General features: G+C 58.6%; 56 protein-coding genes and 2 pseudogenes (2 of these 58 running past the window's edge). 25 read left to right on the top strand and 33 right to left on the bottom strand.

Annotated features, from left to right (window positions below):
* Together aat and trxB are read right to left on the bottom strand one after the other, a co-directional pair.
* On the bottom strand, nt 1–653 hold the 5' portion of the coding sequence (gene aat / locus ACSQ87_RS21355) for a leucyl/phenylalanyl-tRNA--protein transferase (protein ID WP_436274335.1). It extends 28 nt beyond the left edge of the window; 653 of the gene's 681 nt are visible here — the first part of the coding sequence; it begins with the start codon at nt 651–653; its stop codon lies off the left edge, out of view.
* A gap of 64 nt (nt 654–717) precedes the next feature.
* Nucleotides 718–1,677 carry a thioredoxin-disulfide reductase gene (trxB, locus tag ACSQ87_RS21350; protein WP_223430570.1) on the bottom strand — a complete coding sequence of 320 codons (960 nt, stop codon included), beginning with the start codon at nt 1,675–1,677 and terminating at the stop codon, nt 718–720.
* 38 nt (nt 1,678–1,715) lie between these two features.
* Here trxB and ACSQ87_RS21345 point away from each other — a divergent pair, with 38 nt between their 5' ends.
* From ACSQ87_RS21345 to cysG, 7 genes are all read left to right on the top strand, one after another.
* Nucleotides 1,716–1,988, top strand: coding sequence for a hypothetical protein (locus ACSQ87_RS21345; protein ID WP_150656275.1), 273 nt, complete (start codon nt 1,716–1,718; stop codon nt 1,986–1,988).
* Nucleotides 1,985–4,387 (top strand): DNA translocase FtsK, encoded by a 2,403-nt coding sequence (locus ACSQ87_RS21340; RefSeq protein WP_223430569.1) that lies wholly within the window; start codon nt 1,985–1,987, stop codon nt 4,385–4,387. Before ACSQ87_RS21345 ends, ACSQ87_RS21340 begins: the two co-directional genes overlap by 4 nt.
* A 65-nt stretch (nt 4,388–4,452) precedes the next feature.
* Nucleotides 4,453–5,076 carry an outer membrane lipoprotein chaperone LolA gene (lolA, locus tag ACSQ87_RS21335; protein WP_008154853.1) on the top strand — a complete coding sequence of 208 codons (624 nt, stop codon included), beginning with the start codon at nt 4,453–4,455 and terminating at the stop codon, nt 5,074–5,076.
* 173 nt (nt 5,077–5,249) lie between these two features.
* A complete protein-coding gene (locus ACSQ87_RS21330) occupies nt 5,250–6,572 on the top strand; it encodes a replication-associated recombination protein A (RefSeq protein WP_046049409.1) in 1,323 nt (440 codons plus the stop codon).
* Nucleotides 6,572–6,946, top strand: coding sequence for a fluoride efflux transporter CrcB (gene crcB / locus ACSQ87_RS21325; RefSeq protein WP_046049410.1), 375 nt, complete (start codon nt 6,572–6,574; stop codon nt 6,944–6,946). Before ACSQ87_RS21330 ends, crcB begins: the two co-directional genes overlap by 1 nt.
* 15 nt (nt 6,947–6,961) lie before the next feature.
* On the top strand, nt 6,962–8,242 hold the full coding sequence (serS, locus tag ACSQ87_RS21320) for a serine--tRNA ligase (protein ID WP_046049411.1): 1,281 nt from the start codon (nt 6,962–6,964) through the stop codon (nt 8,240–8,242).
* Nucleotides 8,243–9,637, top strand: a complete 1,395-nt coding sequence (gene cysG / locus ACSQ87_RS21315) for a siroheme synthase CysG (protein ID WP_150656271.1) — start codon at nt 8,243–8,245, stop codon at nt 9,635–9,637. It abuts the gene before it with no gap.
* A gap of 121 nt (nt 9,638–9,758) precedes the next feature.
* On the opposite strand, the gene ACSQ87_RS21310 is transcribed toward cysG, so the two are convergent.
* From ACSQ87_RS21310 to ACSQ87_RS21270, 9 genes are all read right to left on the bottom strand, one after another.
* Nucleotides 9,759–10,766, bottom strand: coding sequence for a glutathione S-transferase family protein (locus tag ACSQ87_RS21310; protein WP_436274334.1), 1,008 nt, complete (start codon nt 10,764–10,766; stop codon nt 9,759–9,761).
* A gap of 90 nt (nt 10,767–10,856) precedes the next feature.
* Complete coding sequence (locus ACSQ87_RS21305; protein ID WP_436274333.1) at nt 10,857–11,858, bottom strand: glycosyl transferase family protein; 1,002 nt, start codon at nt 11,856–11,858, stop codon at nt 10,857–10,859.
* On the bottom strand, nt 11,855–12,190 hold the full coding sequence (locus tag ACSQ87_RS21300; RefSeq protein WP_033057029.1) for a TusE/DsrC/DsvC family sulfur relay protein: 336 nt from the start codon (nt 12,188–12,190) through the stop codon (nt 11,855–11,857). Before ACSQ87_RS21300 ends, ACSQ87_RS21305 begins: the two co-directional genes overlap by 4 nt.
* Nucleotides 12,187–12,480, bottom strand: coding sequence for a sulfurtransferase complex subunit TusB (gene tusB, locus ACSQ87_RS21295; RefSeq protein ID WP_223430564.1), 294 nt, complete (start codon nt 12,478–12,480; stop codon nt 12,187–12,189). The genes ACSQ87_RS21300 and tusB overlap by 4 nt, the downstream gene beginning before the upstream one ends.
* On the bottom strand, nt 12,480–12,842 hold the full coding sequence (gene tusC, locus ACSQ87_RS21290; RefSeq protein ID WP_436274332.1) for a sulfurtransferase complex subunit TusC: 363 nt from the start codon (nt 12,840–12,842) through the stop codon (nt 12,480–12,482). Before tusC ends, tusB begins: the two co-directional genes overlap by 1 nt.
* Before the next feature lies 1 nt (nt 12,843).
* Complete coding sequence (gene tusD / locus ACSQ87_RS21285; protein ID WP_223430577.1) at nt 12,844–13,236, bottom strand: sulfurtransferase complex subunit TusD; 393 nt, start codon at nt 13,234–13,236, stop codon at nt 12,844–12,846.
* Between the two features lie 211 nt (nt 13,237–13,447).
* Nucleotides 13,448–14,152, bottom strand: a complete 705-nt coding sequence (locus ACSQ87_RS21280; RefSeq protein ID WP_223430563.1) for a YoaK family protein — start codon at nt 14,150–14,152, stop codon at nt 13,448–13,450.
* Between the two features lie 35 nt (nt 14,153–14,187).
* Nucleotides 14,188–14,517, bottom strand: a complete 330-nt coding sequence (locus tag ACSQ87_RS21275; protein WP_436274331.1) for a DUF6388 family protein — start codon at nt 14,515–14,517, stop codon at nt 14,188–14,190.
* A 20-nt stretch (nt 14,518–14,537) separates the two neighbouring features.
* On the bottom strand, nt 14,538–14,786 hold the full coding sequence (locus ACSQ87_RS21270; protein WP_008154823.1) for a hypothetical protein: 249 nt from the start codon (nt 14,784–14,786) through the stop codon (nt 14,538–14,540).
* 161 nt (nt 14,787–14,947) lie between these two features.
* Here ACSQ87_RS21270 and ACSQ87_RS21265 point away from each other — a divergent pair, with 161 nt between their 5' ends.
* Entirely contained in the window at nt 14,948–15,298 is a 351-nt protein-coding gene (locus tag ACSQ87_RS21265; RefSeq protein WP_008154821.1) for a hypothetical protein, read from the top strand.
* A 5-nt stretch (nt 15,299–15,303) separates the two neighbouring features.
* Here ACSQ87_RS21265 and ACSQ87_RS21260 read toward each other — a convergent pair whose 3' ends face one another.
* Nucleotides 15,304–15,732 (bottom strand): GNAT family N-acetyltransferase, encoded by a 429-nt coding sequence (locus ACSQ87_RS21260; protein ID WP_436274330.1) that lies wholly within the window; start codon nt 15,730–15,732, stop codon nt 15,304–15,306.
* Nucleotides 15,733–15,882: 150 nt separating this feature from the next.
* Here ACSQ87_RS21260 and ACSQ87_RS21255 point away from each other — a divergent pair, with 150 nt between their 5' ends.
* Nucleotides 15,883–16,320, top strand: coding sequence for a hemerythrin domain-containing protein (locus ACSQ87_RS21255; protein WP_134422604.1), 438 nt, complete (start codon nt 15,883–15,885; stop codon nt 16,318–16,320).
* Between the two features lie 61 nt (nt 16,321–16,381).
* Entirely contained in the window at nt 16,382–16,975 is a 594-nt protein-coding gene (locus ACSQ87_RS21250; protein WP_436274329.1) for an NUDIX domain-containing protein, read from the top strand.
* Nucleotides 16,976–17,143: 168 nt separating this feature from the next.
* On the opposite strand, the gene ACSQ87_RS21245 is transcribed toward ACSQ87_RS21250, so the two are convergent.
* A complete protein-coding gene (locus tag ACSQ87_RS21245; RefSeq protein WP_223430561.1) occupies nt 17,144–17,659 on the bottom strand; it encodes a methylated-DNA--[protein]-cysteine S-methyltransferase in 516 nt (171 codons plus the stop codon).
* Between the two features lie 150 nt (nt 17,660–17,809).
* Between ACSQ87_RS21245 and ggt the strand changes: the two genes are divergently transcribed.
* The 3 genes from ggt to ACSQ87_RS21230 all read left to right on the top strand — a co-directional run bounded on the left by ggt (nt 17,810) and on the right by ACSQ87_RS21230 (nt 21,308).
* Nucleotides 17,810–19,537 carry a gamma-glutamyltransferase gene (ggt, locus tag ACSQ87_RS21240; RefSeq protein ID WP_223430560.1) on the top strand — a complete coding sequence of 576 codons (1,728 nt, stop codon included), beginning with the start codon at nt 17,810–17,812 and terminating at the stop codon, nt 19,535–19,537.
* A 68-nt stretch (nt 19,538–19,605) separates the two neighbouring features.
* Nucleotides 19,606–20,139: a cysteine hydrolase family protein gene (locus ACSQ87_RS21235; protein WP_223430559.1), complete on the top strand. Its 534-nt coding sequence runs from the start codon at nt 19,606–19,608 to the stop codon at nt 20,137–20,139.
* A 185-nt stretch (nt 20,140–20,324) separates the two neighbouring features.
* Nucleotides 20,325–21,308: a lysozyme inhibitor LprI family protein gene (locus ACSQ87_RS21230; RefSeq protein WP_436274328.1), complete on the top strand. Its 984-nt coding sequence runs from the start codon at nt 20,325–20,327 to the stop codon at nt 21,306–21,308.
* 118 nt (nt 21,309–21,426) lie between these two features.
* Here ACSQ87_RS21230 and ACSQ87_RS21225 read toward each other — a convergent pair whose 3' ends face one another.
* Together ACSQ87_RS21225 and ACSQ87_RS21220 are read right to left on the bottom strand one after the other, a co-directional pair.
* Nucleotides 21,427–22,755 carry a TolC family outer membrane protein gene (locus ACSQ87_RS21225; RefSeq protein WP_436274327.1) on the bottom strand — a complete coding sequence of 443 codons (1,329 nt, stop codon included), beginning with the start codon at nt 22,753–22,755 and terminating at the stop codon, nt 21,427–21,429.
* 1 nt (nt 22,756) lies between these two features.
* Complete coding sequence (locus ACSQ87_RS21220; protein WP_263288554.1) at nt 22,757–22,885, bottom strand: hypothetical protein; 129 nt, start codon at nt 22,883–22,885, stop codon at nt 22,757–22,759.
* A 114-nt stretch (nt 22,886–22,999) separates the two neighbouring features.
* Here ACSQ87_RS21220 and ACSQ87_RS21215 point away from each other — a divergent pair, with 114 nt between their 5' ends.
* Nucleotides 23,000–23,695, top strand: coding sequence for a tRNA (adenine(22)-N(1))-methyltransferase (locus ACSQ87_RS21215; protein ID WP_436274326.1), 696 nt, complete (start codon nt 23,000–23,002; stop codon nt 23,693–23,695).
* Between the two features lie 46 nt (nt 23,696–23,741).
* Here ACSQ87_RS21215 and ACSQ87_RS21210 read toward each other — a convergent pair whose 3' ends face one another.
* Both ACSQ87_RS21210 and ACSQ87_RS21205 read right to left on the bottom strand, forming a co-directional pair.
* Nucleotides 23,742–24,164: an MAPEG family protein gene (locus tag ACSQ87_RS21210; protein ID WP_223430555.1), complete on the bottom strand. Its 423-nt coding sequence runs from the start codon at nt 24,162–24,164 to the stop codon at nt 23,742–23,744.
* A gap of 81 nt (nt 24,165–24,245) precedes the next feature.
* Complete coding sequence (locus tag ACSQ87_RS21205; protein WP_436274325.1) at nt 24,246–25,199, bottom strand: diiron oxygenase; 954 nt, start codon at nt 25,197–25,199, stop codon at nt 24,246–24,248.
* A 199-nt stretch (nt 25,200–25,398) separates the two neighbouring features.
* Between ACSQ87_RS21205 and ACSQ87_RS21200 the strand changes: the two genes are divergently transcribed.
* Nucleotides 25,399–26,355: an AraC family transcriptional regulator gene (locus tag ACSQ87_RS21200; RefSeq protein ID WP_223430553.1), complete on the top strand. Its 957-nt coding sequence runs from the start codon at nt 25,399–25,401 to the stop codon at nt 26,353–26,355.
* Nucleotides 26,356–26,637: 282 nt separating this feature from the next.
* Here the strand turns inward: ACSQ87_RS21200 and ACSQ87_RS21195 are convergent, their stop codons facing one another.
* The 12 genes from ACSQ87_RS21195 to ACSQ87_RS21140 all read right to left on the bottom strand — a co-directional run bounded on the left by ACSQ87_RS21195 (nt 26,638) and on the right by ACSQ87_RS21140 (nt 41,772).
* Nucleotides 26,638–27,393 carry an ABC transporter ATP-binding protein gene (locus ACSQ87_RS21195; protein ID WP_223430552.1) on the bottom strand — a complete coding sequence of 252 codons (756 nt, stop codon included), beginning with the start codon at nt 27,391–27,393 and terminating at the stop codon, nt 26,638–26,640.
* Entirely contained in the window at nt 27,387–28,448 is a 1,062-nt protein-coding gene (locus ACSQ87_RS21190; protein WP_046046860.1) for a FecCD family ABC transporter permease, read from the bottom strand. Before ACSQ87_RS21190 ends, ACSQ87_RS21195 begins: the two co-directional genes overlap by 7 nt.
* Nucleotides 28,445–29,632, bottom strand: coding sequence for an ABC transporter substrate-binding protein (locus tag ACSQ87_RS21185; RefSeq protein ID WP_436274324.1), 1,188 nt, complete (start codon nt 29,630–29,632; stop codon nt 28,445–28,447). The genes ACSQ87_RS21190 and ACSQ87_RS21185 overlap by 4 nt, the downstream gene beginning before the upstream one ends.
* A gap of 62 nt (nt 29,633–29,694) precedes the next feature.
* Nucleotides 29,695–32,109: a TonB-dependent siderophore receptor gene (locus ACSQ87_RS21180; RefSeq protein WP_436274323.1), complete on the bottom strand. Its 2,415-nt coding sequence runs from the start codon at nt 32,107–32,109 to the stop codon at nt 29,695–29,697.
* Nucleotides 32,110–32,203: 94 nt separating this feature from the next.
* The gene (locus tag ACSQ87_RS21175; protein WP_436274322.1) at nt 32,204–33,181 is read right to left on the bottom strand and encodes a FecR domain-containing protein; all 978 of its coding nucleotides are present in this window, start codon (nt 33,179–33,181) and stop codon (nt 32,204–32,206) included.
* On the bottom strand, nt 33,182–33,697 hold the full coding sequence (locus ACSQ87_RS21170; protein ID WP_223430548.1) for a sigma-70 family RNA polymerase sigma factor: 516 nt from the start codon (nt 33,695–33,697) through the stop codon (nt 33,182–33,184).
* Nucleotides 33,698–33,781: 84 nt separating this feature from the next.
* A complete protein-coding gene (locus tag ACSQ87_RS21165) occupies nt 33,782–34,966 on the bottom strand; it encodes an aminotransferase class V-fold PLP-dependent enzyme (RefSeq protein WP_223430547.1) in 1,185 nt (394 codons plus the stop codon).
* Between the two features lie 15 nt (nt 34,967–34,981).
* Nucleotides 34,982–36,226: an MFS transporter gene (locus tag ACSQ87_RS21160; protein ID WP_223430546.1), complete on the bottom strand. Its 1,245-nt coding sequence runs from the start codon at nt 36,224–36,226 to the stop codon at nt 34,982–34,984.
* 16 nt (nt 36,227–36,242) lie between these two features.
* Nucleotides 36,243–38,093, bottom strand: coding sequence for an IucA/IucC family protein (locus ACSQ87_RS21155; RefSeq protein WP_436274321.1), 1,851 nt, complete (start codon nt 38,091–38,093; stop codon nt 36,243–36,245).
* Between the two features lie 49 nt (nt 38,094–38,142).
* Nucleotides 38,143–39,291: an NAD/NADP-dependent octopine/nopaline dehydrogenase family protein gene (locus ACSQ87_RS21150; protein WP_223430544.1), complete on the bottom strand. Its 1,149-nt coding sequence runs from the start codon at nt 39,289–39,291 to the stop codon at nt 38,143–38,145.
* Nucleotides 39,292–39,319: 28 nt separating this feature from the next.
* Nucleotides 39,320–40,363: a PLP-dependent cysteine synthase family protein gene (locus ACSQ87_RS21145; protein ID WP_436274320.1), complete on the bottom strand. Its 1,044-nt coding sequence runs from the start codon at nt 40,361–40,363 to the stop codon at nt 39,320–39,322.
* A gap of 14 nt (nt 40,364–40,377) precedes the next feature.
* Nucleotides 40,378–41,772 carry a Y4yA family PLP-dependent enzyme gene (locus ACSQ87_RS21140; RefSeq protein ID WP_436274319.1) on the bottom strand — a complete coding sequence of 465 codons (1,395 nt, stop codon included), beginning with the start codon at nt 41,770–41,772 and terminating at the stop codon, nt 40,378–40,380.
* Nucleotides 41,773–42,383: 611 nt separating this feature from the next.
* Here ACSQ87_RS21140 and ACSQ87_RS21135 point away from each other — a divergent pair.
* The 6 genes and pseudogenes from ACSQ87_RS21135 (at nt 42,384) to ACSQ87_RS21110 (ending at nt 48,010) form a co-directional block, all read left to right on the top strand.
* Nucleotides 42,384–43,274, top strand: coding sequence for an HpcH/HpaI aldolase/citrate lyase family protein (locus ACSQ87_RS21135; protein ID WP_436274318.1), 891 nt, complete (start codon nt 42,384–42,386; stop codon nt 43,272–43,274).
* Between the two features lie 26 nt (nt 43,275–43,300).
* On the top strand, nt 43,301–43,702 hold the full coding sequence (locus tag ACSQ87_RS21130) for a ParB N-terminal domain-containing protein (RefSeq protein ID WP_223430540.1): 402 nt from the start codon (nt 43,301–43,303) through the stop codon (nt 43,700–43,702).
* 110 nt (nt 43,703–43,812) lie between these two features.
* Nucleotides 43,813–46,053 (top strand): TonB-dependent receptor, encoded by a 2,241-nt coding sequence (locus ACSQ87_RS21125; RefSeq protein ID WP_436274317.1) that lies wholly within the window; start codon nt 43,813–43,815, stop codon nt 46,051–46,053.
* A 74-nt stretch (nt 46,054–46,127) separates the two neighbouring features.
* Nucleotides 46,128–46,499 (top strand): fe2+ zn2+ uptake regulation protein, encoded by a 372-nt coding sequence (locus ACSQ87_RS21120; protein ID WP_436274316.1) that lies wholly within the window; start codon nt 46,128–46,130, stop codon nt 46,497–46,499.
* A 276-nt stretch (nt 46,500–46,775) separates the two neighbouring features.
* Nucleotides 46,776–46,946 (top strand): annotated as a pseudogene (locus tag ACSQ87_RS21115) (GNAT family N-acetyltransferase); the annotation flags it as partial.
* Nucleotides 46,947–47,200: 254 nt separating this feature from the next.
* A complete protein-coding gene (locus ACSQ87_RS21110; protein ID WP_436274315.1) occupies nt 47,201–48,010 on the top strand; it encodes an NYN domain-containing protein in 810 nt (269 codons plus the stop codon).
* 178 nt (nt 48,011–48,188) lie between these two features.
* On the opposite strand, the gene ACSQ87_RS21105 is transcribed toward ACSQ87_RS21110, so the two are convergent.
* Together ACSQ87_RS21105 and ACSQ87_RS21100 are read right to left on the bottom strand one after the other, a co-directional pair.
* Nucleotides 48,189–49,085 (bottom strand): EamA family transporter, encoded by an 897-nt coding sequence (locus ACSQ87_RS21105; protein ID WP_436274314.1) that lies wholly within the window; start codon nt 49,083–49,085, stop codon nt 48,189–48,191.
* Nucleotides 49,082–50,365, bottom strand: coding sequence for an MFS transporter (locus ACSQ87_RS21100; protein ID WP_436274313.1), 1,284 nt, complete (start codon nt 50,363–50,365; stop codon nt 49,082–49,084). Before ACSQ87_RS21100 ends, ACSQ87_RS21105 begins: the two co-directional genes overlap by 4 nt.
* A gap of 138 nt (nt 50,366–50,503) precedes the next feature.
* Here ACSQ87_RS21100 and ACSQ87_RS21095 point away from each other — a divergent pair, with 138 nt between their 5' ends.
* On the top strand, nt 50,504–50,962 hold the full coding sequence (locus tag ACSQ87_RS21095; RefSeq protein WP_436274312.1) for a winged helix-turn-helix transcriptional regulator: 459 nt from the start codon (nt 50,504–50,506) through the stop codon (nt 50,960–50,962).
* 142 nt (nt 50,963–51,104) lie between these two features.
* Nucleotides 51,105–51,851 (top strand): tetratricopeptide repeat protein, encoded by a 747-nt coding sequence (locus ACSQ87_RS21090; protein WP_436274311.1) that lies wholly within the window; start codon nt 51,105–51,107, stop codon nt 51,849–51,851.
* A gap of 67 nt (nt 51,852–51,918) precedes the next feature.
* Here ACSQ87_RS21090 and ACSQ87_RS21085 read toward each other — a convergent pair whose 3' ends face one another.
* Entirely contained in the window at nt 51,919–52,314 is a 396-nt protein-coding gene (locus tag ACSQ87_RS21085) for a hypothetical protein (protein WP_223430533.1), read from the bottom strand.
* A 357-nt stretch (nt 52,315–52,671) separates the two neighbouring features.
* Nucleotides 52,672–52,743, bottom strand: a pseudogene (locus ACSQ87_RS21080) (hypothetical protein); the annotation flags it as partial.
* A gap of 259 nt (nt 52,744–53,002) precedes the next feature.
* On the opposite strand from ACSQ87_RS21080, the gene ACSQ87_RS21075 reads away from it, so the two are divergent.
* On the top strand, nt 53,003–54,790 hold the full coding sequence (locus tag ACSQ87_RS21075) for a type I secretion system permease/ATPase (protein WP_436274310.1): 1,788 nt from the start codon (nt 53,003–53,005) through the stop codon (nt 54,788–54,790).
* A protein-coding gene (locus tag ACSQ87_RS21070) for an HlyD family type I secretion periplasmic adaptor subunit (RefSeq protein ID WP_436274309.1) crosses the window boundary here: on the top strand, nt 54,756–55,893 show its 5' portion. Its footprint extends 188 nt past the window's final position; 1,138 of the gene's 1,326 nt are visible here — the first part of the coding sequence; the start codon lies at nt 54,756–54,758; its stop codon lies off the right edge, out of view. The genes ACSQ87_RS21075 and ACSQ87_RS21070 overlap by 35 nt, the downstream gene beginning before the upstream one ends.

Raw genomic sequence — 55,893 nt, 5'->3', positions numbered from 1 at the left:
TGATCCAGATGCTGCGCAAGGTAGTCGGCAAACTCGCGGCGAGGAATCGCTCGGGCGCCGAGGCTGTGCAGATGGTCGGTAGGCATCTGGCAGTCGATCAGCACAAAGCCTGAGTCTTTCAGATGTCGGACCAGTGTGGCAAAGCCATATTTTGAGGCGTTGTCGGCGCGGCTGAACATGGACTCGCCGAAAAACAGCTGGCCCATCGCCAGGCCATAGAGCCCGCCGACCAGCTCGCCCTGGTCCCAGACTTCCACCGAATGGGCGTAGCCACGCCTGTGCAACTCGAGGTAGGCGTTCTGCATGGCTTCTGTAATCCAAGTGCCGTCGGCGTAATCCCGGGGCGCGGCGCAAGCGCGGATGACCGCGGCAAAATCCTGATCAAAGGTCACTTGATAGCGTTGCTGGCGCAGCAGTTTGTTCAGGCTGCGCGAGACATGCAGTTCGTCGGGACGTAGTACGGTGCGTGGATCCGGCGACCACCAGAGAATCGGCTGGCCTTCCGAGAACCACGGAAAACAGCCGTGGCGATAGGCCTGAATCAGACGATCGGCGGACAGATCCCCGCCCGCGGCCAACAGCCCGTTGGGATCGCGCATGGCTTTTTCCAGGGGCGGGAAGGTCAGGGTGTTGCGTTGTAACCAAGTCAGCATGGCATCCGGGCTTGCAGAAGGGGAGGGCAGTGATGGGCGGGTGGGCCCACCGTGAAGTGTGCCGTCAAACGACTGGAATGTCGTCGAGATACTTCTCGGCGTCCAGCGCGGCCATGCAGCCGGCCCCGGCAGAGGTTACGGCCTGGCGGTAAACGTGATCGGCTACGTCACCGGCGGCAAACACGCCCGGGATTTCGGTGCTGGTAGCGTCGCCTTCGCTGCCGCCCTTGACCAGCAGATAGCCGGCACGCATTTTCAGCTGACCCTCGAACAGGTCAGTGTTGGGTTTGTGGCCGATGGCGATGAACACGCCGGTCAGCGGCAATTCACTGGTTTCGTCAGTGTGGCTGTCCCGCAAGCGGGCGCCGGTCACACCGCTGGCATCACCCAGTACTTCATCCAGATTCTGGTTCCAGTGCAGGCGGATATTACCTTTGGCGGCTTTTTCGAAGAGCTTGTCTTGCAGAATCTTCTCCGAGCGCAACTTGTCGCGCCGGTGAATCAGGTGAACTTCCTTGGCGATATTCGACAGGTACAGCGCTTCTTCAACTGCCGTGTTGCCGCCGCCAACGACGGCGACCACCTGATTGCGGTAGAAGAAACCGTCGCACGTCGCGCAGGCCGAAACCCCTTTGCCGGCAAATGTCTCTTCCGATGGCAGACCCAGGTACTGCGCCGAGGCGCCGGTGGCGATAATCAGCGCGTCACAGGTGTAAGTGCCGCTGTCGCCGATGAGTTCGAACGGGCGCTGTTGCAACTTGGCGGTGTGGATGTGGTCGTAGACGATCTCTGTGTGAAAGCGCTCGGCGTGTTTTTGCATGCGTTCCATCAGCACCGGGCCGGTGAGGCCTTCGACATCACCGGGCCAGTTGTCGACTTCGACGGTGGTGGTGAGCTGGCCACCTGCCTGTATGCCGGTAATGACAACGGGATTAAGGTTGGCGCGAGCGGCATAAACGGCTGCGCTGTAACCGGCAGGGCCGGAACCCAGAATGATCAGGCGGGAATGCTTCGCTTCGCTCATAAAAACACCTCATAAGCCTTTGTCACAAAAGAGAATGCATGCTCAAATTGAACCGCGCGTTATGTGCTGTTGGCTATGCTACACCTTGGGTTTCAAGCATGGCATCGGACGAACAAACCCGTACAATGCCTGCCTGTTACAGTGCTTGTAATAAAATAAGCGCTGCGCGCCGTGTTTATAAAAACCGGAGCGTAGTGTTAAAAGTAGTCCCAGTTACACCTGTTATCTTTTTTGCCTGCCTGGATTGGGCAGTTTTTTATAGTCAATCAACAGATGGACGCGCCACAGGCGCAGGAAAAGAAGCGTTTTGAAGAAATCCACCGCAGCACCAAAAACAGTCGTTCCGCTCTGGCGCCAGCAATTGCACTACCGGCTCAAGGAAGGTGCATTGATCGCCATCGGCGGCTTGTGCCTGTTCCTGATGATGGCCTTGTTGACCTACGGCAAGGACGATCCGGGCTGGAGTCATAACAGCAAGATCGACGATGTGCAGAACTTCGGCGGACCGGTCGGCTCCTACAGCGCCGATATCCTGTTCATGGTGTTGGGTTACTTCGCCTACATCTTCCCGCTGTTGCTGGCGATCAAGGCTTATCAAATCTTCCGTCAACGCCACGAACAGTGGGAGTGGAGCGGCTGGCTGTTCTCCTGGCGCCTGATCGGCCTGGTGTTTCTGGTGCTGTCGGGCGCGGCCCTGGCCCATATTCATTTTCACGCCGCGACCGGTCTGCCGGCCGGCGCTGGCGGCGCGCTAGGCGAAAGCCTTGGCGATCTGGCCAGGAACGCCCTGAATATCCAGGGCAGTACGCTGTTGTTCATCGCGTTGTTCCTGTTCGGCCTGACGGTGTTCACCGACCTGTCGTGGTTCAAAGTGATGGACCTCACCGGCAAGATCACCCTCGACCTGTTCGAATTGTTCCAGGGTGCGGCCAATCGCTGGTGGGCGGCCCGTGTCGAGCGCAAACAATTGGTTGCGCAGTTGCGTGAAGTCGATGATCGCGTGCATGACGTGGTCGCGCCGACCGTCACCGACAAACGCGAGCAGGCCAAGGTCAAGGAGCGCCTGATCGAACGCGAGCAAGCCTTGAGCAAGCACATGTCGGACCGCGAGAAGCAGGTGCCGCCGGTTATTGCGCCAGCTCCGCCCAAACCTGCGGCTCCCAGCAAGCGCGTGGAAAAAGAGAAACAGGCGCCATTGTTCGTCGACAGCGCCGTCGAAGGCACCTTGCCGCCGATCTCGATACTCGACCCGGCAGAGAAGAAACAACTCAATTACTCGCCTGAATCCCTGGCGGCCGTCGGCCACTTGCTGGAAATCAAGCTCAAGGAATTCGGTGTCGAAGTCTCGGTGGATTCGATTCACCCGGGCCCGGTGATTACCCGTTACGAAATCCAGCCAGCGGCCGGCGTCAAGGTCAGCCGCATCTCCAACCTGGCGAAAGACCTGGCACGTTCCCTGGCCGTGACCAGCGTGCGCGTGGTGGAAGTGATTCCCGGCAAGACCACCGTCGGTATCGAGATTCCTAACGAAGACCGGCAGATCGTGCGTTTCTCCGAAGTGCTGTCGACCCCCGAGTACGACAACTTCAAGTCGCCGGTTACCTTGGCACTGGGTCACGACATTGGTGGCAAGCCGGTCATCACCGACCTGGCGAAAATGCCTCACTTGCTGGTAGCCGGTACGACCGGTTCCGGTAAATCGGTGGGCGTGAACGCGATGATCCTGTCGATCCTGTTCAAGTCCGGCCCGGAAGACGCCAAGCTGATCATGATCGACCCGAAAATGCTTGAGCTGTCGATCTATGAAGGCATTCCGCACCTGTTGTGCCCGGTCGTGACCGACATGAAGGACGCCGCCAACGCCCTGCGCTGGAGCGTGGCGGAGATGGAGCGTCGCTACAAGCTGATGGCGAAAATGGGCGTGCGTAACCTGTCGGGCTTCAATGCCAAGGTCAAGGAAGCCGAGGACGCCGGTACGCCGTTGACCGATCCGTTGTACAAGCGCGAAAGCATTCACGACGAAGCGCCGCTGCTGACCAAGCTGCCGACGATTGTCGTGGTGGTGGACGAATTCGCCGACATGATGATGATCGTCGGCAAGAAGGTTGAAGAACTGATCGCCCGTATCGCCCAGAAGGCGCGTGCGGCCGGTATCCACTTGATTCTGGCGACCCAGCGGCCGTCGGTTGATGTGATCACCGGTCTGATCAAGGCCAACATTCCGACGCGTATGGCGTTCCAGGTGTCGAGCAAGATCGACTCCCGGACCATCATCGACCAGGGCGGCGCCGAACAACTGTTGGGCCACGGTGACATGCTTTACATGCCGCCGGGCACCAGTCTGCCGATCCGTGTCCACGGTGCCTTTGTGTCCGATGACGAGGTTCATCGGGTGGTCGAAGCCTGGAAACTGCGCGGCGCGCCGGAATACAACGACGAGATTCTCGCCGGTGTCGAAGAGCCGGGCAGTGGCTTTGAAGGCGGCAGCGGTGGCGACGAAGACAGTGAATCCGACGCGCTCTACGACGAAGCGGTGCAGTTCGTACTGGAAAGCCGTCGTGCGTCCATCTCTGCGGTTCAGCGCAAGCTGAAAATCGGCTACAACCGCGCCGCGCGCATGATCGAGGCCATGGAAATGGCCGGGGTCGTGACGTCCATGAACACCAACGGTTCGCGTGAAGTCCTGGCGCCGGGCCCGGTACGCGACTGAATTGATTGACACGCGGTGGCGTAATGACGCGCCATCGCACCCCCACGAATGTTATGAGGACTCCCATGCGTCTTATCCGCATGCTGTTGCTGCCGGTTTTGGCTTTGACCACGCTCTCGGCCCACGCCGATGACAAGGACGTGGCGCGTCTGACCCAATTGCTGGAAAAATCCCAGACCCTGACCGCACGTTTCTCCCAGCTGACCCTCGACGGCAGCGGCACCCAGTTGCAGGAAACCGCGGGTGAAATGTCCTTGCAGCGTCCTGGCTTGTTTTACTGGCACACCAATGCCCCGGCGGAACAAACGATGGTCTCCGACGGCAAGAAGGTAACGTTGTGGGACCCGGACCTGGAGCAGGCCACCATCAAGAACCTCGATCAGCGCCTGACCCAGACCCCGGCGCTGCTGCTGTCTGGTGACGTGTCCAAGATCAGCCAGAGCTTCGACATCAGCGCCAAGGAAGCCGGTGGCGTGATCGACTTCACCTTGAAGCCGAAAACCAAGGACACCCTGTTCGACAGCCTGCGCCTGTCGTTCCGCAATGGCCTGGTCAACGACATGCAGATGATCGACAGCGTCGGTCAGCGTACCAACATCCTGTTCACCGGCGTGAAAGCCAACGAGCCGATCCCGGCGTCCAAGTTCAAGTTCGACATCCCCAAGGGTGCGGACGTGATCCAGGAATAAAACGCAATACCTGTAGGAGTGAGCTTTTGTGGCGAGGGAGCTTGCTCCCGCTGGGGCGCGAAGCGCCCCCAAAAATGGGACTGCTGCGCAGTCCAGCGGGAGCAAGCTCCCTCGCCACAGGATTTTCGCCACGCATGAGTACTGCGCAATAAGTGAGGTTTTAACAATACGTGATGGACCTGTTTCGCAGTGCCCCGATTGCTCAGCCCTTGGCCGCCCGTTTGCGTGCGGCCAATCTGGACGAGTACGTCGGTCAGGAACACGTGCTCGCTCGCGGCAAGCCTTTGCGCGAAGCCCTGGAGCAGGGTGCCCTGCACTCGATGATTTTCTGGGGCCCGCCGGGTGTGGGAAAAACCACACTGGCGCGGCTGCTGGCGGAAGTCTCGGATGCGCACTTCGAAACGGTTTCGGCGGTACTGGCCGGCGTGAAGGAAATCCGTCAGGCGGTGGAAATCGCCAAGCAGCAGGCCGGACAGTACGGCAAACGGACCATCCTGTTCGTCGATGAAGTGCATCGCTTCAACAAGTCCCAGCAGGATGCGTTCCTGCCGTACGTCGAAGACGGCACGCTGATTTTCATCGGCGCAACCACTGAAAACCCTTCGTTTGAACTCAACAACGCGCTGCTCTCCCGGGCGCGCGTCTACGTGCTCAAAAGCCTCGACGAAGCGGCCCTGCGCAAGTTGGTGCATCGCGCACTCACCGAAGAACGCGGGCTGGGGACGCGGCAACTGACCCTTAGCGATGAAGGTTTCCAGATGCTGCTGTCGGCCGCCGATGGCGATGGCCGGCGTCTGCTCAACCTGCTGGAAAACGCCTCGGACCTGGCTGAAGACAACAGCGAGATCGGCGTCGACCTGCTGCAAAGCCTGCTCGGTGATACCCGCCGGCGTTTCGACAAGGGCGGTGAAGCGTTTTACGACCAGATTTCCGCGCTGCATAAATCCGTGCGCGGCTCCAACCCCGATGGTGCGCTGTATTGGTTTGCACGGATGATCGACGGCGGTTGCGATCCGTTGTACCTGGCCCGGCGCGTGGTGCGTATGGCCAGCGAAGACATCGGCAACGCCGACCCGCGCGCCTTGAGCCTGTGCCTGGCGGCGTGGGAAGTGCAGGAGCGCCTCGGCAGCCCGGAAGGCGAATTGGCGGTGGCTCAGGCCATCACCTATCTGGCCTGCGCGCCGAAAAGCAATGCGGTGTACATGGGCTTCAAAGCCGCGATGCGCAGCGCCACCGAACACGGTTCGCTGGAAGTGCCGCTGCACCTGCGCAACGCGCCGACCAAGCTGATGAAGCAACTGGGTTATGGCGACGAATACCGTTACGCCCACGATGAACCGGACGCTTACGCCGCTGGCGAAGACTATTTCCCGGAAGAACTCGAGCCACAACCGTTCTATCAGCCGGTGCCGCGTGGCCTGGAGCTGAAGATTGGCGAGAAGCTCAATCACCTTGCGCAACTTGACCGCCTCAGCCCTCGGCAGCGGAGAAAATAGTGATCCCTTTGATCGTTGCCGTTTCCGTGGGCGGTATCGCCGGAACGCTTCTACGCTTTGCCACGGGGAACTGGATCAACGCTAATTGGCCGCGGCACTTCTATACCGCGACGCTGGCCGTTAATATCGTCGGCTGTTTGCTGATCGGCGTTCTATACGGTCTGTTTTTAGTACGCCCGGAGGTGCCGATTGAGGTGCGCGCCGGGTTGATGGTCGGCTTCCTCGGGGGGCTGACGACTTTTTCATCCTTTTCACTGGATACGGTGCGCCTGCTGGAAACCGGGCAAATGCCGCTGGCTTTTGTCTATGCTGCCATCAGCGTATTCGGCGGGCTGCTCGCGACCTGGGCTGGCCTGTCCTTGACCAAACTTTGATAACGAGAGACCGACATGCTCGATTCCAAACTGTTACGTAGCAACCTTCAGGACGTAGCGGACCGCCTGGCATCCCGTGGCTACACGCTGGATGTCGCGCGCATCGAAGCGCTGGAAGAACAGCGCAAGACCGTCCAGACCCGCACCGAAGCACTGCAGGCTGACCGTAATGCGCGCTCCAAATCCATCGGCCAGGCCAAGCAGCGCGGCGAAGACATCGCGCCGCTGATGGCTGACGTCGAGCGCATGGCGAACGAATTGAGCGCCGGTAAAGTCGAGCTGGACGGGATCCAGACCGATCTGGATTCAATCCTGCTCGGCATCCCGAACCTGCCGCACGAGTCCGTGCCAATCGGTGATGACGAAGACGGCAACGTTGAAGTGCGCCGCTGGGGCACCCCGACCGCGTTCGATTTCCCGGTTCAGGATCACGTGGCCCTGGGCGAGAAATTCGGCTGGCTGGACTTCGAAACCGCCGCCAAGCTGTCCGGTGCCCGTTTCGCTCTGTTGCGCGGCCCGATCGCTCGTATGCACCGCGCCCTGGCGCAGTTCATGATCAACCTGCACACCAGCGAACACGGTTACGAAGAGGCTTACACGCCTTATCTGGTTCAAGCGCCGGCGCTGCAAGGCACGGGTCAGCTGCCGAAGTTCGAAGAAGACCTGTTCAAGATCACTCGCGAAGGCGAAGCCGATCTGTACTTGATCCCGACCGCTGAAGTGTCGCTGACCAACATCGTCGCTGGCGAAATCGTCGATTCGAAACTGCTGCCGATCAAGTTCGTCGCCCACACTCCGTGCTTCCGCAGTGAAGCCGGTGCGTCGGGTCGCGATACGCGCGGGATGATCCGTCAGCACCAGTTCGACAAGGTTGAAATGGTCCAGATCGTTGAGCCGTCGACCTCGATGGAAGCGCTGGAAGGCCTGACGGCCAACGCCGAAAAAGTCCTGCAATTGCTCGAGCTGCCTTATCGCACTATTGCGCTGTGCACTGGCGACATGGGCTTCAGCGCGGTCAAGACCTACGACCTGGAAGTGTGGATCCCGAGCCAGGACAAATACCGCGAGATTTCGTCGTGCTCCAACTGCGGCGATTTCCAGGCCCGTCGCATGCAAGCGCGTTTCCGCAACCCGGAAACCGGCAAGCCTGAACTGGTGCACACCCTGAACGGTTCCGGCCTGGCGGTCGGTCGTACCCTGGTGGCGGTGCTGGAAAACTACCAGCAAGCCGACGGTTCGATCCGTGTGCCGGACGTGCTGAAACCGTACATGGGTGGCCTTGAGGTCATCGGCTAAATGGACTATCTGCCGCTGTTCCATAACCTTCGCGGCAGTCGTGTCTTGGTCGTCGGCGGGGGGGAGATTGCCTTGCGCAAATCCCGCCTGCTGGCCGAAGCCGGTGCGCTGCTGCGGGTGGTCGCACCTGAAATCGAACCGCAACTGCGCGAACTGGTTGCCGGCAGTGGTGGAGAGTGTTTAGTCCGAGGTTACGTTGAATCGGACCTGGACGGTTGCGGGCTGATCATCGCCGCCACCGACGACGAACCGCTGAACGCACAAGTCTCCGCTGATGCCCATCGGCGTTGTGTGCCGGTCAATGTGGTGGACGCGCCAGCCCTGTGCAGCGTGATTTTCCCGGCGATCGTCGACCGTTCTCCTTTGATTATTGCGGTCTCCAGCGGCGGCGATGCGCCGGTGCTGGCGCGGTTGATTCGGGCCAAACTGGAAACCTGGATTCCTTCCACCTACGGTCAACTGGCCGGCCTGGCAGCGCGGTTCCGCAGTCAGGTCAAACGCCTGTTTCCGGATGTGCAGCAGCGTCGGGCGTTCTGGGAAGATGTGTTCCAGGGGCCGATTGCCGACCGGCAACTGGCCGGGCAGGGCGCCGAAGCCGAGCGTTTGATGCTGGCGAAAATTGCCGGTGAAGCACCGAATGCAACGGGCGAAGTCTATTTGGTGGGCGCCGGCCCGGGTGATCCCGACCTGTTGACGTTCCGTGCCTTGCGTCTGATGCAGCAAGCCGATGTGGTGCTGTATGACCGCTTGGTGGCGCCCGCAATTCTGGATTTGTGCCGTCGCGATGCCGAGCGGATTTACGTCGGCAAGCGTCGCGCCGATCACGCCGTGCCGCAGGATCAGATCAACCAGCAATTGGTGGATTTGGCCAAGCAAGGCAAGCGGGTCGTGCGGTTGAAGGGCGGTGATCCGTTCATCTTCGGTCGCGGCGGTGAAGAGATCGAAGAACTGGCGGCCCATGGCATCCCGTTCCAGGTGGTACCGGGTATCACCGCGGCCAGCGGTTGCGCGGCGTATGCCGGGATTCCGCTGACGCACCGCGACTACGCGCAGTCAGTGCGTTTTGTCACTGGGCACCTCAAGGACGGTTCCACCGATTTGCCGTGGGCCGACCTGGTCGCGCCGGCGCAAACCCTGGTGTTTTACATGGGGCTGGTGGGCTTGCCGATCATCTGCGAGCAGTTGATCAAACATGGTCGCGCAGCAGATACGCCCGCGGCGTTGATCCAGCAGGGCACCACCGTCAATCAGCGGGTGTTTACCGGCACCTTGGCGGATTTGCCAAGTCTGGTGGCGGAGCATGAAGTGCATGCGCCGACGCTGGTGATCGTTGGGGAAGTGGTGCAATTGCGCGAGAAACTGGCGTGGTTCGAGGGCGCTCAGGCGCAGGTCTAGAGACCGAGTCGCCTCCTTCGCGAGCAAGCCCGCTCCCACATTTGATTTGTGTCGTTCACAAATCCCCTGTGGGAGCGGGCTTGCTCGCGAAGGGGCCTTCAAAACCACCAAATGCTTAGGATCAAACCTGGTTCTTGCGCCAAACCCCTTTCCCGCTCAACCGCTCGCGATCATGCGGCGCTGTGAATTCCTGCGCCGGCCCTTTCGGCACAATCCCGGTCGGATTGATGGTCTTGTGGCTGCCATAGTAGTGATTCTTGATGTGCTCAAAATCCACCGTCTCGGCAATCCCCGGCCACTGATAAATCTCCCGCAGCCAATTCGACAGGTTCGGATAATCGGCAATCCGCCGCAGGTTGCACTTGAAGTGGCCGTGATACACGGCGTCAAAGCGAATCAACGTGGTGAACAGCCGAATATCAGCTTCAGTCAGGTATTCGCCGGTCAGGTAACGATTGGCGCCCAACAGCTGTTCCAGCCAATCAAGCTCCTCGAACAACCCGTCGAACGCTTCTTCATAAGCTTTCTGCGACGTGGCAAATCCTGCGCGATACACGCCATTGTTCACCGCCGGATAAATCCGTTCGTTCAGCGCGTCGATCTCGCCCCGCAGCGGCGCCGGGTAGAAGTCCAGGTCATTGCCCGTCAAATCATCGTAGGCGCTATTGAACATGCGGATGATCTCCGCCGATTCATTGTTGACGATGCGATTTTGCTGTTTGTCCCAGAGCACCGGCACGGTGACGCGGCCGGTGTAGTCGGCGGTATCGGCGGTGTAGCGCTGGTGCATGAAATTGAAGTGATCGAGCTTGTCCCCGGTCGATCCGAGGTTCTGATCGAAGGTCCAGCCGTTTTCCAGCATCAGCCAACTGACCACTGAGACGTCGATGAGGCTGTCGAGGCCTTTGAGTTTGCGCAGGATCAGCGTGCGGTGAGCCCATGGACAGGCGAGGGACACGTAGAGGTGATAACGATCGGCCTCGGCTGCAAAGCCACCGACACCGGTCGGGCCAGGCTTGCCGTCGGCGGTCAGCCAGTTACGACGCTGCGCTTGTTCACGCTGGAACGTACCGTCCTTGCCGCTTTCGTACCACTGGTCATGCCAGCGACCTTCAACTAACAAACCCATGTTCAAGACTCCTCAACCAATAAGCGTTGGAGAGGAGTCTATTCGCATAGGTTCGATAAAAAAGCGCAAAGGTTGGGCGCTTATGATCGGTTAAATCGATTTGTTCCGAGCGTCCCAGTACTGCTGGGCGGTTTCGAAGGCGTGTTCACGGGTTTGGCCGAGGCCGCGCAAGGCCAGGGCCATGGTCGAAATCAACGCCATTTGCGGATAGCTGTCGACCACATCGCCACGCCACACGGCTTTTAAATGCTCGGGATCGAGCGTGGCCGGTTTGACGTGCCGTTGAGCCGACAGCTGCGGCCATTCCTCGTCCCAGCTTTCGCCGCCAGTGGTGCCGTACAAGTGACTGTCGGCATCCGGGTTGATCTCGATCTCGCCGCCGTCGCCTTTCACCACGATCGCGGTATCGCCGAGCAAACCGCTGGCATCGCGATGCACCGCCTGGTAACCGGGATGGAAAATGCTTTGCAGGCCACAGCGAGCGCCCAACGGATTGAGAATCCGCGTCAGGGAATGGATTGGCGAACGCAGGCCCAATGTATTGCGCAGGTCGATCATGCGCTGAAGTTGGGGCGCCCAATCGACCAGCGGCATGAAGGCCAGGCCACCGTTATCGAGTGCCTCGCCGACCTGCTGCCAGTCGCGACACAACGGAATCTTCAACTCATCCAGCAATTGCTCGCTATAGAGCCGACCCGCCGTGTGCGCGCCGCCGCCATGCATGAAGACGCGCACGCCATTTTGCGCCAGGCACTTGGCCGCCAGCAGATACCACGGCAGATGACGCTTCTTGCCGGCGTAGGTTGGCCAGTCCAGATCGACATTTAATGCCGGTGTCTGCAAACGTTCGCGCAACGCTTCGGTAAAACCTGCCATCTCCTCAGCGCTTTCTTCCTTGTGCCGCAACAGCATCAGGAATGCGCCGAGCTGGGTGTCTTCGACCTTGTGGTCGAGCACCATGCCCATCGCTTCGCGGGCTTCCTCGCGGGTCAAGTCGCGGGCGCCGCGCTTGCCTTTGCCGAGGATGCGCACGAACTGGGCGAACGGGTGTTCGGCGGGTGTTTCGAGGGTCAGCGCTGGGTAGTCGGTCATAAGCAATTCGTCGGTTTGGGCAGGCCCGCCAGTTTCGCGGCGAGTTTGGCAGGGGTGCCTTTGAACAGTCGGTTCAGGTGCAGGCTGTTGCCCTTGTCCGGGCCCAGCTTCAGCGCGGTGTACTTGATCAGCGGACGAGTGGCCGGCGACAACTGGAATTCGGCATAGAAACTGCGCAGCAGTTCGAGGATTTCCCAGTGTTCGGGGCTCAACTCGATGTCTTCGGCGGCGGCCAGGGCGCTGGCCACCTCAAAGGACCAGTCGCTCAGTTCTACCAGGAAACCGTCCTTGTCCAACTCGATGGCGCGTGCGCCGACCGTCAGGGAGTTCATAGCCAACTGTTGACCTTGTCGTAGTGAATCGACAGCTCGACAAAGGCCGGGTAATCGATGGCCTTGGCCGTGTCAGGAATCTCCAGCGCGCGAGCCTGGGCGTCTTCGGCCAGTACCAACAGTTTCAGATTGCGGGCGTTCAGCGCATTGAACGGCGCAGTGCCTGGTTGCAACGCATAAACCGCGTCGCCGGTCAGCAGCAGCGCATCGTCAGCGCCCATCAAGCGCAGGCAACTGGTCAGGCGATCGTCGCCGAACGGGGAATGAGACAACACATGCAAAGTCGACATCAGAGGGTGATCACCTGGTCGTAACGGTCAATAAGTGCGGTGATTTCGTGAGCGGTCAGCACCTGGGCTTCTTCCAGCGATAAACCGGCCGGGTCCAGCCCCCGTTCTGCAGCGCTGTCGCCACAGACAAACAGCTCATCGACACCGAACATCGGCAAGGCTTGCAGGTTGGCGCTCAGGTCTTTCTGCTGGAGGGCCTTGGCATCCTGTTTCGCGGCGAGCTGGAACACCCCGTCATCGAGAAACAGCAGGCCGATCGGCAGATCAAAGGCGCCGCCGGCCAGCACGATATCCAGCGCTTCCCGCGCACTTGGCCCGGACCAGGGCGCCTGACGGCTGATAATCAGCAAGGATTTAGCCATCTCACGCGCCTCCGAAACAGATCAGGCGGTCAGCATCCTGCACCGCGTCATGCAACTGGCCCAGACCAGACAATTCCCACGGCGCGCCCACCGCAACGGCTTCACGCTGATAGCGCCCGGCTTCTTCTTCGTTCAACACGCCACGACGCAGGGCGGCCGCGATGCACACGACGCCGTCCAGTTGATGTTCGGTGACGAAGTTGCGCCATTGCTTGGGCAAGTCCTGTTCATCCTGCGGCGTGACCACGCTTGCGGAGGCGTTGTAGACGCCGTCCTGATAGAAAAACAGCCGGACAATCTCATGCCCGCCGGCCAGCGCGGCCTGGGCGAACAGCAAGGCGCGGCGCGAGGAGGGCGCATGGGCGGCGGAAAACAGCGCGATGGCGAACTTCATGACGGACTCGATCAGTAAAACTGCGGCCATGATAAAGCTTTATCGCCGGGGCGGCGAAGGGCGTTTTCCTCAAGACCGAGTCGCCGCCTTCGCGAGCAAGTCGAATCGTCGCACCGCCGCTCCCACATTTGACCGAGTTCTACCAAATGGAATGCGATTCAATGTGGGAGCGGGCTTGCTCGCGAAGGCGGCCTGACAGACACCACCCAATTCAGCGCGGCATATAACCCAACTGCCAGCGCCGTGGGATTTTTAGCGACAGCAGCCCGACCGCGCCGGCCAGCAGACCGCTGACAAACAACGCCCTGAGCCCAAAATGATGTTCCAGCACTGCGCCGAGTACCGCGCCGGCAAACATTCCGGTCCAGGGGATCAGTTGCACGCGCCAACCGTTGCGCCGTTCGCCGAGCATCCAGCGTCCCAGGCCACGGCCGAAGCGCGACAGGGCGCCGGTGACGTAGGTCAGGCCGACCGGCAGGCCGTTCACTTCTTCAACGGCGGCATTGAGCATGCCCATGGCGATGATCGCCGCCAGCAGCGCTGGCAATTGCGCGTCGTAGGGCCAGGCAGCGGCGCCGCAGAGCAGCGTGGCGATGCACAGCAGCAAGGGCAGCGCCCGACGGCCGCCGAGGCGACTGACGACAATCCCCAAGGCGTTGCCGACGATGAAGGTGCCGACGAGGATCACCAGGCGCAAGGTCAGGCCCAGGTCGCCGTCGCTGATGGCGACGGCGAGGCGGGTGGTGTTGCCGCTCATGAACGAGACGAAATCGCCGCTGGCCATGAAGCCAATGGCGTCGGTCATGCCCGCGAGCACCGAGAGGCTGGCCACCAGCGACATGCCGATGCGTCCGCGCCATTTGCGGGTATGCAGATGGCCTGGGCTCGCGCGGTCAGTGGAGAGGGATGGCAACATCAGCGAAGGTCGTCCTCAGGCAGCGACCGGCATGGTCACTTACTCAATCCATATAACTCGCAATACTCCAGCCAGTCCATGCCGGCCATCTCGGCCACTTCCTTGTGCACTTCCAGGCGCTGTGCCTGATAGTCCTCGGGCGTCGCGGCGGTCAGTTGCAGCGTCAGCTCCCAGGCAAACAATCCCAGGCGCTCGGCCTCGGCTTCGAAGGCTTCATGCAAGCGCTCCTCGCGGTACTGCGCCGCGGTCTCGCCCTTGGCCTGAGCCAACAGCGGGTTGAGGTTGTCGAGTTCGTGGCGCAGTTCAGGGCGCTCATCGAGAAACTTCTTCAGCGCTTGCTCGTGTTGCTGTTCGGTTGCCGCCATGGTCGCTCCTTGAGGCTGGGTTACGAAGACTGCTTCTTGCTGGCCTTGGCCGCTGCTGCCAGGCATTCGAGGGCAAACTGCTCGGGATACGTCATTTGAATCGGCGTGGTTTCACCTTTGACGGTTCTTTCGCCGTCGAGGATGTAACGAATCCGCTTGTCGGTGACGCCAATTCGCTTGGCAATCCAGGACGGCGTCTGACCGATCTGGCTGATCAGCTTGTCGGCATATTCAGCGGTCGGTTTGTAATATTCGGCGTTGGGTGTCATGGCCTTTCCAAAAAATGAGCCCGGAAAAACGGGCGATGCGGTGTTAATGGCGCGACAGGGTGCGCGAATCGTCACTCGGTGTCGCGGTATAAATGAAGTAAAGCAGAACGATACGCCGTGCCGCGGTGATACAGTCCGCTTTTTCTTGATGAGCGAACGCAATGCGAATTCTGATGGTGGCGCTGGCCGTAACGTTGCTGGCGGGATGCGCGGGCTCGGCGATGAACGACGCCCGCACGGGAACCCCGTACAAAACCCTGACGTCGGACAAACCGGAAAAAGTCGTCGCCCAGTGTGTGCAGTTTTCCTGGCAGGATGAGGCTGTGTTCGGTGTCGATGCTGGCGCGTATTTGCAGCCTGGCGAGAAGGGCGGCACCACCGTTTACACGCGCTCGGCGGAGTCCTTTGTGGACGTGAAGACTGACGCTTCCGCCACCGTGCTGAATTATTACGCGCAGCATGACGACTTTGTCGCCAAGCGCCGACTGGCGGCGTTGGCGACCTGTTTGTAAGTCGTTCAGCTATTGATCAGGCGCTTCTGGAAAAAGAAGCGCTTGTGGCCCGGCGGGTAGTCAGCAATCTGGCCTAACTCGCTGTAGCCGAGCTTCCTGTAGAACTCCGGCGCCTGGAAGTCGAAGGTGTCGAGCCAGATTCCGATGCATTCCTTTTCCCGTGCCAGGTCTTCAGCCATCTGCATCAGCTTCGTACCCATGCCCTGTCCCCGGGCTTGCTCCGGTACCGACAGCAGGTCGATGTACATCCATTGGTAAAACACTCGACCGTGAAGCCCACCGAGAATCTCGCCGCTTTCGTCACGTACCAGCAAGGCAATGGGCTCCTGAGTCGAGACGCCGGCTTTTGCGGCGTTATAGGCGCGCAACGGCAGCAGGATCGCCTGGCGCTCTTCATCCGTGGGGTTTTGCGACCGTTCTATTCGCAGGGTCATCAGCTATTTCCTTATGGCCGGGGTGGAAAACATTTCCAAGCCTATCGCGGCAACGGGTCGTTGTTCCAGCTCTCAGGTGGAACCGTCGTTCGCGCGCAGATGTCTAGCCTAAACAGCGTCATTCCAGAACGCGGCCTATGAGGACTATCCGTGAATATTTTCGAAGCCTTGCGCGAAAGCCACGACCGCCAACGCACCTACGCCGATGCACTGATCCAGACCAGCGGCGACACCCCCGAGCGGGTCGAGGCTTACAAGCAACTCAAGTCCGAACTTCAGGCCCACGAAACCGCTGAAGAGCGCCACTTCTACATCCCGCTAATGGAGTTTGATAATGGCGTCGACCTCAGCCGCCATGCCATTTCAGAACATCACGAGATGGACGAAATGATGGAGGAACTGGACGAGACCGAGATGTCCAGCCCGGCCTGGCTGGCGGTCGCGAAGAAGCTCGCCGAGAAGGTTAATCACCATCTGGAAGAGGAAGAGCAGAAGTTCTTCCAGATGGCCGGCAAGCTACTCGACGACAAACAGAAAGAGACGCTGGCGGGTCAGTATGAGAAGGAATACAAGGCTCAACTGTCTTAGCGCCAGGCTTTCGTTTTCGCCTAACATGTGCACCTTCTGATGAAAAAAGGGATGCGTTGTCATGTCGAACACAGCCGAACGGGTCAACCTCATCGAGTCTCAGGTGTTGTCCCACGACTGGTACTTGCTCAAGAAAATCACCTTCGATTACCAGCGCAACAACGGAGAATGGCAACGCCAGACCCGCGAGGTCTATGACCGTGGCAACGGTGCGGCGATCCTGCTGTTCAACCGTGAAAAGAAAACCGTCGTGCTGACCCGGCAATTCCGATTGCCGGTGTTCGTCAACGGCCACGATGGGTTGCTGATCGAAGTCGCGGCGGGGCTGCTCGAAGGTGCGGCGCCTGAAGAGCGCATCCGCGAAGAAGCGGAGGAAGAAACCGGTTATCGCGTGCACCACGTGCACAAGGTGTTCGAAGCCTATATGAGCCCCGGCTCAGTGACCGAAAAGCTGCACTTCTTCATCGCTGAGTACGATGCCGCTTCGAAGGTCAGCGAGGGCGGCGGACTGGAGGAGGAGACCGAGGAACTGGAAGTGCTGGAGTGGCCGTTCGATGACGCGCTTGAGGCGTTTTATCGCGGGGAGATCTGCGATGCGAAGACCATCATGTTGCTGCAGTATGCAGCGATGAAAAACATCTTCGTCGCGGGCTAATCAATGTAGCAGCTGTCGAGCTTGCGAGGCTGCGTCCGGCTGCGCAGCAGTCGTAAAACCATTCACTGCGCTGTTCCGGATAAACCGTGGCGCCTGAATTTGCGACTGCTGCGCAGTCGGACGCAGCCTCGCAGGCTCGACAGCTGCTACAGGTCGCGTTACGCCTGATCAGAACAAATCGCCCGTCCTGTTAACCCCTGACCATTCGCAACCTTCCAGCGTCAGCAGCTGCTCCTTCGCCTCAAGTCCACCGGCAAACCCCGTCAACTTCCCCGAAGCGCCAATCACCCGATGACATGGCGCAACAATCGATATCGGGTTCTTGCCATTCGCCGCGCCCACCGCCCTCACTGCACCGGGATTGCCGATCTGCCGGGCTATCTCGCTATAACTGCGGGTCTCGCCAAACGGAATGGTCAGCAGCGCTGCCCAGACCTTCTTCTGAAATTCCGTCCCGGCAAAATCCAGTTCCAGGTCGAAACGATTGCGCGAGCCCGCAAAGTATTCCCGCAGCTGCTGAGCGGTGCGCATCAGGATCGGATTATCCGGCGCCTCACGCATCGGCCCAAGCCGCACCCGCTCGGGTTTGTCGTTTTCCCAGAGGATGGCTGCCAGTCGTGAGCCGTTCGCGACCAGCTTCAACTCGCCCACCGGCGTGGCGAGGGTGATGAAGGTGTAACTCATGCCGGTGGACTCCGTAAAAGTGCTGAGCAGAGGCCAAGCATACTGCCTCGACGGGGAGGCACAATACGCAATCCCAGCCATACTTGCCTCTGCTCTTGAGGCCTTCCCTCTGTTTTTTTACAGAGCCTAAAAACAAAAAGAGACCGACTCATGAAGTTCGAACCTTTTGCCAAATCGCTGATTGCGACCTCATTGGCGCTCAGCTGCCTCAGTGCTTACGCGGCCTCCGTGGCGCCGGTTGCAGCCGAAAACGGCATGGTCGTCACCGCCCAGCATCTGGCCAGTCACGTGGGCGTCGATGTGCTCAAGAATGGCGGCAACGCCGTCGATGCCGCGGTAGCGGTCGGTTATGCGCTGGCGGTGGTTTATCCCGCGGCGGGCAACCTGGGTGGCGGCGGTTTCATGACCATTCAATTGGCCGACGGGCGCAAAACCTTCCTCGACTTCCGCGAAAAAGCTCCGCTGGCCGCCACCGCCAACATGTACCTCGACAAGGAGGGCAATGTCGTCCCTGACCTGAGCACCCGTGGCCATCTGGCCGTTGGCGTGCCGGGCACCGTGTCCGGCATGGAACTGGCGCTGAAGAAATACGGCACCAAACCGCGCAAGGAAGTGATCGCCCCGGCCATCAAGCTCGCCGAAGACGGCTTTGTGCTGGAGCAGGGCGATGTCGAGTTGCTGGAAATCGCCACTGACGTGTTCAAGAAGGACATCAAGGATTCCGGTGCGATCTTCCTGAGCAACGGCGAGCCGATGCAGGTCGGTCAGAAACTGGTGCAAAAAGACCTCGGCAAGACCCTGCGGGAAATCTCCCAGAACGGCGCCGACGGCTTCTATAAAGGCTGGGTGGCCGATGCCATCGTCACCGCCAGCCAGGCCAACAAAGGCATCATCACCCAGGCCGATCTCGACAAATACAAGACCCGCGAACTGGCCCCGATTGAATGCGATTACCGCGGCTACCACGTGGTTTCAGCGCCACCGCCAAGCTCTGGCGGCGTGGTGATTTGCGAGATCATGAACATTCTCGAAGGCTATCCGATGAAAGACCTGGGCTATCACTCGGCCCAGAGCATGCACTACCAGATCGAAGCGATGCGTCATGCTTACGTGGACCGCAACAGCTACCTGGGCGACCCGGATTTCGTGAAGAACCCGATTGCCCATCTGCTGGATAAAAACTACGCCACCAAAATCCGCACCGCCATCGACCCGCAGAAGGCCGGTGTGTCCCGCGAGCTCAAACCCGGCGTAGCGCCCCATGAAGGCAGCAACACTACTCATTACTCCATCGTCGACAAATGGGGCAACGCGGTGTCGGTGACCTACACCTTGAACGACTGGTTCGGCGCCGGCGTCATGGCCAGCAAAACCGGGGTCATCCTCAACGACGAAATGGATGACTTCACCTCGAAAATCGGCGTACCGAACTTGTACGGTCTGGTGCAAGGGGAGGCCAACGCCATCGCTCCCGGCAAGGCACCGCTGTCGTCCATGAGCCCGACCATCGTCACCAAGGACGGCAAAGTGGTGATGGTGGTCGGCACCCCCGGCGGCAGTCGCATCATCACCGCGACCTTACTGACCATACTCAACGTGATCGACTACGGCATGAACATCCAGGAAGCGGTCGATGCACCGCGTTTCCACCAGCAGTGGTTGCCGGAAGAGACCAACCTTGAGACCTTTACCACCAGTCCCGATACGGTGAAGATGCTCGAAAGTTGGGGGCACAAGTTTGCCGGGCCACAGGACGCCAACCATGTGGCGGCGATTCTGGTCGGCGCACCGTCGCTGGAAGGCAAACCGGTCGGCAAAAACCGTTTCTATGGGGCGAACGATCCGCGTCGTAATACTGGGTTATCGCTCGGTTATTGAGGGTTGTTTTTAAAAGGGGACGGATCTATTTTCGTCCCCTGATCCACTGACTTTTCAAGGACGGGACCATGGCTACCGCACTGCTGATCATCGATGTCCAGCAAGCCCTGTGCACTGGCGAGTACGCATGTTTTGAGATCAAACGCGTTATCGAGAACATCAACGACCTGAGCGCCAAGGCTCGCGCTGCCGGCATCCCGGTCATCCTCATCCAGCACGAAGAAAAGGGCGACCTGCTGCAACACGATTCCGAAGGCTGGCAACTGGCCAAAAGCCTGAAGACTTCGCCGCAAGACCTTCGCGTGCGAAAAACCAATCGAGACTCGTTCTACCGGACCCACTTGCAAGCCCAATTGCAGGATTTGGGCACCGACCGCCTGATCATCTGCGGGCTGCAAACCGACTATTGCGTCAACACCACTGTCCGCCAGGCCCTGAACCTGGGCTATGACGTAGTGCTCGCCGCCGATGCGCATTCCACCGTCGACAACGGCAACCTCGCCGCCGAAGACATCATCACCGAGCACAACGCAGACCTGGCGCACTTGACGGGGCCTGTGGCACGGATCGACGTTATCCCCACCAGCGAAATCCATATCTGAAACTACCCCGAACATGTAGCGGGGGCCCGCCCCCGTTTTGACGTGTTCACCTCGGGTCCCACCGAGCCACCGTTATAAAAATGCCCGCGCTCATGGACTTGGGCATACTGGCGCCGCCAAAAGAATGGAATCTGCCGATGCCCTCAAGGTCCTCTCGTTTCAATACCCCTTACGCTTTCCTGTTGATGCCTGTCCTCTTGTCCGCTGCTGCCCACGCCAGCAGCTTCAACTGCGACAGCGCCGTCAGTCCCAGTGAGAAGGCCATTTGCGCCGACCCCTACACGTCGGACCTTGACCGCAAACTGGGCGCACTCTGGAGTTCGACGCTGCCCAAGGTCGTCGACCCCAAGTCGCTGAAAGCGGATCAACGCCAGTGGCTGAAACAACGCAATCAATGTGCAGACAACCTCAGCTGTCTGCGCCAGCAGTACCAGATGCGCCTCGTTGAACTCGGCCACGCTGCCAAGCCGTTTACCTGGGATGCCTCCTGGCAACTGATTCCGTGGGGCGTTGCGACGGGGGCCGAGTTGAAAACCACACGCAAGGATTCAACTCACATTACGTTCGACGTTTCGGCCACGAACGGCGCCAACATGGGCGAGCTGAACGGTATCGCGACACTCGACGGCACTCAGGCGCATTACGCCGAGGGAGCCTGCACCCTGGATTTCAAAGCCATCAACGGCGTACTCGACGTTACACAGAGCGGCGACGCTGCCGATTGTGGCGCCGGCATGGGTGTGTATTACGCCGGACGTTATGTGGCGTCGGAGCAGTCTTTGGCACTGGACAACGATTTACTCAGCGTGGGGTTGGTGCGCACACGGCAGGAGGATGACGCACTGCGGCAATTACTCAAGGACGACTATCAGCGATTGCTGGCGAGTAGCAGTTCGAGGGTGACAGGCGACATGTCGGGCGACTTGCCGGAGGCGCAAGTCACGGAAATGTGGATACGCGGTTTAGGCTCGATCAACGCTGCGATCTTCGCGAGCGCACCGGATAGCCGATTTTGGTTGCTACTGGTGGTTGCCGATCAGCAAAGCCATTTGAGAGCCCGTTACTACACCAATGTGCCGGGCTGGAAAGGCCACTTGCCTGAATCTTTGAAGCATTGGTACGACGAGCGAGCGAAAGACGAGACGTTAGCGCTGGACCTGATGCCTTGAGCCGATAATGGTGGTGAGGGGCTTGCCCCCGTTGACGCTTACACGGTCCCGAAAAGAGGACGCTGTTGCGTGCCTGGGTTTTGCCGACCACGTTGTAGAAGTGCCGCGCAGGTGAACGTCAGTGGGTGACCAACAGTTCCGGGCCGAGGTAGTCGTTGATGTGGTCGATATCGTCGTCACCCAGACTGCCCACCGAAGAGGCCAGGCGCAGGCGCGACATCAAGTAGTGAAGCTTGGCCTCGAACAGATCGTGGCGCGCAACGAACAGCAGCTCTTCGGCATTGAGGACGTCCGAGTTGGTGCTGGTGCCTCCTTCTTTGAAGCCCTTGCGTGACGAAGCCAGTGAGCGTTCATTGGACTCCACTGCCTTCTCCAGCGCGTGAATACGTTGGGCGCCGCTCTGTACGCCGCGATACTCACGGGTGGTACCGGTGATGACTTCCTGGCGCGTGGCGTCGAGTTCGTCCAGGGCCTTATAGCTATTGGCACTCGCCTGGCGTGTCAACGCGCTGGTGCCGCCGCCGCTGTACAACGGGAAGTTTACTTCCAGACCGATTGAGCCGTAGCGGTTGCGTTGATTCAACTCGGAGATTGATTGGCTATCGCCCGCGGTGTAGCCGGCCACGAAATCCAGTGTTGGCCAGTGGCCGGCCTTGGCGCGCTTCACTTCTTCTTCGGCGAGGTCGCTGCTATGACGGCGCGCATGGATCAGCGGGCTGTCGGTCTGGGCTTTGACTAACCAGTCTTGCAGGTTGCTCGGTAGCAACGGTGGTGTATCGAAGCTCGGACGCAAGGTGGTCAGCGATTCGGGGGTTTCACCGATAAATTCCTCAAGCTTGCGGCGCGCGTTGACCAGGTTGTCCTGCGCTTCGATCAGCTCAACCGCGGCGAGGTCGCGACGAGCGGCCGACTCGTCGATGTCGGTAATGGTGCCGGCCCCCAACTCCATGCGCCGTTTCGCCGAGGCGAGTTGCTCGTCGAAGGCTTTCAGTTTGGACGTGGCAAGGGTGATGGTTTCGCTGGCCAGGAGCACGTCGAAATAGCTTTCAGCCAGGCGCACTGCGGTGTCCTGACTCTTGGCATCGAACACCGCGACACTGTAGTCGGCACGCTGCTTGCCCTGGCGGTACTCGGCCATCTTCTGTTTGTTGAACAGCGGTTGGCGCAGGCGCACGTTAGCGCCCTTGGAGGTGTAGTCGAGATCTCTTTCGACGCCGCTCTGGCGTTGGGTGCCATTGACCTTGTTGTCGTAGGCCGAGGCATTGATCTGCGGTAGCAGGCCGGCCATGCCGATGTCGCGGTTTTGCGCGCCGGCCTCTTTTTCATGCACGGCGGCGCGATAGACGGGGCCTTGGTACTGCAACAGATCCCAGGCTTGTTTGAGGTCCATGGCGCTGGTCGGGAGGGACAGCGACAGCAGGCAGAAGTACAGGCAATGACGGACCATTTCATTGTTCCTTGAAGGAGCTGTCAATACGCTCAAGCACTGGTTTGAGAAGATAGCTCATCATGTTGCGCTCGCCAGTCTTGATGGTGACGCTGGCGGGCAAGGCCGGAAAGGCGATGTCCAGGGCCACACAGCATTCTCTGTGCCAAAAAACTAAACAGCCTATAATTTCTGCCGGCGGGGCAGCCTGCCTGGGCTACCTGCTGATATCGACCTGATGCGGACACTGAAAAAGGAACGGCGGTTGAACGAACAGACATTGTCCCAGCGCCTGGAGCGTGTAGCGGCGCATGTGCCAGCAGATGCGCGCCTGGCCGATATCGGCTCGGATCACGGCTACCTGCCGGTGGCGTTGATGCGCCGTGGCGCGATCGTGGCGGCGGTGGCCGGCGAGGTGGCATTGACGCCGTTCCACTCGGCCAAACGCACCGTGCGCGAGAACGGCCTGGACCAGCGGATCACCGTGCGCCTGGCCAATGGCCTGGCGGCGATCGAGCCGGGAGACGGGATCACGGCGATCAGCATCTGCGGCATGGGCGGCGAGACGATCCGCGACATCCTCGACAGCGGCAAGGCGCGCCTGAGCGGCCAGGAGCGCCTGATTCTGCAGCCCAATGGCGGCGAGCAGCCACTGCGCCAATGGCTGATGGAAAATGGCTACCGCATCCTCTGCGAGGAACTGCTGCGGGAAAACCGTTTCGACTACGAGATCATCGTCGCCGAGCGCGCCGGGCCTGTGACGTACACCGCCGAGGAGCTGTACTTCGGCCCGCTGCAGATGCAGGCACGCAGCCCGGCGTTCCTGATCAAGTGGCAGCGCATACTGCGCGAGAAGCAGAAGACCCTGACCCACTTCGCCCGTGCACGGCAGGCCGTGCCGGAAGAAAAGGTGCAAGACATCACCCGGCAGGCCCGGTGGATCACCGAGCTGCTGGCGTGAGCACGGTGCAGGGTTTGTACGAAAAAATCGCCCCTGGTTTGGGTCTTCATACGCCGTAATAAGCGGCTACAACAATGAGCGCGAGAAAACAGACCAACTGCACGCAAAAGAAGGTAAACCGAACCGCCACGAACGTATCGGTTTGCACATGGGATACGTGAACCAGAGACTGGCACACGCGAGCGATCAGGATGATTATGGACAAGTAGTTCACTGCGGGGCCGTCGACACCAAGGGCTGAAATCACGAATACGATGGCGCCAAAGACAGGCAGATTTTCCACACAGTTCGCGTGCGCTCTTATCCCTCGCCGATACCAATCCTCGCCTTCGAGCTGATCGCTTCGGAAAGAAGCAATCGGAACATTCGAAAACAAGATTCTGACCCAGCGATACACCCCGACGGTTGCCATCAACAGCAGCAAAGTCCAGGTCGCAAATCCAAGCAGCATCCACATCGGAATCGTCATGGCTGCCATCCTCAATCAATCATTCTCAGCACGTCATCCCATAGCCGCGCGGCCGACGCGCAGTCGGCCGGCCCCTGTCGATCAATTGCTCATGATGGGTGCCAGTGCGGTCTGAACCCTGGACAACTGTGCTGGAGTTGTCATGCGCGTAAGCAGCCGGCCAAAGTGTGGATGCTGCACGCCCGAGATAATGTATTGCCAGCGGTAGGCGCTCAGCACGCAGGCTTTGATTTGCGCGGTCTCATCGACACTGAACGATCGTGAAATATTTCGAATGAAGTAGTCGGCATCGGATGCCGATTGTGCCTGCAGGATTCCATCGACGGCCGCCACCAGTGCAATCAGATCGTTCACTGCCTGGTCGCGCTCGGCCGGGGAGAGTTTCGCGTGCTCCGCCTCCCATTCAAGTTCATCGAGTACGACGTGCCGGCTTTCATCCTTCCAGTGAAATTTGAAGACATCCTTGAAGAGTGGGCACAACTCCTCGCGCGGGGCGATGCTTTGCACGTAATGCGTCTGAACAAACAGCTCGATATGACAGGTCAGCGCCAACACCGACCAGGTGCTGGCCGCCAGTACCGCGCGCGCCACATCGTTTGGATCGGCAACTTGACGATATCCCGCTGGCAATTGCGACCCCATCATCGTCTCAATGCGCCGGAACAGCTCCTGATGCTTGATCTCGTCGTTGGAAAAGCGCACGAGCGCTTCGAGTGCGAGCTGATCGTCAAAGACATGGGCCCGACCTTGATCGAGCATTTTGGCACTGATAAAGCGCTCGACCAGGCCAAAGATATACGCATAGGTTCGGCCCTGAATCTGGCTGAGCAGGCGCGCCTCGTCCGCGGCGAGAAAGGTCAGGCGGTCGATCCGCGATAGTCCGTCGGGCAAGAATTTGCGCGAGAAGTCGAAGCTGCGGTCCTGTAGCAAATCGCGATCGATCTGCCATTCCGCTTTCTTCGATGATCTGACGATTTGAGCATAACGGGCGGCGTTGCCTGAATCTGAGCTGGGTAGGGTCGCTGCGGTGTTCATATTGATCTCCGGCTTGCGTGGTCAAGTTGGAATGGGCCAATTACGGTTAACGCGGGAGTCAATGACCAGTGGTGAAGCATCTGGGGATCGCCTCGATCACTGTGTCCGCGTTGGTGCTAATCTGGGCCTCGCAGTTCAGGCGGTGAATGACCAGTGCGCCTGATTACATGCTCCGGACTCCGGAAAGGAGGGCTGGCAATTGTTGGATGCGCTATCTGATGTCTTGCGTGTGATTCGGCTGTCTGGAGGGGTCTTCCTCGAGGCGGAGTTCACTGCGCCCTGGTGCATCAGCGGAAGAATCTCTGCAGACGATTGCAAACCGTTCCTGGCGGCACCTCGGCATATCATTGCGTCGCATTTTGTCGCGGCGGGGCACATGCAATTGCGAATCGACGATGGCGCCACCCTCGACGTACGGGCAGGCGAACTCATTCTGCTTCCTCGCAACGACATTCATACTTTTGGCAGTGATCTAAGCATTGCGCCCATGTCGGCGCGCGACGTTATTCAGCCGCCGGAAGTCGGCGGCATTTCACGAATCAAGTACGGCGGGGGCGGCGAGGCCACACAGTTATTGTGCGGATTCCTCGGCTCTGAAACACCGTTCAGTCCGTTGCTTTCGTCGCTGCCAGCCTTATTGAAGTTAGACGTGCGCGCGACGGCTTCGGGGGCCTGGATTGAAAGCTCATTCCGTTTCGCGGTCAGTGAGATCGCGGCGGGGCGCGTCGGCTCGACAACGGTCATCGCCAAGCTATCCGAATTACTGTTCGTCGAAGCCGTCAGCCAGTATGTCGCGAACCTCCCCGCTGAACGGCGCGGGTGGCTGGCGGGTTTGCGGGATCCGCAGATCGGGCGCGCACTGGCGCTGCTCCATGCTCGTCCAACCGAGGGCTGGACGGCAGAAGCCCTGGCGCTTGAAGTGGGCATGTCGCGCTCAGTATTTGCGGAGCGATTCACGGCATTGGTCGGACAGCCACCGATGCAATACCTCACGCTCTGGCGTATGCACGTGGCGGCTCAACACCTGCGCGAAGGTCGCGGTAATGTGGCGCAAATCGGCTTTGCAGTTGGCTACGAATCCGAAGCTGCATTCAGTCGCGCATTCAAACGCCAGTTCGGCACATCACCCGGCACCTGGCGCAGACAATCAGCATGAGAAGGTCCGGTGCCGATGGAGATTCCGATCAAACCAGGCAGCAAGTGTCTCCTCATGGTCGATTTCTGCCTTTGGTCAACGGCAGCTTGGGTCGATTGCTACCTGTCGCAAAGAACTGCAATCGGCAAGCGAAGCTTTAGGGAGTGGGATAAGTGGAATGGATGCTCCGTTCAACCATTGTTTGGGGGATAACGAAGACAAATCAGCTGCTGAAAAGCTTCGCTATACGAGTTTCGTCTATCGCACTACTACCCTAAGACCTGACCTTAACTGGCTAAAGTATCAAACGATATCGTCGATGAGTATGTGATGCAGCCCGCGGCTGCACTGCTCGATGCGCGCCTCAACCTTGTATACGTTGCGCAGCATTTGTTTGGTAATGACCTCGTTGCTTGGGCCGCTACCTTGAGTGGTGCCGTCCGCGATAACTAACACCTGATCGGCAAAGCGCAGTGCCTGGTTCAGGTCGTGGATGGCGATGAACACAATGACCTCGCGTTTGCGGGCCAGTTTGCGCATGAAGTCCAGCACCTGCACCTGCCGATACATATCGAGGGCGCTGGTTGGTTCGTCCATCAGCAGGATTTCCGGCTCGCGCACCAGCGTTTGTGCGATCGAGACCAATTGTTGCTGACCTCCGCTCAATTCGCCGAGGTTGCGGAACGATAGTCCCGTGATGCCCAACGCCGCGAGAATCTCGTCGACCAGTTTCAATTCGTCGTCGTGTACGACCCAGCCCGGTGTCAGTTGTTTACGCGCCAGTAGCACTGATTCGTAGACCGTCAGCCGGGCACTGGCATTCAAACCCTGAGGCATATAGCTGATGCCCTGTGCACCTTTTTTTGAGTCTTGCAGAATGACCTGCCCGGGGCCATCGATCAGCCCGGCCATGCGTTTGAACAATGTCGACTTGCCTGCGGCATTGGGCCCGACCACCGCGACTACCTGACCGCCGAAAAAAGTCGCGGTCGTGACACCGCGAATGATCTCGCGCTGGCCGTAGCGGGCACCGAGATTCTCCAGTTGAAGCGTTACCATGAATTTTTCTTCCCGCCGAGAATCAAGGATATGAAGAACGGCACGCCGATCAGCGAGGTGACGACCCCGATGGGGAATATCGCGCCCGGTATCAGGGTTTTGCTGACCACAGAGCTCGCCGACAGAATCAATGAGCCGGTCAGCAACGAGGCCGGCAAAAAGAACCGTTGGTCTTCACCAATCAGCATGCGGGCGATGTGCGGGCCAACCAGCCCGATGAATCCGATGGTGCCGACAAAGGCCACCGGAAACGAGGCGAGCAGGCTGACCATGATCAGCGTCTGAAATCGCAGGCTGCGCACGTTGATGCCGAAACTGGCGGCCTTGTCATCGCCCAGTCGCAGGGCAGTCAGGGCCCAGGCGCGTTTGGCGAAGATCGGCAGGGTGATCAGAATGACCAGGCAGATCACCCCGAGCTTCGGCCAGGTGGCCTTGGTCAGGCTTCCCATCGTCCAGAACACCACGGCGGCCACGGCTTGCTCGGTGGCGAAGAACTGCACCAGCGCCAACAGCGCGTTGAACGTGAACACCAGCGCAATGCCGAGCAGCACGATGGTTTCGGCGGTGACGCCGCGACGCATGCTCAAAAAGTGGATCAACAGCGCCGACAACATGGCCATGATGAACGCGTTCAACGGCACCATGAACTGCGCTGCCAGCGGGAACAGCGCGACACCGAACGCCAGCCCCAACGCCGCACCAAAACTGGCGGCGGCGGAAATGCCCAACGTAAACGGACTGGCCAACGGGTTGTTGAGGATCGTCTGCATCTGGGCGCCAGCCAGCGACAACGCCGCGCCGACGGCGACGGCCATCAGGGCCACCGGCAGGCGGATGTCCCACATCACCACGCGCACTTGCGGTGAAGCGCTGTCTGGCGAGAACAGTGCGCCGAGCACTTCGCGCAAGCTGTAACTCGCCGGCCCCAGCGCCAGGTCGAGCAATACGCTGCACAACAGCAAGATCACCAGCCCGAGGAGAATCAGGCGTTTACGCAGCACCAGGCGACGATAGGTTTCGCGCTGGACGACCACGGCGTCGGTCAATGAGCTCATGGTTTTACCTCAGGCTGGCGCAAGCTGACAAAGTAACCGGACTCATACGGCACCGGCAGGAAGCGCTCATGCAATTCGCGAAATGACGCGTCCGGATCCAGATCGGCAAACAGTGTCGGATGGAACCATTTCGCCAATTGCTGGATGGCGACGAACTGGTAGGGGCTGTTGTAGAACTGATGCCAGATGGCGTGAAAGGCTTGATCGTCCTGAGCCTTGATACCGGCGTAGGCCGGGCGCTGGGTGTACCAGGCGAGTTTTTTCCTGGCTTGCGCCATGTCCGCGCCCGGGCCGACACCGACCCAATGGCCGCCGGGTGCAAAGGCTTCCCAGTTGGCGGTCGTGACGACGACATGCGCCGGGTTGGAGACGATGACTTGCTCGGGGTTCAACTGGCCGAACGTGGTGGGAATGATGCGGCGGGCGATGTTGTTGCCGCCGGCCATATCGACGAACAGTCCGAAGTTTTCGTTGCCGAAACTCAGGCAGCAATCATCGGTGTAGCCTCCGATGCGCTCAATGAACACGCTGGGGCGGGGCGGGTGTTGTTTCTCGATGACGTCGGTGACGCGGCGAATTTGCTGGTTGCGAAAATCGATGAAGGCTTCGGCGCGTTGCTCTTTGCCGAACAGTTGGCCGAACAGGCGCATGGTCGGCTCGGTGTTCTGGATCGGGTTGTTGCGAAAGTCGACGTAAACCACCGGGATGCCCAAGGCGTCGAGCTTCTCGATGTAGCGCGCATCTTCGGTGGCATGCTGCGCTTCAATATTGAGGATGATCACGTCCGGGCGCTGGGAGATGGCCTGCTCGATATCGAAGGTGCCGTCTTCAAACCCACCGAAGGTGGGGATTTTTGCGATGTCGGGGAATTTGCGCAGGTAGGCGCCGTAGGTGTCCGGGTCCGACTGGATCAGATCCTTGCGCCAGCCGACGATGCGCTCTATGGGGTTTTGTGTGTCCAGTGCGGCGACCAGGTACAACTGGCGGCCTTCACCCAGAATCACGCGTCTGACCGGCAAATGCACCTTGACCTTGCGCCCCAGTAGATCGGTCACCTCGGTGAGCGCCGGATCCGCTTCCGCGGCGAGCACGCTACGCGGTGCGAGGGAAAGCACTACCAGGCTCAGTAGTCCTGCCAGTAGCAGCGCAGCGAACGTGTGGCTGCGTCGATCAAAAGTCACCATGGTCAAAGCCTTTGCAAAAGCCAGAACGGTCAACGGCTTATACCGCTGCCGGGCTGAACGTTTCAGAAGTCGACAGTCGCCGACAGTAATAAGGTACGCGGTGAGCCTTGGGAGAACGCGCCGTAGGAGGCAACGCCCGACCAGTACTCGTGGTCGAGCACGTTTTGCACGGTGGCGCGAAACGTGGTCGGTCGTTCATCGATGCGGGTGGTGTAACGTGCGCCGACATCGAAGCGGGTCCAGTCATCCAGTTGCTGGGTGTTGGCCTGGTTCACGTACTGGCTCCCGGTATGAATCGCCCCACCAGTGAGCGTCAGGCCTTCGACCCACGAGGTATCCCATTCGGCCCAGAGGTTGGCCTGCACCTGCGGCACGCCGACCGGTTTATTGCCACGGTTGGCGGCAACCCCGGTTTTGGTCAGTTCAGCATTGAGCAGGGTCACGCCACCGAGCAGCCGTGTGCCTGGGGCGACTTCGCCGAACACATTCAGTTCCAGCCCGCGGTTGCGCTGTTCGCCCTGCACCGAAAAAACACCGGATACCAGTTCGCCACTGGGTTTCTTGATTTGGAACAGGGCAAGTGTCGAGGTGAAGGTGCCGTAGTCGACCTTGACCCCGAGTTCCTGCTGCCGGGAGACATAAGGGGCAAAGATCTCGCCGGCGTTCGACGCGGCGGAGGGCGCGATGTCACCTTTGCTAAGGCCTTCGACATAGTTGTAATAGAACGAAACGTGGTCCCAGGGTTTGACCACCACACCGAACAGCGGCGTGGTTTTGCCGTCGTCGTAAGAGGTGGTGACCGTGCCGGACGCGTTGTAGTTATCGGAGTTGATGTTCTGTTTGCGCAGGCCGAGCGTTACCTGAATGCGCTCATCCAGCACCGACAGCGTGTCGGCGAGGGCCACGCCGGTCAGTTCGCTCTCGGACACTTTGGGCGTGTCCGGCTTGGGGATGGCGGGTTCCGGGCGATCCACCGGGTGATAGATATTCGACAGGATGGGCGGTCCGGAAATGATCCCCCGGGACAGTACATCCCGATAACGGCTGACCTGCAGGGCTGCCCTGTGACTGATCGGCCCGGTGTCGAAGCGCAGGCGTGCACCGGCGTCGACGGTGTAACGCTCGACTTCGAATTTGTAATAGCCGGGAACCGATGAGGTGTCGCCGGCCGCGTTGATGATGGTCGGCGTTTGGTCGGACATTCGTGCGACGTCCGATTTTCCACCGCCAGCGTGGGCGAACACGGTCAATGCGTCGCTGAGGTCGTATTCGCCGCTGAGCAGGGCCGATTTGTCACGGGTTTCGGACCAGCCCCATGCCTGGCTCACGTTGGTATGGCCATTGGCGGCGGAGGGAATGTCCACGCCCGGGGCGATCAGGAACGGCCGTGAGGCGGCGTCGAAGCGTTCTTTCTGGTTGAGCCAGTCAAGGGTGGTTCGCAGGCGTTCACCCTGATAGTCGAGGGACATGGCACCGATGTCGACGTGACGGGATTGATCGTCGATCGCCGTGTCGCCCTGCTGAGTGCTGCCGTTGATGCGCACGCCGAACCGGCGTTCCTCACCAAAGCGTCGGCTGACATCGAGGTGGCCACCGATCTGCGAATCCATGGCATAACTGGCGGTGAAACGAGTCAGGTCTTCATCGAGGGAGCGCTTGGGCACCACGTTGATGACGCCGCCGACAGCGTTGTTGGGCGACATGCCGTAAAGCAGGGCGCCGGGACCTTTGACCAGCTCGATGCGCTCGGCGTATTCGGTGAACACCCGGTAGTTGGGCGCCACGCCGTACACGCCGTCGAACGCCAGTTCACCGAGGTTACCTTCTCCAACCGGAAAACCACGGATGAAAAACGAGTCGACGATGCCTCCCGTCTGACCCGTGGAGCGCACCGATGAATCGCGTTCCAGCACATCGCCGACGGTGACGGCCTGCTGATCCTTGATCAGCGTCGAGGTGTAGGTGCTGACGCTGAAGGGCGCGTCCATCACATCGGTGTTGCCCAGGATGCCCAGGCGCCCGCCGTTGGCGACCTGCCCACCGGAATACACGGGTGGCAGGGCGTCGGCACGTTTGTCGGTGCCGATGATGGCCGTTTCATCCAGCGTCACCCGGCGCTGCACCAGTGTGTAGCTGCCGTCGCGGCGCAACACCATGTCCAGGCCACTGCCCTCCAGCAAGCGGGAGACCGCCTCCTGGGTGGAGTAGTTGCCGGTCAGTGCGGGACTGATCAGGCCTTCGGTCAGCGATGGCTGGAACGACAGCGCTATGCCGGCATCCACGGCGACGCTCGACAGGGTCGCACCGAGTGGCCCGGAAGGAATGTCATAAGCACGGACCGCGACAGCGTCCAGTTGCGCGGGCACGACGGCCAAGGCAAACGGGCAAACGGCACCGATCAGGACAAGGCTTAGCAACGCACTGCGAAAAACTGGGGTGAACTGACGATCCGGGCGCAGGAGGCGTGCAGCGAACATGAATGGATGAGCCTATAAACAGGACGAAAAGATTCTTCTTCTCCGTAGCCAGTCGAGATCAAAAAAAGTATCACCTGTGTGCACTTTTTTTGGCTCAGGCCGCAGAGAGCATGATCCAGTAGCCATTCAAGTGGCCGCTGACGAGGATCGGATAGGTCTGTGCCAACATGTTCAACGTGCGCTGGGTGTCGCTGATCGGATAGGCACCGGAAATGCGCAGATCGGCGATCGCCGGGTCGAGGCGCACGAAGCCACGGCGATAGCGGGTCAGTTCGGTGACGAAGTCGGCCAGGCGCATCTTGTCGGCCATCAACATGCCTTGGGTCCAGGCGCCGATGTAGCGATCGGTGGCGGTGACCGGGCCAAAATAGTCGGCCGAAAAGTCGGTGCGCTGTCCGGCATTGATGATTAATGGTGATCCCTGGCGATTGTCGGCGAGTTCGACCTGCACCGCGCCTTCCAGCACAGCCAGGTGAGTGCGCGACTGCAGTTCTCGAACGGTGAACCGTGTGCCCAGTGCCTGCATCCGGCCCTGGCGGGTGCTGACCAGAAAAGGCCGCGTCAGCGGGGAAATATCCGGAGCGGTCTGCACCAGTATCTCGCCTTCGCGCAGGTGGATGAGCCGTTGGTGGGCATCGAACAGTACGTCGATGGCCGTATCGGTGTTCAGGGTGATGTACGAGCCGTCGGCCAGGGTCAATTCGCGTCGCTGACCGACAGCCGTGCGATAGTCGGCCGACCACTGCTGGGATTCTGCCAGCTTCCAACCGCCCCAACCGGCCGGCAGGATCGCCAGAATCATCGCCAGTTTGCCCATCGCTGCGCGACGTTGCGGGCTACTTGGGCGATCCAGTGCCGACATTGCCAGTGAGGGTGGCAGGCCGCCGAATTTACTCTGCAATAATTGAGCGCGCCCCCAGGCACGACCCCGTTCGGGCGTGCTGACTTTCCAGCATTCCCATTCGGCACGTTCAGCGTCACTGAGTTCGCCCTCACTCAAGCGCATCAGCCAGTCTGCAGCTTCTTCAAGGGCTTGGTGATCGGGATGCGGCTCTTGGCGGCGACTAAGCATTTACTCCACCAACAACAGACATTGCACGAAGGCTTGCTTCATGTAGCGTTTGACGGTGATCAGTGACACGCCCAGTTGCTCGGCGATGTCGTCGTATTTCAGGCCGCTGATCTGCGAGAGCAGGAACGCTCGTTTGACCAAGGGCGGCAGGGAATCGAGCATTGCATCGATTTCGTGCAGGGTCTCAAGCACCATGAAACGCAATTCGGGCGAAGGTACTTCGGGAGCGGGCACATGGGCGAGGGCATCCAGATAGGCACGTTCCAGTGCCTTGCGCTGGTACCAGTTGATCAGGATTCCCTTGGCCACGCAGCTCAGGTACGCGCGAGGTTGTTCGATGACAGTGACCCGGGAGGCGAGGATGCGGGTGAAGGTGTCCTGTGCCAGATCCGCCGCGTCCATGGCGTTCCCCAGTTTTTTTCTCAGCGTCGCATACAGCCAGCCGTGATGGCCGCTGTACAGGGCTTCGATCGCGCGCAGGTGATCGTCATTGTTCGCGGAAAGGGTTTCGCTCATGGCTGCAGACTTTCATGCAATTGAGAAGTATTCCCAATGCTAGATTACAAAGCGGCTATGACGCAAGCAGCGATTAGGTCTCCCTCAGCCGCGTGGCAGCCGGATCAGTGCTTCGATCATCGTGTCGATTTCGGCCTCGGTGTTGTAGGCATGGAGTGAGGCGCGGCTGACCTCCGCCAAGTCTCTGTGCTGCATATCAAGCAGGGTCGAGCGGAACGTCGAGGTGGTGACATTGATGCGTTTTTCCTGGCCTGCCAGCCATTGCTGGACCTGCGCGGCGCTGCTGTTCTGGTGGGTGAATGTCACGATGCCCGATTTGATAGCCCCCAAATCCCGCGGTGTCATGCCCGGAATGTCCGCCAGTCGATGACGCAAGTGACTGGCCAGTTGCTGAATCCGTTGCCACATCGGCTCGATGCCCTGAGCCAGCGCGTATTCCACCGCTGCACCGAGGCCCAGTTTGGCGGCGACGTTGCACTCCCAGTTCTCGAAACGTCGTGCGTCGGCGCGAATGTTGAACGTGTCGGATGTCAGCAAGGACGCCGCATGCAGGTCGAGAAAGGCCGGCTCCAGGTTCTGGCAAAGAGACCTTTCAACGTACAAAAATCCCATTCCCCTCGGCCCACGCAAATATTTTCGGCTGGTGGCAGCGAGCATGTGACAGCCGATTTTTTGCACGTCGATCGGCATTTGTCCGACACCTTGGCAGGCATCCAGCAAAAACAGCACGCCGGCGGCCCGAGCGAGGGCGCCGATTTGCTCGATGGGTTGTACCGGTCCGCCATTGGTGGCGATCACGGGCAGGGAGATCAATGCGACGCGATCATCGTCGAGCATGTCTTTCAGGCCCGGCAGCGACACCTGGCCTTGCTCATCATTGGGGATGATGCGGATTTCAATGCCGCGATGCTTTTTCAACTGCAGGTAGGGAATGTAGTTGCCGGCGTACTCGGTGGTTGAGGTGAGCACCACATCACCGGGTTGCAAGGGCAACGAATAGAACGCCATGTCCCAGGCGCGGGTCGCGTTTTCGATCACCGCGATTTCGTCAGACCGTGCGTTGATCAGGCGGCCGATGGCGCCATAGACATTGTCCAGTTCGGCCGACTGTTGCCCGGCCGCTTCATAACCGCCGAGGCTCGCCTCTAGCTGAATGTGGCGGGTCATGACCTCGATCACCGGCTCGGGCATCAGTGCCGCGCCGGCATTGTTGAAGTGGATCAGGTGTGCGACACCGGGCGTATCGGCGCGCAGTTGTTCAATGTTCAAAGCCAGACTCCTTGATCAATCCCCGGGCGGGGCATGACTCGGTTGCATCTGCGCAGGCCAGTAACGCAGCGCGACAATCGGGATCAGTGCCACCCCGTAGGCCAGGCAAACAAACAGGTAGGTGTATTGCAAGCCATAGACCTGGCTGAGCAAACCACCGGCCGAGATCCCCGCAATCGAAGCGAATTGTGCGGTGCCCTGGGCAATCCCCAGCACGTGACCCTGTTGTGAGCTATCGGCGGTTTTCGAGATCAGCGCCATGAGAACTGGCGTGGTGGCCCCCAGCAGCACACCCCAGATGAAGTAGGCGATGACAAACACCACGGGGTTGTGCGTGACACCTGCTACCGCGGTCAGGGCGATGCAGCCGATGACGACGTAGGTAATGAGGTGCAAGGTTTCCTGCTGAGTGCGGTGTTCGAAATAACGCGACCAGGCCGTTGCGGAAAGAATGAAACCCAGCGCCAACAAGCCGTAGCACAGGCCGACCACCGAGTTACTGACCTCGAACACCGAGCTGACGTAGAGCGAGAAGGAGGTCTGCGGCAGCATTCGCGCCAGCAGCAGAATGCCCATCACGCCCAGTAACGACAATAACGGTGAACCTTGCCAGAGGCTGCCCGAGTGACTGGCCGGTGTCGCTTTGTCCGCGACCGGTGTTTTCTTCACCGGCGGTACATCGGGCAAGGTAACGGCCGCCACCACGGTGCATACAGCGCACAGTGCCGAGGCAATGATGTTGATCCAGAAGAACGTCGCGTAGTCGAGGATCAGTCCGCCTACGACAGCGCCGAGCAACGAGCCGACGTTGGTGGAAATCTGCAGGATGGCAAACAGCCGTGCGCGCCGCGAAGGGGCTTCAATGCTGACGCCATAAGCTTGTGCCGGCGCGATGTAACCGGCGAAAGCGCCTTGCAGAAAACGCAGGATCAGAATGACCCAGATGTCGCTGAAGAGTGCCAGCCCAAGCTGCGTCAACGATAAACCGGCGAGGGCGCGGATCATCATCAACTTGTGGCCGTAGCGATCACCGATACGACCCCAGAATGCACTGGTCAGAATAATGCCCAGCATCGGCCCGACGTACACGGCGATGCTGGCGAAGCTGAAAACCGACTCCGAGGAGGTCAGCCCACGCAGGTGGACGGGCCAGAAGGGCCCACTCATTTCCATCGCGCCCATGGACACAAGCTGGATCGCAAATAGAAGATAAATCAGGATTCTTACTTTAGAACCCTGGATGGCACCTGCATGGGACATGAGTCAGCCTCAGTGGTTAAACGCTAGCGAGCGGGTTGGTCAGGGTGTGTTGCAAACGATAGTTGGAGTACTGCATCAAGTGCATGCGCAACAACGATCGGGTGGGCCATGGATCTTCCACAAACGCCTGACGTTCGACTTCCCACAGATCTGGCGAGACACGGTCGCGTACGGCCGCGAATGCAAGATCGGTTTCCTCGCGCAGTACCTCCCACAACCTCGTGTTGTTCAATCCGTATTCCTTGGTCAACCACAGGGCCATTTCATGCAGATGCGTCAGGAACGCAGCGTCCAGCACGAACATGCGCACCGGTTCGATATCGCCTGAGAATACCGTCGGCAAAATACCCGGCTGCACATGCGGCTGCAGGGTGTAGCCACGTGCTTCCAGTAGCGGAGCGTAAGTCCTGCCATCGCCGAAATCGCGGATCAGCAGACTACGTGCTTTGCCATCGGGTGAGAACAGCACCATGGTGTTTTGCTGATGCGCTTCGAGCCCGATGCCATACATCAGATAGATCGCTACCACTGGGTGGGTGACCACTTTGGCGTACTCGCGGAACCAGCTTTCCACCTGATCAGCATTGGCCCTTGCGCCATCACGCTCGATCAGATCGGTAAACAACGGCCGGCCACTGCCGGGCAACCGAGTGAACAGTGATGCCACGGTAATCGGCAGACAATTGTCGCTGCGTTCGAACGCTTGCTGACTGGCGCGATAGACCACTGAGAGATGGCGCCCGGGATTATCGTCCTGGGTGATCGCGTTTTTATAACGCACGCCGATTTCTTCCGGGAAGATTTCCAGGCGTTGTTCGAAGCCATTTTCGGCCTCCAGAATCCTGGTGATCACTGCGCTGATGCGAGGCCCCATGTGAATCGACTTGGCTTGCAGGCTGCGCAGTTCGCTGGTCATCCACACGGCGATCGGCAATTTGATCAGCGGTGCGCAATTGTCCAGCACCGGCATCATCGTGCGGTAGGACATGGTCGGCAGGGTTTGGATGTCCGGGCCGTCGGTGATCAGGATGCCTTCTTCGATTTCCGCAGCAAACGTCTTGAGTACATAGGCCTGCAAATGCCAGGTGTGAATCGGCAGTGGCAGCCACTGGGTTTCATCCAGCCCTTTGCTGTTGAGTGAGGCTTTCCATTGTTCCCATTGCGCCGGGAAGTTGCTGGCGAACCAGTCGTGGTAACCGGTCACGTGCGGCATGCTTTCGCTTTTCGAATGCTCGGTACGCAAGGATGCGATGCGCAGCGGTACCTGAGCGTTGAACTCGGGTGACAGTTGCTCGACTTCGGCATTGGTCAGGCCCGGACGGGACTTCCACGTCGGGTAATACGGATGGCCTTCCAGTGAACCCCACTGGTCCAGCAGGATGGCGGCGTCTTTGGTATTGGCATGCTGGCGCAGGTAGTCGGTGAAGCTGTTGAGACCCTGATCCCTGGCAGCCTGCTCCAGTCGCTCGTTCCATTGCTGGCGATGCTGACGGGCGTGGGCGTCGTTGGTCAGGCTGTTTTCCATGTCGGCCTTGAGCCCGGCCACGCCTTCGTCGGTCGGCTTGAAGTCGAAGCTGTCACGCAACACATCCAACATATCCTGATGGCTGGTGATCACCTGGCGTACGCCTTCGTCTGTCAACAGCACCACATCACCGTCATTGACCACGGTATCGGCCGGGCCCTTGGCGATGTCGGAGAAAAACAGGTGGGCGCGGGCATCCTTCAGCGGGTAGGTGGCCTGGTTCCCTTCAGCGGAAAAGCTCAGGGCCGAACGATCGAGGATGTTTTCCGCAAAAAGGCAACGAATCAAGCGTCGCATGGCGTTTTTGCGGGAGTAGGCGATCAGTGTCTTGAAGTCATCCATATCAGCTGTCTGCTCGTCGAAAATTAAAGAAAGAGATCAAGCCCACGGCTCATGCCGTGCGTGGCCAGTGGCTTGGGAAGTAGTCGAGCGCCGAATCGCGCAGGCCTTGCATGTAGGCAACGCTCCACTGCAAGACTTCCTCGATGTAGGGCACCTTCAGTTCAAAGCGTTTGGCTATTTCCACCAGCAGCACCAGGCCGTAGGCAACGTCTTCGTTGAAGGCACGACTCTCGCGTTCGATCACGTAGCCGGCGCGGTTGCCGTCGGCTGGCACCATGGGGGCAAGGATGTCGTTGTAGGCCTGATTGGTGCGCAGAATCGAAAGCATGCTGCTCTGGTCGCGGATCTGTTCGCCGTAGGCCTCGACAATTTCTTGTTTCAAGGATTTGACCGATGACAGGTCGATGCCCATGCGCTGGCTGATGACGGCGCACAGATCCTGGCTTTCCTGATCCATGCGTTCCAGGAAGTAGGCCCCCAGTTCCGGGCACTCGGTCCACCAGCACATGCGTTGCGGGAAGATTTTGCGATGCCATTGGCCAAAGGGACCGATCAGCCCGTAGATCACCGAGCTGTGCATGATCGGGTTGCCCGGCGTCAGGGTTATTTCCAGGTAATTGTCGAGCATCGTCACGCAAGGGCCGTACAACGCGGTGAGCATTTCCTGCAGCCGTTGACGGGACTCTTGCGACTCCCGAGCATGCGTCGCCACATACAACCGGCTTTTACCGCCGCCCATCTTGATCGAGCGCCCGGGGGTAAGCTCGAATGCGGTGTGCGGGACGTCCTTCATCCCCCAGATCACCAGGTTTGGGCGATCGGCCAGCGCGGCCTCGGCCAGCCAGTCAAAACCGCAAAAACCCGGAATCGCGCCGACGTACACCGGTTTGCTCGAACTCAAATGCGGTGCGATGGCCTGCAAGGTTTGCGGCCGGGCATGGGCGGGCACGGTGATGATGACGATGTCGGCATCCTCAACGGCAGTCCTGGCATCGGTGGTTACCCGATCCAGCCGGGCGTCCAGTGTCGAGCCATCCGGCAACAAGGCCTGCATCGGCGTGTGACGAGCGTGCTGTTCGATGATCTCCAGATTGCTGGTAAGCATCGAAACCTGAACATTGGGCAGCTGCTTGAACAGGATGGCGTTGAGATGGCCGGTCCTGCCGCCACCACAGATGGCGACTTTCAACAGATTCATCGAGAGGCGTTCCTGTGTGATGGGTGGGTCATGCGACGCTTAATTGCAGCGGCGTGGAAACGGAGTCCAGCCATTGGGTCTTGCCCAGCCAGGCATCCAGTTGCGGTGCGACGTTCGGATCCAGCAAATCACGTTCTTGCAGCCATTTATCGTCAAACACGGTGTGCAGGTATTTTTCGCCGCCATCGGCGATCGGCACGACCACGTTGCCGGTCAGCACGCCTTTGTGGATCAGCTCCAGTGCCTTGAAAATTGCACCGCCGGTCGAGCCACCCACCAACAGCGCCAGGTTTCGGGCGATGTAGCGGGCGGTTTCGAAGGCTTGGGAATCGGTGACCTGCACGCCCAGATCGATGCAGCTGTAGTCGAGCACCAGGCCGACCGTGTCACCGGCCGGGGTGCCAGTGCCCGACTGATAGTAGGGATAGCCGGGATGACCAAAGACAATGGACCCGGCCGGTTCCACCGCAACGGTCACGGTGTCGGGATTGTGCAGTTTCAAACCACGGGCGATACCGGTCATCGAACCACCGGTACCGACGCAACCGACGTAGGCACCGATAGAGCCTTGCACCTGAGCAATCGTTTCGCGGACGAAATCACTGTAACCACCCGCATTGGCGGCGTTGTCGGATTGATTCATGAACACGGCACCGGGAATGTCGGTCGCGAGTTCAGCCGCCAGCCGTTGGCGCTCGACCACCGCCACTTCGTCTTCGCGATAGGTGCCTTTAACGAATCGAATGTCGGCGCCCAGCGCCTTCATCACTGCGATCTTGTCCTGAGCCGCGTGATGATCGACCACGGCGATAAACTGCAGGCCGAATTCGACGGCGGCCATGGCCAGGCCAATGCCGGTGTTGCCGGACGACGACTCGACGATGACGCCGCCGGGTTTCAGGCGCCCGGACTTGAGTGCCGCCAGCACCATGTTCCGTGCCATGCGGTCTTTGATGCTGCCGCCGGGGTTGTTCTTTTCAATCTTGAGTAACAGCCTGGCGTCGGTATCCGGAACATCAATACCCAACATTGGCGTATTGCCAATAAGATCAGAAACTTTATTCAATATCATTTCAATTATTCCCTTTAGTAGTCAGGTGAAAATGCATAGTTACCTTCCGTACAACAGGTCGCCATCAAGCGCCGGGGCAGGGGATGGCGATGAAACTCGTTTTCCAGCAAGTCCATCTGATAACCGGCAGTATTAACGTAAATCAACAAATCGCCTGCGTGGGGGGTGGTGCCAAAGTTGATCAGGCGATGGGTAATGACGTCATCGTCCAGACAGCTATGTCCAGCGATATAAGCTTGCGTCGGTGTGTGCGGTAGTTCGTTTGTGCTGATGAGTATCGGATCAACGAGGTACTCCGATGAAAACCAGGTTTCACAGGCGCTGAAACTACTGCCTTCAACAAAAATGACGATTTTGTTGTCGGCCAGTTTTTTTGTACGTGTGACGCGAAACAATGAAATAGCCGCCTGATCCACCAGGCTTCGGCCGGGCTCCAGTGCCAGCGTTATTTTTTGCATGTTCAAATAGTTAGCAATAGACAGTCCGGGCGAATGGTCGGCCTGGAGGAATAATGTCAACCATTGAGGCGCTGTCAGCTCACTGCCATAGGGATAATAAGAGTCGGGCACTACATGGTTGTAATAATGCTCAGGTTTATTCTCGTTCTGTAAAAATCGACTATAGGCCTGAGGCTCGACGTAACGAATCGGTAGGCCTCCGCCGATGTCGATCATCTGCGGATTCAAGCCCATTTCACGGGCTGCCTCGACAAACCCGGTGACCTCACGGAAGGCTTGCGCACGGGATTCGAATCCGTAACCGCCCAAGTGGAAATGGAAACCCTCGAAGTGAAAATTATCAGGTTGCCTGGCCAGCCGTTGAAGGCATTCAAGCAAGTCCTCAAAGCCCATTCCAAATCTGCTCTTGGGGCAGCTTGCAGGCCTGTAGCGCAGTAAAGCCCGTGCTTTTGCGGGGTGTGGCAGGGATTCGATCACTGCTTTCAGGTGATCGAATTCCTCCAGCGAGTCCACACAAATCAGTGAACCTGCGCTGATCAGCGCTTGATGAAAAACGGCCGTTTTGGCCGGGCCGGTCGCGCAGATCTTTGCCGCTGGCGTACGGGCTCGCAGCGCTGCCTCCAGCTCATGAATGCTCGAAACATCGACACCGATACCCGAATTCGCCGCAGCGCTCAGCATGCACTGGGACTTGTTGGCCTTGGCGCCGTAGAAGATGGCGTGACGCACATTGTGCTGCTTCAACACCGTTTGCAGCGCCTTGGTATTCAACTCGAAAGCATGTGGCCAGACCAGATTTAACGGTGAGCCATATTGTTTGACCAGATCTGAAAGTTTGCCCGGAAAATGGTTGATTAATGTGGTAATAACAAGGTCGATAAGCGGTTTTAGCATCTCGGGATGATGAACTTCAATTCGCTGTTCAACAGGCTGCGTATTAATGGCAGGCATCGTTAACCCTTTGGCTCGAAATAGAACGTGGCCATTGATATTCGACAACAAGCAGTTATCGATGGAAACAGTATTTTTGCTCGTCAGTTACGAGTTTTTAAAGGCGTCGGAGGCGGATGTCGCGCGAAACCTGAAGATGGATTTATAGCGCGGATCGTAATAAATGGTTCACAAAACAATTGCATGAGAACCCCATTCCATAAGGTTTGTGCGGATGTTCTGATTGGCCACCAGTTGATAGCCAGCCTGTGTAAGTGACCAGTAAATGACACTCATGTGCCATTACCGGAAAGTAGTGCCCATTGCTACTGATGACGTGCTTTGAAGCGAGGATAGTTCCTCTTGGCGGCGTGAACAATATTGCGAACGGGAACGATTATCAAGTAAGGTTTTCAAATATTTTTGAATAACGACCTGCGCAGGGCGAATGAATGAACGTGTATTTACACGCTCAAGTACGCGCTCGTCTTATTTAAAAAAACCCCGTAATACCTTGATGGATAAGGCGTTACAGGGTGTTACGAGAAGCCACAGGCAGGCGCGGAATTTCGCCGCTGACAGGGCCTGATTTTTTTCCAGATTCACAACGATTCACGCCAAGGAGTAACGCCATGACATCCAATCGACTCAGCAGCAAAACTCCACCCGCGATCAGCTACCTGTTCGTGCCAGGCAACCGCCCCGAACGTTTTTCCAAAGCCGTCGAAGCGGGGCCTGACGCCATCATTCTCGACCTCGAGGATGCCGTTCATCCGGACAGCAAAGCCGCCGCCCGGGCAGCCATCTGGGCATGGCAGGAGAGCACGCCGAGGGTTTCCTGCGATCGTTACATCCGCCTGAATAGCGTCAGCAGCACGCTCTTTCGCCAAGACCTGACCTGGTTAAGCGACATGCGCTATCCCGAGCGTTGCAACGGAATTTTCCTGCCCAAGGCAGAATGCCCCGAGGCAATGGCCCAGGTCGTCGAACGTTTGCTGAAGTGGCAACCGGAACTGAAAATCATCGCGATCATCGAGACGGCCAAAGGTTTGCAGCAGGTGGAATCGATTGCCGCGATTCCAGGAATGGCACGCCTGGCTTTCGGCTCACTGGATTTCTCTCTGGATATCAACTGCAGCCAGATTCCCGAAGCGTTTCTCTTCGCCCGAAACCGCATCGTGCTGGCTTCGCGCACAGGGGATTTACCGTCGCCGATCGACGGCGTCACGCCGGCGATCAGCGATTTGGCGGTGGTCGCCAAGGACTCCCATTACGCGCGTTCGTTGGGGTTCGGCGCCAAGCTGTGCATCCATCCCTCGCAACTGGTCACGGTTCAGCGCGCCTTCCTGCCGGATTCGCGACAATTGGCGTGGGCCGATCGTGTGATGAGGGCCGTGGCCACGGGCAGTCATGCGGTGCAAGTGGACGGCGAGATGGTTGATCTGCCGCTGATCGAACACGCCCAGCGTCTGCTCGATGTGGCCCGCCAATACGCGCCGATTGCCAACGCAGACGCTTGCTGAAGCCCCGGCGAATCAGGAGATCAACCATGGAACACGGTTATCAGATTGCATTGCGGCCGCTGTGTGAAGTGCTGCAGTCCGAGCAGGTCGACCCTGCCAACGTGACGTTGCTGCGCGAGTCGATAGTACGAGCGGGGCATTGGCTGGAGCCGATTATCGTCGAGCGCTCGCAGGGCATCGTGATGGACGGCAATCACCGGTTCAACGCGGCATTGCAATTGGGATTGAAGAGGGTGCCTTGCATCCAGCTCGATTACACCGATCCGCGGGTGTGTGTGCGGCATTGGCAGACCGGGCAGGCGTTCGAAGTGGCGCGGATTTTCACCACAATTGCCCGGGGTGAGATCTTTCCGTACAAGACCACCCGGCACGCGTTTGACCCGGCGCTGCCGGTGATCGCGATACCGCTGGAACGCCTGTATGCCTAGCGTTGGCAGCACAGCAGCAAAAAAAATTTACTGAGAGTGATACTTTTTCGCATATCGACTGGCAATAGGAGTGATTACCATTTTCCCTGTTTGAAAAGGATCCTCACGTCATGCCTGTTGTCAGTCGTCCTTGCGGTGAGCGCGTGTTAACACTCGCCATTCGTACCGCCATGCTGAATTTTGTCTTGGTCGCAGGAAGCGCCAACGCCTGGGCTGCCGCCCCCGAGCAACAGGACGTTGCCGCTGACAAGACCTCGAACATTCCGGCCGCGACACCGGCCGAACACAGCACGGATACGCTGACCCTCGGTACCACTGACATCAACGCCCGCTACGGCGGTCCGACCGCATTGCCGGAAGCTTTCGCCGGTGGCCAGGTTGCGCGCGGTGCCCGACTGGGCATGCTGGGCAACAAAGACGTGATGGACACTCCGTTCAGCGTGACCAGTTACACCGCCAAGACATTGGCCGACCTGCAAACGGTGACCGTGGCCGATGCGCTGGAACGTGACCCTTCGGTACGCTCCACCGGGCAGACGGGTGGCATCGTAGACTCGTTTTTCATCCGTGGCTTTCCGGTCGGTGAAGGCAACCTGGGCGAACTGGCGTTCGATGGCGTGTATGGCGTGGCGCCCAACTACCGGGTATTCACCGACTATGCCGAGCGTGTCGAAGTGCTGAAGGGACCGGGCGCCCTGATGTACGGCATTTCGCCAAACAGCGGCGTCGGTGGTGTGATCAATATCGTGCCCAAACGTCCACTGGACGAAGACCTGACCCGTCTTACCACCAGTTACGCCTCGGACTCCCAAGTCGGTGGTCATCTGGATGTCAGCCGGCGCTTTGGTGAAGAAAACCAGTTTGGCGTGCGCTTCAACGGCAACCTGCAAGGCGGTGACACTGCCGTTGATGATCAGCACCGAGACCTGGGGATCGGTGCCATCGCGCTGGATTATCGAGGCGAACGTCTGCGCTTGAACCTTGATTACATCAGCCAGAAAGAAAGCTTCGATGCACCGTCGAGGCCATTCACTGTCGCGCCTGGCATTGATATTCCCTCCGCACCCAATGGCCGGACCAATGTGTCGCAGGACTGGGGTTGGTCAGATACGAAAGAGCAGTCGGCATTGCTGGGCGGCGAATATGACCTGAGTGATGCGGTCACCGTGTTTGCCCATGCGGGGGGCGGCAAGTCAGACGTCAAGCGGATGTCCGACCAGGTGCCGAGAATCATCAATGAGGCCGGCGATACCAGCAACATTCCCGGGTATTACAAATTCAACGTCGACCGCTCTACCGCCGACGTCGGGATCCGCGGAGTGTTCGCAACCGGTCCCGTCACCCACACGACGACGCTGATGGCGACCCAGTACCAGGATGAGCTGTCCCGAGGGATCAACAACGGCACTGAAGTGCGTTCGAACATCTACCATCCGGTGGAAGTGCCCAAGCAATTTATCAACTCGCCCAAGGTGCTGCGCATTTCCGAATCGGATTTGTCCGGTGTCGCGTTGACCGACACGCTGTCCATGCTTGATGACCGCTTTCAGTTGACCCTGGGTGTGCGTCGACAAGACATCGAGTCACGTAATTACAACGCGGCAGGCTCGGTCAGCTCGAAATATAACGACAGTGCCACGACCCCGCTGGTTGGCGTGGTGGTCAAGCCCTGGGAAGACGTTTCGCTCTACTACAACTACGTCGAAGGCCTGAGCAAAGGCGATATCGCACCGGGCTCGGCGGCCAACGCCGGCGAGACGTTCGCACCTTACGAATCGAAGCAGCATGAAATCGGCGTCAAGTATGAACACGGCACGTTCATGACCACGCTGGCGTTGTTTCAGATCGAAAAACCGAGTGGCGAAATCGGCGCCGGCAACGTGTTTTCGGTGCAAGCCGAACAGCGTAACCGCGGTATCGAGTTGAGCATGTTCGGCGAAGTGGCACCGGGCACGCGCTTGATGGGGGGCGTGACGCTGCTCGATGGCGAGTTGACCGATTCGGCCACTGCCGCAAATCGCGGCAACAAACCGGTAGGCGTGCCAGACGTGCAAGCCAACCTGTGGGCGGAATGGGACACGCCTTGGCTTGAGGGCTTTACCCTCACCAGCGGTGCAATTTACACCGACAGCCAATACGTCAATCAAGCAAACACCCAAGAGCTGGATTCCTGGACTCGCTTCGATGTCGGCGCGCGCTATGCCACCAAAATCGAAGGTCGACCGACGACGTTCCGCGCCACCGTACAGAACGTGTTCGATCGTGAGTACTGGTCGGGTGTCGCCTCCTACGGCGCGTTTTCGCCTGGTTATCCGCGCACCTTGCAGTTATCGGCCACGGTCGATTTTTGAGAAGGACGGGAAGGGGTAGCGACTATTGAGCGTTGCTGCCCTGACCTGCATTCCTGAACAGGAGTATTTGCAAGTTGTTAAACCACGACCTGTCCTCCGTAGTTAAACGTCGTCCGTTCCAGGCAACGACCCATCCACTGACCCTCGTGTCTGATCGCAGTGCGAACGGTCATATCCGTGAGCTGCTCCGTTTCCATGGACTGCGCACGAGTCTTTTCCGTATTAAAGTCATCAACGCACTGGTCTTGGCCACGCTGGAGGGACGCGCAATCGGTGTGTGTGGGGTGCGTGCCTATTTAGAGTCGTGTTCTGTTGATCTGACGATTGTCAGTGTGCGTGAAGTACTGAAGAGACTGGCTGAGGAAGGCGTGATTGTTTTTCAAGCAGACAAGAGCTACCGCTTTACTACCGAGGCGTGGGAAATCCTCAAACCAAATCTTGGTTAAAAGGTTTCTTGCCAAAGGCCCCTTATGCGCCCTTTCAGCTGACTCATATTAAGGCGGGACGTCGCGCATATGAAACTGCGAGCGATCCTGAACTTGAGATGCACCCTCGAGTAAGTCTGGACGAAGGGTCGCAGGATAATCACAAGAGTTTGCTATTGGCCACAAGGGTGCTTTTCGGGTGTCTCCTATTGGCCCAGAGTGTGTAAAACCGCGTAACTCTTTCATCTGAGCTTTGAGCTTGTCGATTTTCTCTCCAATCAAAATTCCCCAGTCGTTTTGGTCCTGGCTCAACAACGCGACTTGGACAATCTTGTAGCCATTCGAATTGAGGCTATGCGCGAAAGTCTGGAGCGTGTTGGGCGATTTGATCCAGTGCGCGCGCGCGAACGGTTTCTTAGCGGTTTTGAAGCCCACAACACACACTACATCGAGGTATCGTCAGAGCGTTCCGCCGGTTGGCCCAGCTTGCTAGCTGGATGTGATGCACCTCGACGTACGTTTTTACACACTCTGGACCCTACGCAACCTCTGACCATCGACTGCTATCGGTCGATTAAAAGTCATTGGCTAATCGGTTCCGCTTTGCACATCACCGCAAACCCGTAGCCGTTGGCAAAACACGCTCTTTAGCGCGAAGCGGTGATCCCTTTGTTCATCCGTGATTTAACGGTATGTTGAAGTCTTCAACTCAAGGACGACCCATGGCCATCCACGCACCCACTCCCACGCAAAAACACTTGGCAGTGTTAATCGACGCCGACAATGCTCCCGCAGCAATTGTCGAAGGTTTATTCGAAGAAATCGCCAAGTACGGCGTCGCCAACGTCAAGCGGATCTATGGCGACTGGACTGGCCCTCAGTTGGGTGGATGGAAAAAGGTGCTACTCGACCATTCGATTCAGCCTATCCAACAGTTCGCGTACACCAAAGGTAAGAACGCAACAGACAGTGCCTTGATCATCGACGCAATGGACCTGCTGTACACCCGACGCTTCGACGGTTTCTGCCTGGTTTCGAGCGACAGTGACTTCACCCGCCTCGCTTCGCGGATACGAGAAGAAGGTTTGACGGTCTACGGGTTTGGTGAAGAAAAAACCCCGAGACCGTTCGTGTCGGCCTGTGACAAGTTCATCTATACCGAATTGCTGCGCGGTGAAGTGCTTGTTGCTGCAAGCAATGGACATGGTCGACCCGAACCTGAGCCACCCGCCGAAATCGAGGTCGTCAAAGTCGCCAGTACGCCCGAAGTAAAAAAGCTACCCAAGGCACCAGTAAGTTTTATCGCAAAGATCTTGGATGACATTGCCGATGAGGACGGCTGGGCTCACTTGGGTGCGCTGGGCACCAACATCAGCAAATTGAGACCTGAGTTCGACCCTCGCACCCATGGTTATAAAAAGCTCAGTGAGTTGATCAAGGGGTATCCGGATACGTTTGAACTGCAAACTAGAGGAACGTCGGGACTGGGTGGTTCAATACTCTATGCCCGGCACCGACAGCCGAGCTCGTAGCCCCCGTCACCAACGATCGCTCTTGGCCGATAGTTGCTTGTCGCGAAGGACAACCATCGACCCCTTAGCCAGTCATCCATATCGACTGAATCTATGGTGTCTTCTTGCTCAAGCTTGAGCACGAAAGCCACCCCGGGCTTCAGCAGTGTTCAGAAGGTCTCCAGCTCGTGCTGTTACATCACGATGGGCATCGGTCAGATCGCTTGAGCACCGCACTGAGGACGCGCTGTCCATATAAACCGACGCCAAGACCCGACACGATGAAAACGACTGCAACGATTTTGTTAAGTGACAGGGTCTCATTGAAAATCATGACTGAACCGAGCAGACCGAATACCGGCACCAACAACGACAATGGCGCAACGGTAGACACGGGATATCGTTTCAGAAGTGAGTTCCACACCCAGTAGCCGAACAGTGTATTGGGGTATACCTGGAACAGGATCGACAGGACGGCGCGGTAGTCGAGTTGATTCACCAATGCGCTGTACCCAGTCGAGCCGTTAACAGCGTAATCAAGCGCGAAAAGTGGGATGGGTGAAAACGCGCTCGACCACACCAGGAAAGCGAAGACCTGCGTGGTCCTGGCTTTTTTGTTGATCACGTTGGCCGCACTCCAGGCGACCGCTCCCAGCAGCACCAGGATTAGCCCGGCCATCGTTACTGTCCCATCAACGATGGAGACGATGCTCAACAAACCACACAGAGCGAGACCCATGCCCGCGTACTGAAAGCGGGAAATGCTTTCCTTGAATATCCATGAGCCCAACAGAATGGTGAAAAACGCGCTGAACTGAAGCACCAGCGAAGCGATGCCTGCGGAAAGACCAGACTTGATGCCAAGGTTAACGACGCCCCAAAGTCCGATACCGAAGACCAGGCCGTAACCAATGATGTAGCGCCACTGCACATCAGGTTTCGGAATGAAAAAGATCGCCGGGAGCGCGCATAGCGTGAAGCGAATGCCGGCAAGAATGAATGGGTCAACGGTGGTGAGCCCCAGTTTGATAACCGAGAAATTCACGCCCCATATGGCAGTCATCGAGATGGCGAGTAGGAGGTGTTTGGCTTTCATGCTGATCTTCCTTGATGGGTCGTTGAAAAATGAAACGTGAGAAACCACAGAACCAAGGCAGTAGCGCTGATCAAGGCGCCCAGCAGGCTTACTGCTATCCAGCCCCAAAGCGCGTAAACCTGGGTCGCGGCTGCGGCTCCCACCGCGCTACCGACCGAGTAGAAGCACATGTATGCGCCGACCATGCGACTTTGGGCGTCGGGTCGTGCGGCAAAAATGAGGCTCTGGTTGGTGACGTGTACTGCTTGCACCGCAAAGTCGAGCAAGACCACTCCGCAGACCAGCGCGATCAAGGACGTCTCGGCAAACGTGATGGGCAACCAGGAAAGCGTCAGGAGCCCCAGCGAAATGCCGGTAACTCGTTGTCCCAGGCCTTGATCGGCCCAGCGACCGGCTCTTCTGGCAGCAAGGGCACCGGCGACGCCGGCCAGGCCAAACATGCCGATGGCCGTGTGTGAAAGCGACAGCGGCGGGGCGCTCAACGGCAGCACCATGGATGTCCACAGCACGGAAAAATCGGCAAAGATCAGTAAGGCCAGAAGGCCCCTGGCGCGTAAAGTGCGTTCGGTGATGAACAGTTTGAAGAGCGACTTTATGAGCGACAGGTAGGAGTCTTGGTGCCGTGGCGGCGCCGTGACAGGAACCACTTTCCACAGCACCGCCGCGATGGTCAGCATAAGTCCTGAGGACACGAAGTAAACGGCGCGCCAGCCCGCGATGTCCGCAATCAGGCCAGAGGTAAACCGCGCCAGAAGAATGCCCAGGACAATTCCGCTGGTTACGGTTCCCACTGCCTGCCCCCGTTGTGATGGCGTTGCCAACACGGCGGCGTATGCCACAAGTACTTGAACAACCACTGCCAGTAAGCCCATCACGATCATGGCACCCAACAGGGCCAGCCATTGCTGTGCTGCGCCGACCGCCGCGAGTGCAACCGCAGACAGCATCACTTGAGTCAAAATCAGCCGTTTACGGTTTACCAAATCGCCCAGTGGAACGATGAACAGCAACCCCAACGCGTAACCAACCTGAGTAGCAGTCACGACAACTCCGATCATTGATGAGGCCACACCCAAGCTCTGAGCCATTGAATCGAGTAACGGTTGCGCGAAGTAAACGTTGGCTACTGCAAGTGCGCAGGTGACAGAAAACAATAACGTGAGCGACGGGGAAAGCCCCGGAGACCGGTCGGTCCTGCTGTTTTCTCCGGTATCCGAATGCAGCAATCCTGAAGGCTGCCTGGAGAACCGTTTGGTGGCTGAGTCGGCATCTGCTGTCATGTACACCTCCCTGGCGTTAAACTGGTTTCAATTAAGGACTAGATTCAATTGTTGCTGTATCAGGTTTCAAATTGCAACCACATTGCACCGAGCTGGTGGACAGACTTGGCAAATCCACATTCCGGAAGGTCAAATAAGATGATCGAAGACGCTTCACCGCAACGCAGCGAATGCCCGGTAGCAAGGACACTGGAGGCAATTGGGGATCGCTGGTCGCTCATGATCATCCGCGACGCTTTTGATGACATTCGCCGGTTTAGTGAATTTCAAAAGAGCTTGGGCGTGGCCAAAAATATTCTGGCATCGCGACTGAAATCGTTGGTCGAAGTCGGGGTATTCGACGTTCGACCGGCGTCAGATGGAAGCGCCTACAAGGAGTACGTCCTTACGGACAAAGGACGGGAGATCTTTCCGGTTGTGGTCAGCATGCGGCAGTGGGGCGAACGTTTTCTGTTCAAGCCGCAGGAGACGCGTTCTGTGCTGATAGACAACAAGTCCGGTCAGCCCCTGATGCCGATTGATGTTCGCTCATCAAGCGGTCAAAAACTTGGACCGTCTGACTGCCACAGAGTGAGACTTGTTGACGGCGAGTCGTGAATCGACAGGGTGGGGTGGTCGTTGCAGCGGGAACTTCAGGGTACTGACCAGGTCAACAGGGGCCCTGTATCGGCGATGCCGAGCAGCGCTGGTGGCCTGTTTTACGGCAGTGCCGTCCGAGATCATCCGAGTTCGCCCCCTGATGCCAACCAAGAATTTTCTGCCGGGTCTCCTCCTGGCGTTCTGCGCCGTCGCGTCGCTTTGCTCGGTTGCTGCCGAGCGAAGAGCGCCCTCGCAAAGTAACAGCGCATCAACCACGCTAATCGAAACTGCCTCGCGGCAGTATGAAAATGGTCAGTTGGACCAAGCCGCTGCCACGCTGGAGCGTGCCCTGCATATCCAGCCGAACAATCCCGCGACGCTGCATTACCTTGGTGTGTTGCGTCTTCAGCAGGGGGAGTACCAGCAGGCTGAAACGTTGGCGGCGCGCTCGAACATGCGGGTTGGTCCTAACGTCGAGTTACGCAACCGCAACTTCCAATTGATCCAGGCGGCGCAGCAGGCCAAGGCTTCGAATACCTCACCCAACGCCAAAGAGGACCTGGTCGCCGTACAGAAGGGGCTCGAAGAAGAGGCCAAAAGGCGCCGCGAAGCAGAAATGGCCGCTGCTGAACAATCCAACGCTGGCAACTTCGTTAGCGCAAACGCAGAGACCGTATCGGATTCGCCGACGGCTGGCAGGCCACTGCCTGAAGGAGAATTGCCAGTGGCTTTCGTCGAGCCAGAGCCCGCGTACGATGAGGTTGAGATCCCCCGCGGCCATTGGCCGCCACCGGGTAAATGCCGAATCTGGTTTCCTGATCGCCCGCCCGGGCATCAGCCCGCACCCGGCAAGTGCAAGAAGCTGCGACATCGAGTTCCGTCAGGAGCCTACCTGGTACGCGGTTGAGTTTCTGAGTGTCCTTCTGGCCGGTTAAGTCGCAGGTGTTGCAGGCGGATAATCCCGTGGCTTCGCACTAGCGACGATAGTAGCGGCGATCGTCCTCGTAGCGGTGCCGCATGCCCCGATCGTGGTGGCGCTCCCAATCACGACGTTCAGCTTCTCGGCGGGCTTGCTCTCTACGCCACTGATCTCTACGCCAGTCGTCTCGGCGCCAATCGTCTCTACGATCGTGCCAACGGTCGTCATGCCAGTATCGGTCGTCATGGGCAAGCAACGGCCCTGGCTGCTTGCCGGCTATACTGGCCAAGGTCGGCCAAGGGTTGCCGGCGGCCTGGACAGGAGCCTGAACGGCTGTGACTTCAGTTGCGAAATCAGGGGTTGAGGTCTTCATCTGTGTTGCTGATGCCGAGCCCACTGCCGCGAACGCGAACAGGCCGATGAGCAGCATCCGTGGGTCATGGAATTTCATGAGCGAAGACAACCTCTGATTGACAATCGGACGTGTGGCCATCTGGCTGCGGGAAGCCTGCGGGTTCGCGCTTATCGACCGGATGTGCCTATCCACATAGACAGATAAATAGGGAAAAGTTCTAGGGGGCCGCTACTTAGTTAGCCAACGGTCTCAGTGTTCGGCCCCTTTGAAGTTTGCTATCTCGATGTCCGTTTCTGGGCCGATTGCCGATTGCCGTCTGTGGCGAAGGGCAGCAATCGACTGTGGATTCAACCGGTTGACGCAACAGATTGGCTAAATCGTTTGGGCCTGTCGCACCTAATGTGCACGTTAAGCGGTGACAGCGCTTGGCAAAGGAGTGGCACTTGGCCGCCCTCACCTGAGCCTCCACCACCCACACGCCTGGTCGACGAAGTACAAGCTGTCGGTTCCAACAATCGGATTGTCATAAGCGAAGGAGGGCGCACGATGAACGCGGCGCTGGCCAGGTAACCTTGCACCAGATACATCTCGCCAGCCCGCTTTGGCGGCGACAGCACGCGTCCTAAAGCATCTTGACTACGAAGTCGCTGGTACCTTGCGCGCGCTTCACCGCCGGGTTGTAGAGGTAATGCTCATTGCCCGAGGCGATCCGGCCAATTGCTGCACACAGTCGTTCGGCGTGATCTAAGCTCCACAAAAGATGGCTTCTCGTGCAGGAGCTTCAATGCGAAACGAACCTGAAAACAGTCTGAAAAATGCTTTGAAAGCCTGTAGAGACAGCCTTATTTCTGTTGGCTTTTTCAGCTTTTTCATCAACGCGCTAATGCTCGTTCCTACCTTCTATATGCTTCAGGTGTATGGGCGAGTGATCACTAGCGGAAGTATGACGACCCTGGCAATGCTGACGCTGATCATGACCGGGCTGGTGGTCACGCTCGGCTCCCTGGAATGGGTTCGTTCGCGCATCATGGTTCGGGTCAGTACCCGGCTGGATGTGTTGCTGAGTCGCCAGGTCTATAAGGCCAGTTTCAAACGGGCGCTGGACAGTGGCGGCATGGATGCCTCGGCCCAGTCGCTCAACGACTTGACGGGCTTGAGGCAGTTTCTCTCCGGTAATGGATTGTTCGCCTTTTTCGATGCGCCCTGGTTGCCTATCTATATCGCTGTGATGTTCATGTTTCACCCCTGGTTTGGCTGGGTGGCGACGGGCAGTGCGCTGTTGTTGTTATTGTTCGCGTTTATCAATGAAAGGCTGACGGGGCCGACACTTGCTCAGGCTAACAAGGAGCATATTGGCGCGACGCTCTACACCACGAAAAATCTGCGCAACGCTGAAGTCATCGAGTCCATGGGCATGCTTGAAACCCTGATGGACCGTTGGGGGCGTCGCCAAAGAAATGTCCTGTTGCTGCAGGCCCAGGCGAGCGATAGAGGTGCCATCATCAGCACGCTTTCCAGGACCTTCCGGATCCTGGTGCAATCACTGATCCTCGGTCTGGGGGCATACCTGGCCGTGGACCATCAGGTGGGGGCAGGCCTGGTGTTTGCCGGGTCGGTGCTGCTAGGGCGCGCATTGGCCCCCATCGATCTGATCATCGGCAGCTGGAGGGGCTTTATTGCGGCCCGCTCGCAGTACCGCCGTCTCAAGGACATCCTCGACAAACAACAGGCTCAGCCCGAACGTATGTCATTGCCTGCGCCTAAGGGGCATGTGCAGGTGGAGAATTTAGTATCTACGGCACCTGGCTCGAACACCCCGATCATCAAAAACATAAGTTTCAGCGTACCTGCCGGCTGCGTTGTCGGAATCATCGGTCCAAGTGCCGCGGGCAAGTCCACTCTGGCCAGGGCACTGATGGGGGTATGGGCACCGCAGCATGGCGTGGTCCGGCTCGATGGTGCGGACATCAGCGCGTGGGACAAACATGAGCTTGGGCCGTATATAGGTTACTTGCCCCAGGACATTGAATTGTTCGAAGGCAGCATCAGCGAGAACATTGCCCGCTTCGCCGAGGTCGACTCCGAGAAAGTCGTTCTGGCGGCCAGGATGGCTGGCGTTCACGAAATGATTCTGCTGTTACCCGATGGCTATGACACCGTCATTGGCAGCGATGGCGTCATGCTGTCGGGAGGGCAGCGCCAACGCATTGGCCTGGCCCGCGCCCTGTATGGCAACCCGCGGCTGATTATTCTCGACGAGCCCAATTCCAATCTCGATGAAGTCGGTGATCGCGCCCTGGCGATGGCCATTCAGCAGCTCAAGCTGACAGGTGCAACCCTTTTTGTAATTACCCATCGAACCAACATCGTGTCCCAACTTGATCGGCTCATGGTGGTGAACGGTGGGGTTATCAGCCTCTTTGGGCCACGCGAGCAAGTGCTGGCCGAACTCAACGCGCAGCAACAGCAGGTACAAAAGCACGCCATGCAAGCAGGCACCAGCATGGCTTCGGTCGCTACCAGCAAGGGCGATGTCGATGGACCATACGATTCTCAGTCGTCAAATAGATAGTTTCGCCGACCTGGCGGTATCCGATCGAAAAATACGTCGCCTGGGTTTTGGCATTGTATTGGCGACTTTCGGCGTGTTTGGTACCTGGGCGGCAATCGCGCCGCTCGATGGCGCGGCTTACGCGCCTGGCGTGGTCACCGTGCAGGCGTACCGAAAAACGGTACAACACCTCGAAGGTGGCATCGTCAAAGAGGTGTTGGCCCATGACGGTGACATCGTCAAGCGTGATGACCCGGTGATTATTCTCGATGATGCCCAGTTGCGATTCGAATACGAGATGACCCGAAGTCAGCTCGCTGCCGCTAGAGCCATGGAGGCAAGGCTTCGGGCTGAGCGGGACAATCTGTCGGTGATTGACTTTGGCAGGATGACCGGTCCCGATAGTCTGCGAGGTGCTGAAGCGCGCCAGGGCGAAACCCAGGTATTCAACGCGCGACGGGGATCACGGTTGGGCCAGATATCGGTGCTGCAAGAGCGCATGGGTCAGTTGAATCAACAGATCAAGGGGATGGGGGCGATGATCGGTGCCAAGGGCCATCTGGATAAATCCTACAGTGGGGAAATAGTTGAGTTGACCGACCTGCTGTCGCAAGGGTTCGTTGACAAACAACGTCTGCTTGACCAACAGCGCAAGCTGGAAATGCTCAGGACCGAAATGGTCGACCACCGTTCCACCATTACCAAGACTCGCCTGCAGATCAATGAAACACAGTTGCAGATGCTACAAATCGATAAAGACTTTAATGCCGACGTCGTCAAACAATTGGCCGAGGTTCAGACCAAAATTTATGACCTGCAAGAGAAAGCTTCCTCCTTGGAGGACCGGCTCAACCACATCGTCATCCGCGCACCCGATGCCGGTATGGTGATTGGTATGACGGTGCATACGATTGGGGGCGTCGTGCGCCCGGCGACACCGCTGCTGGACATTGTTCCCTCGGTTTCAGAACTGGTCATAGAGGCCCAGGTGGCGCCGGTCGATATCGATCGCATCGCCATCGGCAAGCGTGCCGATATCCGTTTTGGCGCGTTCAATAGTGCGACCACGCCGGTGATCGAAGGCGAAGTCAGCAGTGTCTCGGCGGACCGGCTGATCAACGAAA

Source organism: Pseudomonas sp. LjRoot277 (assembly GCF_964253845.1).
Classification (GTDB): domain Bacteria; phylum Pseudomonadota; class Gammaproteobacteria; order Pseudomonadales; family Pseudomonadaceae; genus Aquipseudomonas.
The sequence above is the reverse complement of the archived record's forward strand: the minus strand, read 5'-3'. Positions and strand labels throughout refer to the sequence as shown.

Coding starts and splice junctions, on each gene's coding strand:
- trxB (WP_223430570.1), bottom strand. CDS start 1,677: ATGAGCGAAGCGAAGCATTCCCGCCTGATCATTCTGGGTTCCGGCCCT.
- ACSQ87_RS21345 (WP_150656275.1), top strand. CDS start 1,716: ATGCTCAAATTGAACCGCGCGTTATGTGCTGTTGGCTATGCTACACCT.
- lolA (WP_008154853.1), top strand. CDS start 4,453: ATGCGTCTTATCCGCATGCTGTTGCTGCCGGTTTTGGCTTTGACCACG.
- ACSQ87_RS21330 (WP_046049409.1), top strand. CDS start 5,250: ATGGACCTGTTTCGCAGTGCCCCGATTGCTCAGCCCTTGGCCGCCCGT.
- serS (WP_046049411.1), top strand. CDS start 6,962: ATGCTCGATTCCAAACTGTTACGTAGCAACCTTCAGGACGTAGCGGAC.
- cysG (WP_150656271.1), top strand. CDS start 8,243: ATGGACTATCTGCCGCTGTTCCATAACCTTCGCGGCAGTCGTGTCTTG.
- ACSQ87_RS21310 (WP_436274334.1), bottom strand. CDS start 10,766: ATGGGTTTGTTAGTTGAAGGTCGCTGGCATGACCAGTGGTACGAAAGC.
- ACSQ87_RS21305 (WP_436274333.1), bottom strand. CDS start 11,858: ATGACCGACTACCCAGCGCTGACCCTCGAAACACCCGCCGAACACCCG.
- ACSQ87_RS21300 (WP_033057029.1), bottom strand. CDS start 12,190: ATGAACTCCCTGACGGTCGGCGCACGCGCCATCGAGTTGGACAAGGAC.
- tusB (WP_223430564.1), bottom strand. CDS start 12,480: ATGTCGACTTTGCATGTGTTGTCTCATTCCCCGTTCGGCGACGATCGC.
- tusC (WP_436274332.1), bottom strand. CDS start 12,842: ATGGCTAAATCCTTGCTGATTATCAGCCGTCAGGCGCCCTGGTCCGGG.
- tusD (WP_223430577.1), bottom strand. CDS start 13,236: ATGAAGTTCGCCATCGCGCTGTTTTCCGCCGCCCATGCGCCCTCCTCG.
- ACSQ87_RS21280 (WP_223430563.1), bottom strand. CDS start 14,152: ATGTTGCCATCCCTCTCCACTGACCGCGCGAGCCCAGGCCATCTGCAT.
- ACSQ87_RS21275 (WP_436274331.1), bottom strand. CDS start 14,517: ATGGCGGCAACCGAACAGCAACACGAGCAAGCGCTGAAGAAGTTTCTC.
- ACSQ87_RS21270 (WP_008154823.1), bottom strand. CDS start 14,786: ATGACACCCAACGCCGAATATTACAAACCGACCGCTGAATATGCCGAC.
- ACSQ87_RS21265 (WP_008154821.1), top strand. CDS start 14,948: ATGCGAATTCTGATGGTGGCGCTGGCCGTAACGTTGCTGGCGGGATGC.
- ACSQ87_RS21260 (WP_436274330.1), bottom strand. CDS start 15,732: ATGACCCTGCGAATAGAACGGTCGCAAAACCCCACGGATGAAGAGCGC.
- ACSQ87_RS21250 (WP_436274329.1), top strand. CDS start 16,382: ATGTCGAACACAGCCGAACGGGTCAACCTCATCGAGTCTCAGGTGTTG.
- ACSQ87_RS21245 (WP_223430561.1), bottom strand. CDS start 17,659: ATGAGTTACACCTTCATCACCCTCGCCACGCCGGTGGGCGAGTTGAAG.
- ggt (WP_223430560.1), top strand. CDS start 17,810: ATGAAGTTCGAACCTTTTGCCAAATCGCTGATTGCGACCTCATTGGCG.
- ACSQ87_RS21235 (WP_223430559.1), top strand. CDS start 19,606: ATGGCTACCGCACTGCTGATCATCGATGTCCAGCAAGCCCTGTGCACT.
- ACSQ87_RS21230 (WP_436274328.1), top strand. CDS start 20,325: ATGCCTGTCCTCTTGTCCGCTGCTGCCCACGCCAGCAGCTTCAACTGC.
- ACSQ87_RS21225 (WP_436274327.1), bottom strand. CDS start 22,755: ATGGTCCGTCATTGCCTGTACTTCTGCCTGCTGTCGCTGTCCCTCCCG.
- ACSQ87_RS21210 (WP_223430555.1), bottom strand. CDS start 24,164: ATGACGATTCCGATGTGGATGCTGCTTGGATTTGCGACCTGGACTTTG.
- ACSQ87_RS21205 (WP_436274325.1), bottom strand. CDS start 25,199: ATGAACACCGCAGCGACCCTACCCAGCTCAGATTCAGGCAACGCCGCC.
- ACSQ87_RS21195 (WP_223430552.1), bottom strand. CDS start 27,393: ATGGTAACGCTTCAACTGGAGAATCTCGGTGCCCGCTACGGCCAGCGC.
- ACSQ87_RS21190 (WP_046046860.1), bottom strand. CDS start 28,448: ATGAGCTCATTGACCGACGCCGTGGTCGTCCAGCGCGAAACCTATCGT.
- ACSQ87_RS21185 (WP_436274324.1), bottom strand. CDS start 29,632: ATGGTGACTTTTGATCGACGCAGCCACACGTTCGCTGCGCTGCTACTG.
- ACSQ87_RS21180 (WP_436274323.1), bottom strand. CDS start 32,109: ATGTTCGCTGCACGCCTCCTGCGCCCGGATCGTCAGTTCACCCCAGTT.
- ACSQ87_RS21175 (WP_436274322.1), bottom strand. CDS start 33,181: ATGCTTAGTCGCCGCCAAGAGCCGCATCCCGATCACCAAGCCCTTGAA.
- ACSQ87_RS21170 (WP_223430548.1), bottom strand. CDS start 33,697: ATGAGCGAAACCCTTTCCGCGAACAATGACGATCACCTGCGCGCGATC.
- ACSQ87_RS21160 (WP_223430546.1), bottom strand. CDS start 36,226: ATGTCCCATGCAGGTGCCATCCAGGGTTCTAAAGTAAGAATCCTGATT.
- ACSQ87_RS21155 (WP_436274321.1), bottom strand. CDS start 38,093: ATGGATGACTTCAAGACACTGATCGCCTACTCCCGCAAAAACGCCATG.
- ACSQ87_RS21150 (WP_223430544.1), bottom strand. CDS start 39,291: ATGAATCTGTTGAAAGTCGCCATCTGTGGTGGCGGCAGGACCGGCCAT.
- ACSQ87_RS21145 (WP_436274320.1), bottom strand. CDS start 40,363: ATGATATTGAATAAAGTTTCTGATCTTATTGGCAATACGCCAATGTTG.
- ACSQ87_RS21140 (WP_436274319.1), bottom strand. CDS start 41,772: ATGCCTGCCATTAATACGCAGCCTGTTGAACAGCGAATTGAAGTTCAT.
- ACSQ87_RS21135 (WP_436274318.1), top strand. CDS start 42,384: ATGACATCCAATCGACTCAGCAGCAAAACTCCACCCGCGATCAGCTAC.
- ACSQ87_RS21130 (WP_223430540.1), top strand. CDS start 43,301: ATGGAACACGGTTATCAGATTGCATTGCGGCCGCTGTGTGAAGTGCTG.
- ACSQ87_RS21125 (WP_436274317.1), top strand. CDS start 43,813: ATGCCTGTTGTCAGTCGTCCTTGCGGTGAGCGCGTGTTAACACTCGCC.
- ACSQ87_RS21110 (WP_436274315.1), top strand. CDS start 47,201: ATGGCCATCCACGCACCCACTCCCACGCAAAAACACTTGGCAGTGTTA.
- ACSQ87_RS21105 (WP_436274314.1), bottom strand. CDS start 49,085: ATGAAAGCCAAACACCTCCTACTCGCCATCTCGATGACTGCCATATGG.
- ACSQ87_RS21100 (WP_436274313.1), bottom strand. CDS start 50,365: ATGACAGCAGATGCCGACTCAGCCACCAAACGGTTCTCCAGGCAGCCT.
- ACSQ87_RS21095 (WP_436274312.1), top strand. CDS start 50,504: ATGATCGAAGACGCTTCACCGCAACGCAGCGAATGCCCGGTAGCAAGG.
- ACSQ87_RS21090 (WP_436274311.1), top strand. CDS start 51,105: ATGCCAACCAAGAATTTTCTGCCGGGTCTCCTCCTGGCGTTCTGCGCC.
- ACSQ87_RS21085 (WP_223430533.1), bottom strand. CDS start 52,314: ATGAAATTCCATGACCCACGGATGCTGCTCATCGGCCTGTTCGCGTTC.
- ACSQ87_RS21075 (WP_436274310.1), top strand. CDS start 53,003: ATGCGAAACGAACCTGAAAACAGTCTGAAAAATGCTTTGAAAGCCTGT.